This window comes from Lonsdalea britannica, assembly GCF_002111595.1.
Classification (GTDB): domain Bacteria; phylum Pseudomonadota; class Gammaproteobacteria; order Enterobacterales; family Enterobacteriaceae; genus Lonsdalea; species Lonsdalea britannica.
This window is the reverse complement of sequence record NZ_LUTN01000019.1, coordinates 1-57,671: the sequence shown is the minus strand read 5'-3', so window position 1 is coordinate 57,671 and position 57,671 is coordinate 1. Positions and strand designations below refer to the sequence as shown.

46 protein-coding genes and 6 pseudogenes are annotated in these 57,671 nt (G+C 56.5%); 15 read left to right on the top strand and 37 right to left on the bottom strand.

Features of this window, described 5'->3' with window-relative positions; genetic code table 11:
• Nucleotides 1-94: 94 nt before the first annotated feature.
• The 3 genes and pseudogenes from AU509_RS14830 to cpxP form a co-directional block, all read right to left on the bottom strand.
• Nucleotides 95-256 (bottom strand): annotated as a pseudogene (locus AU509_RS14830) (transposase); the annotation flags it as partial.
• Nucleotides 250-540: a hypothetical protein gene (locus AU509_RS14825; protein ID WP_094118709.1), complete on the bottom strand. Its 291-nt coding sequence runs from the start codon at nucleotides 538-540 to the stop codon at nucleotides 250-252. The gene AU509_RS14825 and the pseudogene AU509_RS14830, both read right to left, overlap by 7 nt.
• 90 nt (nucleotides 541-630) lie before the next feature.
• Nucleotides 631-1,128, bottom strand: coding sequence for a cell-envelope stress modulator CpxP (gene cpxP / locus AU509_RS14820; protein WP_085653662.1), 498 nt, complete (start codon nucleotides 1,126-1,128; stop codon nucleotides 631-633).
• A gap of 152 nt (nucleotides 1,129-1,280) precedes the next feature.
• On the opposite strand from cpxP, the gene cpxR reads away from it, so the two are divergent.
• The 4 genes from cpxR (at nucleotide 1,281) to AU509_RS14800 (ending at nucleotide 6,469) form a co-directional block, all read left to right on the top strand.
• Nucleotides 1,281-1,979: an envelope stress response regulator transcription factor CpxR gene (cpxR, locus tag AU509_RS14815; RefSeq protein WP_085653661.1), complete on the top strand. Its 699-nt coding sequence runs from the start codon at nucleotides 1,281-1,283 to the stop codon at nucleotides 1,977-1,979.
• Nucleotides 1,976-3,346 carry an envelope stress sensor histidine kinase CpxA gene (gene cpxA, locus AU509_RS14810; protein WP_085653660.1) on the top strand — a complete coding sequence of 457 codons (1,371 nt, stop codon included), beginning with the start codon at nucleotides 1,976-1,978 and terminating at the stop codon, nucleotides 3,344-3,346. Before cpxR ends, cpxA begins: the two co-directional genes overlap by 4 nt.
• Before the next feature lie 199 nt (nucleotides 3,347-3,545).
• A complete protein-coding gene (locus AU509_RS14805; RefSeq protein WP_094118708.1) occupies nucleotides 3,546-5,735 on the top strand; it encodes a hypothetical protein in 2,190 nt (729 codons plus the stop codon).
• The gene (locus AU509_RS14800) at nucleotides 5,705-6,469 is read left to right on the top strand and encodes a DUF3142 domain-containing protein (RefSeq protein WP_094118707.1); all 765 of its coding nucleotides are present in this window, start codon (nucleotides 5,705-5,707) and stop codon (nucleotides 6,467-6,469) included. Before AU509_RS14805 ends, AU509_RS14800 begins: the two co-directional genes overlap by 31 nt.
• Here AU509_RS14800 and AU509_RS14795 read toward each other — a convergent pair.
• Nucleotides 6,466-6,930: a tRNA (cytidine(34)-2'-O)-methyltransferase gene (locus AU509_RS14795; protein ID WP_094118706.1), complete on the bottom strand. Its 465-nt coding sequence runs from the start codon at nucleotides 6,928-6,930 to the stop codon at nucleotides 6,466-6,468. The two genes, AU509_RS14800 and AU509_RS14795, sit on opposite strands and share 4 nt — an antisense overlap.
• A gap of 131 nt (nucleotides 6,931-7,061) precedes the next feature.
• On the opposite strand from AU509_RS14795, the gene AU509_RS14790 reads away from it, so the two are divergent.
• Complete coding sequence (locus AU509_RS14790; RefSeq protein WP_094118705.1) at nucleotides 7,062-7,340, top strand: hypothetical protein; 279 nt, start codon at nucleotides 7,062-7,064, stop codon at nucleotides 7,338-7,340.
• A 9-nt stretch (nucleotides 7,341-7,349) separates the two neighbouring features.
• Here the strand turns inward: AU509_RS14790 and AU509_RS14785 are convergent, their stop codons facing one another.
• The 6 genes from AU509_RS14785 to ugpB form a co-directional block, all read right to left on the bottom strand.
• On the bottom strand, nucleotides 7,350-8,306 hold the full coding sequence (locus AU509_RS14785) for an AEC family transporter (RefSeq protein ID WP_094118704.1): 957 nt from the start codon (nucleotides 8,304-8,306) through the stop codon (nucleotides 7,350-7,352).
• 166 nt (nucleotides 8,307-8,472) lie between these two features.
• Nucleotides 8,473-9,222, bottom strand: a complete 750-nt coding sequence (gene ugpQ / locus AU509_RS14780) for a glycerophosphodiester phosphodiesterase (RefSeq protein ID WP_094118703.1) — start codon at nucleotides 9,220-9,222, stop codon at nucleotides 8,473-8,475.
• On the bottom strand, nucleotides 9,219-10,295 hold the full coding sequence (locus AU509_RS14775) for a sn-glycerol-3-phosphate import ATP-binding protein UgpC (RefSeq protein WP_094118702.1): 1,077 nt from the start codon (nucleotides 10,293-10,295) through the stop codon (nucleotides 9,219-9,221). Before AU509_RS14775 ends, ugpQ begins: the two co-directional genes overlap by 4 nt.
• A gap of 6 nt (nucleotides 10,296-10,301) precedes the next feature.
• Nucleotides 10,302-11,150 (bottom strand): sn-glycerol-3-phosphate ABC transporter permease UgpE, encoded by an 849-nt coding sequence (gene ugpE, locus AU509_RS14770; protein WP_085653800.1) that lies wholly within the window; start codon nucleotides 11,148-11,150, stop codon nucleotides 10,302-10,304.
• A complete protein-coding gene (gene ugpA, locus AU509_RS14765) occupies nucleotides 11,147-12,034 on the bottom strand; it encodes a sn-glycerol-3-phosphate ABC transporter permease UgpA (protein ID WP_094118701.1) in 888 nt (295 codons plus the stop codon). The genes ugpE and ugpA overlap by 4 nt, the downstream gene beginning before the upstream one ends.
• Before the next feature lie 49 nt (nucleotides 12,035-12,083).
• Complete coding sequence (gene ugpB, locus AU509_RS14760) at nucleotides 12,084-13,403, bottom strand: sn-glycerol-3-phosphate ABC transporter substrate-binding protein UgpB (protein ID WP_094118700.1); 1,320 nt, start codon at nucleotides 13,401-13,403, stop codon at nucleotides 12,084-12,086.
• A 536-nt stretch (nucleotides 13,404-13,939) separates the two neighbouring features.
• Here ugpB and AU509_RS14755 point away from each other — a divergent pair.
• On the top strand, nucleotides 13,940-15,682 hold the full coding sequence (locus tag AU509_RS14755) for a methyl-accepting chemotaxis protein (RefSeq protein WP_139824060.1): 1,743 nt from the start codon (nucleotides 13,940-13,942) through the stop codon (nucleotides 15,680-15,682).
• Nucleotides 15,683-15,787: 105 nt separating this feature from the next.
• Here AU509_RS14755 and AU509_RS14750 read toward each other — a convergent pair whose 3' ends face one another.
• From AU509_RS14750 to AU509_RS14725, 6 genes and pseudogenes are all read right to left on the bottom strand, one after another.
• On the bottom strand, nucleotides 15,788-16,972 hold the full coding sequence (locus AU509_RS14750; protein WP_094118699.1) for an aminotransferase-like domain-containing protein: 1,185 nt from the start codon (nucleotides 16,970-16,972) through the stop codon (nucleotides 15,788-15,790).
• 69 nt (nucleotides 16,973-17,041) lie between these two features.
• A pseudogene (livF, locus tag AU509_RS14745) lies at nucleotides 17,042-17,742 on the bottom strand (high-affinity branched-chain amino acid ABC transporter ATP-binding protein LivF).
• Nucleotides 17,743-17,746: 4 nt separating this feature from the next.
• Entirely contained in the window at nucleotides 17,747-18,517 is a 771-nt protein-coding gene (livG, locus tag AU509_RS14740) for a high-affinity branched-chain amino acid ABC transporter ATP-binding protein LivG (RefSeq protein ID WP_085652314.1), read from the bottom strand.
• Nucleotides 18,514-19,787 (bottom strand): annotated as a pseudogene (locus tag AU509_RS14735) (high-affinity branched-chain amino acid ABC transporter permease LivM). Before AU509_RS14735 ends, livG begins: the two are co-directional and overlap by 4 nt.
• On the bottom strand, nucleotides 19,784-20,710 hold the full coding sequence (livH, locus tag AU509_RS14730) for a high-affinity branched-chain amino acid ABC transporter permease LivH (protein ID WP_085652316.1): 927 nt from the start codon (nucleotides 20,708-20,710) through the stop codon (nucleotides 19,784-19,786). Before livH ends, AU509_RS14735 begins: the two are co-directional and overlap by 4 nt.
• Nucleotides 20,711-20,789: 79 nt before the next feature.
• The gene (locus AU509_RS14725) at nucleotides 20,790-21,902 is read right to left on the bottom strand and encodes a branched-chain amino acid ABC transporter substrate-binding protein (protein ID WP_085652317.1); all 1,113 of its coding nucleotides are present in this window, start codon (nucleotides 21,900-21,902) and stop codon (nucleotides 20,790-20,792) included.
• Between the two features lie 402 nt (nucleotides 21,903-22,304).
• On the opposite strand from AU509_RS14725, the gene panM reads away from it, so the two are divergent.
• A complete protein-coding gene (panM, locus tag AU509_RS14720; RefSeq protein WP_085652318.1) occupies nucleotides 22,305-22,703 on the top strand; it encodes an aspartate 1-decarboxylase autocleavage activator PanM in 399 nt (132 codons plus the stop codon).
• Between the two features lie 105 nt (nucleotides 22,704-22,808).
• Here panM and rpoH read toward each other — a convergent pair whose 3' ends face one another.
• From rpoH to ftsY, 4 genes and pseudogenes are all read right to left on the bottom strand, one after another.
• On the bottom strand, nucleotides 22,809-23,666 hold the full coding sequence (gene rpoH / locus AU509_RS14715) for an RNA polymerase sigma factor RpoH (RefSeq protein WP_085652319.1): 858 nt from the start codon (nucleotides 23,664-23,666) through the stop codon (nucleotides 22,809-22,811).
• Nucleotides 23,667-23,930: 264 nt separating this feature from the next.
• The gene (ftsX, locus tag AU509_RS14710; protein ID WP_094118698.1) at nucleotides 23,931-24,911 is read right to left on the bottom strand and encodes a permease-like cell division protein FtsX; all 981 of its coding nucleotides are present in this window, start codon (nucleotides 24,909-24,911) and stop codon (nucleotides 23,931-23,933) included.
• A complete protein-coding gene (ftsE, locus tag AU509_RS14705; protein WP_085652321.1) occupies nucleotides 24,904-25,572 on the bottom strand; it encodes a cell division ATP-binding protein FtsE in 669 nt (222 codons plus the stop codon). Before ftsE ends, ftsX begins: the two co-directional genes overlap by 8 nt.
• A 5-nt stretch (nucleotides 25,573-25,577) precedes the next feature.
• Nucleotides 25,578-27,088 (bottom strand): annotated as a pseudogene (gene ftsY, locus AU509_RS14700) (signal recognition particle-docking protein FtsY).
• Between the two features lie 300 nt (nucleotides 27,089-27,388).
• Between ftsY and rsmD the strand changes: the two are divergent.
• Nucleotides 27,389-27,964: a 16S rRNA (guanine(966)-N(2))-methyltransferase gene (gene rsmD, locus AU509_RS14695; protein WP_094118697.1), complete on the top strand. Its 576-nt coding sequence runs from the start codon at nucleotides 27,389-27,391 to the stop codon at nucleotides 27,962-27,964.
• A gap of 31 nt (nucleotides 27,965-27,995) precedes the next feature.
• Nucleotides 27,996-28,280: a DUF1145 family protein gene (locus tag AU509_RS14690; RefSeq protein WP_176223486.1), complete on the top strand. Its 285-nt coding sequence runs from the start codon at nucleotides 27,996-27,998 to the stop codon at nucleotides 28,278-28,280.
• 46 nt (nucleotides 28,281-28,326) lie between these two features.
• Here the strand turns inward: AU509_RS14690 and AU509_RS14685 are convergent, their stop codons facing one another.
• Nucleotides 28,327-28,653, bottom strand: a complete 327-nt coding sequence (locus AU509_RS14685; RefSeq protein WP_094118696.1) for a DUF1820 family protein — start codon at nucleotides 28,651-28,653, stop codon at nucleotides 28,327-28,329.
• A 232-nt stretch (nucleotides 28,654-28,885) separates the two neighbouring features.
• Here AU509_RS14685 and AU509_RS14680 point away from each other — a divergent pair, with 232 nt between their 5' ends.
• The gene (locus AU509_RS14680; protein ID WP_094118695.1) at nucleotides 28,886-29,521 is read left to right on the top strand and encodes a lysoplasmalogenase; all 636 of its coding nucleotides are present in this window, start codon (nucleotides 28,886-28,888) and stop codon (nucleotides 29,519-29,521) included.
• A 29-nt stretch (nucleotides 29,522-29,550) separates the two neighbouring features.
• On the opposite strand, the gene tusA is transcribed toward AU509_RS14680, so the two are convergent.
• The gene (gene tusA, locus AU509_RS14675; RefSeq protein WP_085652326.1) at nucleotides 29,551-29,799 is read right to left on the bottom strand and encodes a sulfurtransferase TusA; all 249 of its coding nucleotides are present in this window, start codon (nucleotides 29,797-29,799) and stop codon (nucleotides 29,551-29,553) included.
• Nucleotides 29,800-29,991: 192 nt separating this feature from the next.
• Between tusA and AU509_RS14670 the strand changes: the two genes are divergently transcribed.
• The 4 genes from AU509_RS14670 (at nucleotide 29,992) to AU509_RS14655 (ending at nucleotide 32,753) form a co-directional block, all read left to right on the top strand.
• Nucleotides 29,992-30,645: a 7-cyano-7-deazaguanine/7-aminomethyl-7-deazaguanine transporter gene (locus tag AU509_RS14670; protein ID WP_085652327.1), complete on the top strand. Its 654-nt coding sequence runs from the start codon at nucleotides 29,992-29,994 to the stop codon at nucleotides 30,643-30,645.
• A gap of 120 nt (nucleotides 30,646-30,765) precedes the next feature.
• Nucleotides 30,766-31,323 (top strand): DcrB family lipoprotein, encoded by a 558-nt coding sequence (locus AU509_RS14665; RefSeq protein ID WP_094118694.1) that lies wholly within the window; start codon nucleotides 30,766-30,768, stop codon nucleotides 31,321-31,323.
• Nucleotides 31,324-31,490: 167 nt separating this feature from the next.
• Nucleotides 31,491-32,504: an inner membrane protein YhjD gene (gene yhjD / locus AU509_RS14660; RefSeq protein ID WP_085652329.1), complete on the top strand. Its 1,014-nt coding sequence runs from the start codon at nucleotides 31,491-31,493 to the stop codon at nucleotides 32,502-32,504.
• Between the two features lie 48 nt (nucleotides 32,505-32,552).
• A complete protein-coding gene (locus AU509_RS14655; RefSeq protein ID WP_094118693.1) occupies nucleotides 32,553-32,753 on the top strand; it encodes a 2-hydroxymuconate tautomerase family protein in 201 nt (66 codons plus the stop codon).
• Between the two features lie 149 nt (nucleotides 32,754-32,902).
• Here AU509_RS14655 and AU509_RS14650 read toward each other — a convergent pair whose 3' ends face one another.
• The 15 genes and pseudogenes from AU509_RS14650 to dppA all read right to left on the bottom strand — a co-directional run bounded on the left by AU509_RS14650 (nucleotide 32,903) and on the right by dppA (nucleotide 55,089).
• A complete protein-coding gene (locus AU509_RS14650) occupies nucleotides 32,903-34,372 on the bottom strand; it encodes a M16 family metallopeptidase (RefSeq protein WP_094118692.1) in 1,470 nt (489 codons plus the stop codon).
• Between the two features lie 266 nt (nucleotides 34,373-34,638).
• Nucleotides 34,639-35,931 carry a dicarboxylate/amino acid:cation symporter gene (locus AU509_RS14645; protein WP_085652332.1) on the bottom strand — a complete coding sequence of 431 codons (1,293 nt, stop codon included), beginning with the start codon at nucleotides 35,929-35,931 and terminating at the stop codon, nucleotides 34,639-34,641.
• Between the two features lie 304 nt (nucleotides 35,932-36,235).
• Nucleotides 36,236-37,357, bottom strand: a complete 1,122-nt coding sequence (locus tag AU509_RS14640) for an adenylate/guanylate cyclase domain-containing protein (RefSeq protein ID WP_254901598.1) — start codon at nucleotides 37,355-37,357, stop codon at nucleotides 36,236-36,238.
• A 260-nt stretch (nucleotides 37,358-37,617) separates the two neighbouring features.
• The gene (locus tag AU509_RS14635; RefSeq protein WP_244200996.1) at nucleotides 37,618-38,631 is read right to left on the bottom strand and encodes a glycosyl hydrolase family 8; all 1,014 of its coding nucleotides are present in this window, start codon (nucleotides 38,629-38,631) and stop codon (nucleotides 37,618-37,620) included.
• Nucleotides 38,632-38,641: 10 nt separating this feature from the next.
• On the bottom strand, nucleotides 38,642-39,112 hold the full coding sequence (gene bcsD, locus AU509_RS14630; RefSeq protein WP_085652335.1) for a cellulose biosynthesis protein BcsD: 471 nt from the start codon (nucleotides 39,110-39,112) through the stop codon (nucleotides 38,642-38,644).
• Between the two features lie 2 nt (nucleotides 39,113-39,114).
• A pseudogene (locus tag AU509_RS14625) lies at nucleotides 39,115-42,962 on the bottom strand (cellulose synthase subunit BcsC-related outer membrane protein).
• Between the two features lie 11 nt (nucleotides 42,963-42,973).
• Nucleotides 42,974-45,384 (bottom strand): annotated as a pseudogene (gene bcsB / locus AU509_RS14620) (cellulose biosynthesis cyclic di-GMP-binding regulatory protein BcsB).
• Nucleotides 45,381-47,504, bottom strand: coding sequence for a UDP-forming cellulose synthase catalytic subunit (bcsA, locus tag AU509_RS14615; protein WP_094118689.1), 2,124 nt, complete (start codon nucleotides 47,502-47,504; stop codon nucleotides 45,381-45,383). The pseudogene bcsB and the gene bcsA overlap by 4 nt, the downstream one beginning before the upstream one ends.
• 96 nt (nucleotides 47,505-47,600) lie before the next feature.
• The gene (bcsQ, locus tag AU509_RS14610; protein WP_085652339.1) at nucleotides 47,601-48,401 is read right to left on the bottom strand and encodes a cellulose biosynthesis protein BcsQ; all 801 of its coding nucleotides are present in this window, start codon (nucleotides 48,399-48,401) and stop codon (nucleotides 47,601-47,603) included.
• Entirely contained in the window at nucleotides 48,392-48,940 is a 549-nt protein-coding gene (gene bcsO / locus AU509_RS14605; RefSeq protein WP_094118688.1) for a cellulose biosynthesis protein BcsO, read from the bottom strand. Before bcsO ends, bcsQ begins: the two co-directional genes overlap by 10 nt.
• Before the next feature lie 486 nt (nucleotides 48,941-49,426).
• Complete coding sequence (gene dppF, locus AU509_RS14600; RefSeq protein ID WP_094118687.1) at nucleotides 49,427-50,440, bottom strand: dipeptide ABC transporter ATP-binding subunit DppF; 1,014 nt, start codon at nucleotides 50,438-50,440, stop codon at nucleotides 49,427-49,429.
• A complete protein-coding gene (gene dppD, locus AU509_RS14595; RefSeq protein ID WP_085652341.1) occupies nucleotides 50,437-51,417 on the bottom strand; it encodes a dipeptide ABC transporter ATP-binding protein in 981 nt (326 codons plus the stop codon). The genes dppF and dppD overlap by 4 nt, the downstream gene beginning before the upstream one ends.
• Before the next feature lie 10 nt (nucleotides 51,418-51,427).
• Nucleotides 51,428-52,333: a dipeptide ABC transporter permease DppC gene (gene dppC, locus AU509_RS14590; RefSeq protein ID WP_094118686.1), complete on the bottom strand. Its 906-nt coding sequence runs from the start codon at nucleotides 52,331-52,333 to the stop codon at nucleotides 51,428-51,430.
• Between the two features lie 9 nt (nucleotides 52,334-52,342).
• Entirely contained in the window at nucleotides 52,343-53,362 is a 1,020-nt protein-coding gene (gene dppB / locus AU509_RS14585) for a dipeptide ABC transporter permease DppB (RefSeq protein ID WP_085652343.1), read from the bottom strand.
• Between the two features lie 119 nt (nucleotides 53,363-53,481).
• A complete protein-coding gene (dppA, locus tag AU509_RS14580; protein WP_085652344.1) occupies nucleotides 53,482-55,089 on the bottom strand; it encodes a dipeptide ABC transporter periplasmic-binding protein DppA in 1,608 nt (535 codons plus the stop codon).
• A 1,163-nt stretch (nucleotides 55,090-56,252) separates the two neighbouring features.
• On the opposite strand from dppA, the gene AU509_RS14575 reads away from it, so the two are divergent.
• On the top strand, nucleotides 56,253-57,596 hold the full coding sequence (locus tag AU509_RS14575) for a 2-hydroxycarboxylate transporter family protein (protein ID WP_085652345.1): 1,344 nt from the start codon (nucleotides 56,253-56,255) through the stop codon (nucleotides 57,594-57,596).
• Nucleotides 57,597-57,671 lie beyond the last annotated feature (75 nt).

Sequence of the window (57,671 nt, the reverse complement as noted above, 5' to 3'; positions counted from 1 at the left end):
CCTTTTTACACTTAATTTTTTGCTATTTAAGTAAAAATCCGCCTTCATAGAAGGCGGCTTTGACACGGCCCCCTAAAAGGGGGCTTAAACACTATTATTCCAACCCCAGTTGCATTTGTTTTTCCGCTTCCTCTTTCGCTACCTTGTCCTGATACCTGACATATCTGCGAATAATCTCTTCGTTCGCTCCTACCGAGTCCACGAAATACCCTCTTTGCCAGAAGTGATTTCCCCACAATTTTTTCTTTCTCAGATAGGATATTGATAATCTGACAAAGGAAAAAAGCCGTCGTGCAAGGACTGAGTCTGCGATTCACACATATCCGGGATACGCGCTGTAAAAAGTGACCCCATGGTGTCCACACTTGAGGAAAAAACCGGTTTTTGGCCTGTATCCGTCCACATGCTAACCGCTTGCATTTGGTTTATATCTTTTTGTTTTGAAAGGTGTTTACCGGAAATAGCCAAAAAAAAGCCCTCCATCAAGGAGGGCAAATAGACAGGGATGGTGTCTATGGCAAGGAAAACAGGGTCTATCATCTACACACACAACGTTTCACTATCGTTCAACAACTCACAGGGACTGCTCAGGGATTCCGCTTTTGCGCTGCCTACACCTCAGTCAAAGGCTCACTTCGGCACGCTAAAATATTTTTCCTGCTGATTCGCGACTGAGATTTGCTCGCGAATCACTTCCATATGCTGCTCATGCTTACGACGCAGCACTTCTTTCTGTTCCGGCGTCAGCAGGCTGTACATCTGATTACGCACCCGGGCCATTTCCACCTGGCGTGCAATCTGCGCCTGCGTCATTTTATTGATTTGCGCCCGTACGGCCGCCTCATCGAATTTTTCAGCTATAACCAATTGATACATTGTTTCTACGTCCTGCGCGGAATAGGGAGGCATGTCATGCCGCACTTCCTGCATCAGATCACGCATCTGTTGGCGTTGCTGTTCCGTCAACTTCACGCCATCGAACATCCTTTGCTGACTAGGAATGCGTTTCGTGGCAGAGTCATTCTGCGTCAGTTCTTCCATCCCAAGCCCCCCGGCGTCGGCTGCCGTAGCGATGCTGGAACCCAGCAACAGCAGTGAAGCGAGAGACAATAAGGTGGTGCGCCGCATCAATAACTCCTCAGTAAGTTGTACCGCTCAGCGAATTGATGGGTTCAGTCTAAACACCCCGCTGCAAACATGCGTCAGACGGTGTAAAACTACGTAAAGTCATGGAATAGCGGCAATCTATGGCGTATTTTGCCCGAGGAGGTAGGTAACTCATGAATAAAATCCTGTTGGTTGACGATGATAAAGAGCTGACTTCCTTATTGAAGGAACTGCTCGAAATGGAAGGGTTCAACGTGGTGGTGGCCTATGACGGCGAACAAGCACTGGGCGCGCTGGACGATTCAATAGATCTGCTGCTGTTGGATGTCATGATGCCGAAGAAAAACGGCCTTGATACCTTGAAGGAACTGCGTCAACGCCATCAGACGCCCGTCATTATGCTGACCGCGCGCGGCAGCGAGCTGGACCGCGTACTGGGTTTGGAACTGGGCGCCGATGATTATCTGCCGAAACCGTTTAACGACCGGGAGCTGGTGGCGCGTATTCGTGCGATCTTACGCCGGTCAAACTGGACAGATCAGCAACAGGTGGGCGAGACAACCGCACCGACGCTGGAAGTGGATGCTCTACGTCTGAATCCCGGCCGTCAGGAAGCCAGCTTCGACGAGACTGTGCTGGATTTGACCGGTACTGAGTTTACCTTGCTGTATCTGCTGGCGCAGCGCCTGGGTCAGGTGGTATCCCGAGAACACCTGAGTCAGGAGGTGCTCGGCAAACGGCTAACGCCTTTTGACCGCGCCATCGACATGCACATTTCCAATCTGCGACGTAAGTTGCCCGACCGCAAAGACGGCCTGCCGTGGTTTAAAACCTTGCGCGGACGAGGCTATCTGATGGTGTCCACCGCATGATCAACAGCCTTACTGCCCGTATTTTCGCCATATTCTGGCTGACGCTGGTCCTGGTGCTGATGCTGGTGCTGATGCTGCCCAAACTGGACTCCCGCCAACTGACCCCGCTGCTCGAAAGCGAGCAGCGTCAGGGATTAATGCTCGAACAACATATCGAAGCGGAACTGGCTCACGACCCGGCGAACGACCTGCTCTGGTGGCGTCGGCTGTTTCACGCCATAGAGAAATGGGCGCCGCCGGGCCAACGCCTGCTGCTGGTGACCACCGAGGGGCGCGTCATCGGTTCGCAGCGCCAGGAAATGCAGATCGTACGCAACTTTATCGGCCAGTCCGATAACGCCGACTTCCCCCAGAAGAAGAAATACGGCCGCGTCGAGCTGCTGGGTCCGTTCTCCGTCAGGGATAGCGAAGACAACTATCTGCTGTACCTGATCCGGCCCGCCAGCAGCCCGCAGTCCGACTTCATCAACCTGCTGTTTGATCGCCCGCTGTTGCTGCTCATCGTCACCATGCTCATCAGTAGCCCGCTGCTGCTGTGGCTGGCCTGGAGTTTGGCAAAACCAGCCCGCAAGCTGAAAATCGCGGCCGACGAAGTCGCGCGAGGCAACCTGCGTCAGCATCCTGAACTGGAATCCGGCCCGCACGAATTCCGCGCGACCGGCGCCAGCTTCAACCAGATGGTGAGCGCGCTGGAGCGCATGGTGACCGTGCAGCAGCGTTTGTTGTCGGACATCTCTCACGAACTGCGTACGCCGCTGACCCGGCTGCAGCTGTCGAGCGCGCTGCTGCGCCGCAGGCAGGGCGAAAGCAACGAACTGACCCGCATTGAAACCGAAACCCAGCGTCTGGACAGCATGATCGGCGATCTGCTGGTGCTGTCGCGTAATCAACACAAAAACGAACTGCATCGTGAACCGCTGAAAGCGGATGAACTATGGAGCGATGTGCTGGACGACGCCAGCTTTGAAGCGGAGCAGATGGGCAAAACGCTGAACGTGCTGTCGCCGCCCGGCCCATGGCCGCTGTTTGGCAACCCGTCAGCGCTCGACAGCGCGCTGGAGAACGTGGTCCGCAACGCGCTGCGCTACTCCAGAACGCACATCGAGGTTTCGTTCTCCGTCGACGGTCAGGGCGTCACCATTATCGTCGGCGATGACGGGCCCGGCGTCAGCCCGGAAGACAGGGAACAGATTTTCCGTCCTTTCTACCGTACCGATGAAGCCCGCGACCGCGAATCCGGCGGAACCGGCCTCGGACTGGCGATCGTCGAAACGGCCATCTCGCAGCATCATGGCTGGGTCAAGGCCGACGCCAGCCCTCTCGGCGGCCTGCAGTTGACGATCTGGTTGCCGCTTTATCACCGCTAATCAGCCCTCGTAAAAAGCGGAAGAGCGCGCAGCTCTTCCGCCTCGATCTTCCCCTTCGCATTGAGTTTTTCCCGACGTCGGGTAGAGTGTGAACCTCATAGGGTCGCACAATTAGCGACTTGCAACGCTGTCTTCGGCGCCAGCGTCATCTGGGCAGCGTTCCTGAAATCGCCTGACACCTCACCCACAGGAAAAGGACATGAAAGGATTGGCCCTACTGGCTGGTTTGGTTACGACATTACTGATTTCTTCCGCTCACGCCTCTGGCGATGGAATATGCGGATTTACAGATTCTGAATGCGGTATGCCCGCGCTTCCCTACCTGCTGCCGGATAACGATACCCGCACCAACCTGATGTTGCTGCAAAGCAGCCGCAACAAGATAGCGCTCCCTATCCCGCAGCCAATCCCCGACCCAGGACAGTCACGGACCGATCCTTTTACGGCCTACCGAGTGATGGGGCTGGTCGCCACCGAAGCGCCCGACGAGGCGACATCGCCCTCTTCCGATATTGCTGACGCTCAGGTAATACAGGTAGAAAATGCCGAACTGCTTCCCAAAGCGGAGCGACTACATCTGCCCGCACCCATGATAGAAAAGCTCAAAACCCTGTCCCCGCAGGACATGGAAGGGCGAGGAATATCAAATGGCCTCAGCACGCTGGGCGATTTTTTCGATGTCCTGAGCAGTGACGCCGACCTGACGGAAGCGCAACGGATCCTGCTGGCGCAGGGGCGTATCGCGTTGGTCTCGGCGGATTACCCCGCCACCCGAGCCGCACTGGATAAAGATTCACAGCTCGCCAACGGTCATGCGGGTGACTTCCTCCGCTACCTGAATAGCGCGCAAGCCTTCTACAAAGGCGAATTAGAACAGGCCGATAACGACTTTCAGCAGTTGCTGACCGCGGGACAGCCTTGGGTCGCCGAAACCGCCCGCTATATGCTGATTCGCGTTGCGATCAATCAGGCCACTCAGCACGCGCTGGATGAATACGACATGTTTGATATCCGCAAAACAGACAAAGCGGCCGGACAGCGCGCCGTCGAACGTATCGACGGTTACTTGAAGCAGTACCCGCAGGGATTTTATGCCGATTCAGCGCGCGGACTGTATCGCCGCGCCTACTGGATGAACGGCGACCACATCGCGTTAGCCAACCTCTATAATCAAGCGCTGACGTCAGTCGACAACGTGCCCGCCCTGCTCGATATCAGTAACGAAATTGACGATAAATTGCTGGAAAACAGCGATTTCGTCTCGTCCGATGCCGTGCCATTGCTGACTCTGGTGCAAGACCTCAAACGGCTGCGCAGTTCAGACGGCTGGATGAACTTGCCGGCGCTGACGCAAGAGGAGATTGAACAGCAGCGTTCCGGGTTCGAACGCGCGGGCATGCACGCCGAGTTTCTCTATCTGCAAGGGGCTTTTCAGTTCTATTCCCGGCGGGATTACGAGGCAGTGCTCCGCACCCTCCCCGCCGCCACTGGTCAGGACCTGACGGATACCGTCGCCTATAGCAGTCAGGCGCTGCGCGGGCTGGCATTGGATCAATTACAACGTTGGCCGGAAGCCGAAACGCACTGGCGTCATTTGCTGACGATGAACACCCTCTACACCCAACAGCAGTTCCTCCAGCTCGCGCTGGCCCAAACGCTGGTCGATAGCGGTCATCCGGAGCAGGTGTTTGCGGCGAATAGCCCAGTCAAAAATCTGCGCTTCCGTTCCGCCATCCTTAAAGTCAGCGCCGACGCTAACCTATTACGCCAACAGACCGGCCCGCAGCAAACGCCCGCCGAACGCGCTATTGCGCTGGATACGCTGCTTACCAAGGAGATCACACACAGGGACTACGCAGGGTATCTGAAGGACAGCGAAAAACTCGCCGCCATTCCACCGCTGAAAAGCACCGAAAACATGAGTTGGGACGAGGAAGATCTGACGGCGTTCTCCTGGGACGGCAGCGATACCGAGGAAGGCTATCAGTGCTCAAGCCTGCAAGAAACGGTGGTCCGCCTGAACAAAAACCCGCAGGACGCGCGCGCCGTCAACTGCCTGGGTGAGTTCTTCCTGCGTACCGGCAATACCGTGGGTTTCGACTGGGGGGAAAACAACATGCTGAACGGTCTGACCGACGCCAAAACCCAATATCAGGGACCGGAGTTTAATCGGCTGGACGGCTATATTGAGGTGATCGCCAACCCGAAGGCCCCACCGGAAGACAAGAGCTACGCGCTCTACCGTGCAATCTACTGTTACTCCCCCAGCGGCTACAACAGCTGCGGCTCTCAAGACATCAGCAAGGCCACTCGCAAAGCCTGGTTCAGACAGCTCAAAACCGAGTTTAAGGGTAGCCAATGGGCCGAGCAGCTCAAATATTACTGGTAGCGCGTCGTTTTATCATCGCCAGCCTGCTGCTCACCAGCATCAATGCGGATGCCACGACCGTCAACGCCGCCCGCTATAACGCCTTCTGGCTGTGGGCCGCCGTGCAGCCCCAGCCGGTACTGCATCAGGCCGATACGCTGTATCTGCATCAGGGAGAGATTGCGCTGCGGCGGGGCGACGTCGTATTCCTGCGACAGGGGCTGCCTGCCAGCACGCTGACGGTCAAACATCTGTGGCTATCGTTCCGGGTGACCACGCTAGACTTCGGTGAACCTCAGCTGGCGCGCATCCTCAACATCGCCCAACGCTGGCGTGCGCTGGGCAATCGAGTCGAGGGCATTCAAATTGATTTCGATGCCGCCAGCTATCATCTCTCCGGCTACGTCGCTTTTCTACAGCAGCTGCGGCAGCGTCTGCCGTCGGACTACCGTCTTAGCGTGACCGGGCTACTTGACTGGGCGAAAACCGGTGAAATCTCTCAAATCAACCGGCTAAATGACATCGTGGACGAACTGGTGGTGCAGACTTATCAGGGGCGCAATACGGTGAACCGCTACACCGAGTACCTTCCGGCCTTGCTAACCTTGCGAGTGCCGTTCCGACTTGGGCTGGTGCAACATGGGCGCTGGGACGAGCGCTGGCAGCATCGACTGTCTGCCTCGCCGTTTTATCGCGGGGCCGTTGTCTTCCTGCTCAATCCCCCGCCCGCCAAGCGTTCTACGTTGACGCGTTAGCTTCTGCCGCCGAAGCCGTTCTGGCGCCAGGCTTCGTAGCTGATAATCGCCACCGAGTTGGAAAGGTTCAGACTACGGCAGTCCGGCTCCATCGGGATGCGGATGCGATACTCCGGCGCGATGCCGTTACGCACGGAGTCAGGCAGTCCGGCCGTTTCCGAACCGAACAGCAACACGTCTCCGGGCTGATAGGTGGGGCGATCGTAGGGCTGACTGCCTTTGGTCGTGCAGGCAAAAATGCGACAGCCGGGCACCGACGCCAGAAAGGCTTCGTAATTCGCATGACGCTGGACTACGGCCAGATCGTGATAATCCAGTCCGGCCAGGCGCAATTTCTTCTCTTCGAAGTCGAAGCCCAGCGGTTCAATCAGATGCAGAGAGCATCCGTTGTTCGCCGCCAGCCGGATGATATTGCCGGTGTTGGGCGCAATTTGCGGTTCGTAAAGCGCAATATGGAACATTCAGATAACGTCTGTCGTCAAAAAGGTGGCGGCAGTATATCGTATCCCTGCGCACCACCCCAGCCTGCGGGCGACGGCGAGACAATTAACGACTAAACTTAAGCGACAGGCGGCTTTCCCGCGGAGGACGTATGCACCACAACGTGATTCGGACAGTCATGCTCGGCGTTTTACTCTCATCGATGGCCCTGTGGGCAAATGCAGCGCCCCTGCCATCGACCCAACAGCAACAGTTTGAAAGCGGCATCGGCAGCCAAAAACGGCTGCAACAGCAGATGCAACAGGATCAGAAGTTACAGCAGCAGCAGTTGAATCAGAGCATCCAGCAAAACAGCGCCGCGCGACAGCAGCAGCTCAGGCAGCAACAACAACAGACGCAACAGCGCGTGATGCCGTCAACCACGCCCTGAGAGCCGGCGTTATATACGAACGCCCATCAGCGTCAGGATGAGCGGCGTCGTCACCGCCGCCAGCAACGTGGATAACAACAGACTGGCGGCCACTGGGCCGCCCAGCGCGTTGAACTGACGCGACATCAGATAGATGTTCACTCCGATAGCCATTGAACCCAGCAGAACCACCACTCGTGTTTCCATCTCAGGCAATCCCAACGCAACCGCCAGCAACCACACGATAAGCGGTTGTACCAACAGCTTGATGATGCAGATGGCGACGCTGATTCTCCACCCCTCGCGGATCTGATACTCCGCCAGCCCCATGCCCAGCGCCACCAGCGACAGCGGAACGGCGCTCTGGCCCAGCATATTCACCGAGCGCTCCGCCACCTCGGGCAACGGCAGACCGGTAAAGCCAAACAGCGTGCCAGACAGAATACCGATGATCAGCGGGTTTTTGAGCACGCCCAGCGCGGTGGCGGTGAATCCCTTTAACGATAGCGCGCCATTGCGAGCCCATTCGACGGACACGGTGACCAGCGTCCAGAGGATCAGGCCGTTGAAAATCAGCACCAGCGCCACGGAGGGGATCGCCTCCGGCCCCAACATCATCGTGGCGATAGGCAGACCCAGCATGACGTTGTTGGAGAAAATACCGCTCAGCGCAAAGATCGAACCTGATACCCCATCTAACTTGAATACCCAGCGGGCAATCACACGCCCTAATATAAACACGGCCAGACAGCTGCCGAAGAAGGCAATCAACAAGCGGGCATCCACCGCCGGGCGGTCGGCGAAGTCGCACATCATAAGGAATAACATTGCGGGTAGCGCAATATTGAAAATGAAACTGGTCAATGCGTCAGCGATGTCGGCCGGCCAATGGCCCACGCGGACGAGGCCATATCCCAACGCAATCAGAACGAAAAGAGGTAAAGACAGATAAATCTGGTGCCAGAGTGAAACAATAAACGCGGGCATAGCCCTTCTTCCTTAATGTTTGCGACATCGTCCCTGAGCCGCCTCATAACGGCAGGCTCGCTCTATCCATACAGAGGATAATGCGAAACTGCCGGATGACGGCATCCAATGCGGCTAAGAATGGAAAACGCCGAGCGTTGACCGACATGCCATCCTGGAGACAGCTTCAGTCGGCGATTTCCGCTGTCCCAATCAAATCTATCCGGTCAGTGCAGATAGCATCAACGCCCCAGCGCAATAAGTCTTGCGCCCGTTCCGGCTGGTTGACGGTGTAGACCAGAATTCGCAACCCAGCCTGCTTCAACTCCGCCACGCGCGCTTCATCGAGGAGCGCATGATTGAGGTGAATCGACACGCACGCCAACCGCTGCGTCAGCGTCAGCCAGTCCTCGCGCCACTCGTCCAGCAGCAGCCCGCGAGGCAATTCAGGCGCCGCCTGCTGAGCCGCTTCCAACGCCTCGACGGAGAAAGAAGACAGCAACGGAGGAACAACACGATGTTGCCACAGTTCCCGCGCCGCCAACGCGACGACCCGGCCGGTTTCCGCTTCCTTACCGGTAGTCGGCTTAATTTCGATGTTCACCAGAATATCGTAACGAACGCTGCGCTGCGCCACGTCCGCCAGCGACGGCAAATGTTCGCCGCGGAATGTCCGTCCAAACCAACTGCCCGCGTCCAGCCGGGATAGCTGTTCCCAGCTCTGCTCGCCCGCAATCCCCCAACCGTTGGTGGTGCGATCCAGCGTGTCATCGTGCAGCAGGAAAACCTGCCCGTCGCGCGACAGCTTGGCGTCAATTTCAATCATTCGATGCCCGTAACGTGCGCCAGCATCAATCGCCGCCAGCGTATTTTCCGGCGCCAGTGAACCACCGCCACGATGGGCGACATAAGCAGGATAAGGCCAAGAGTGTGTCATCGTTCCATCCGTAATCCGCTCTGCGAATCAAATATATGCCACGACGAGGCCGGCACATGCAGCCAGAGGGTAGCGCCCACGGCCGGACAATATTCGTGCGACAAGCGCACGATGACATTCTGCCCTGCCCACCGTCCATACGCCAGATTATCCGCGCCCAATAATTCCACCGTGTCGACCGTCATCGGCACGGCATTGTCCGGACCGTCCGCCAGTAGAATGTGTTCCGGCCGAACACCGAGGGTCACTTCTCGCCCCCGCCACTCGGGTTTTGAAGCTGGTAGCGTTAACGCCAGATCGGAGGATAAGATCAGCCGGTCGCCGTCGTCACTGACCCGGCCTGAGAGCAGATTCATGGCGGGCGACCCGATAAAACTCGCGACGAACAGCGTTGCCGGGCGACGATAGATCTCGGCGGGCGCGCCGATCTGTTCGGCCACGCCCTTGTTCATGACGATCACCCGCTGCGCGAGCGTCATCGCTTCGACCTGATCGTGCGTGACATACAGGCTGGTGGTCCGTAGCCGCTGATGCAGCTGCCGCAGCTCCAGCCGCATCTGGACACGCAGCCGGGCATCCAGATTCGATAACGGTTCGTCGAACAAAAACACCGCCGGTTCTCGCACGATGGCGCGCCCCATCGCCACCCTCTGGCGCTGACCGCCGGACAGCTCGCGCGGTTTACGCTCCAGCAACGGCAGCAGCTCCAGAATCCGCGCGGCTTCTTCGACCCGTTTACGGATCTGCTCTTTGCCCAGACCGCGAATTTTCAGCCCGTAGGCCATGTTTTGATAGACGCTCATGTGCGGATAAAGCGCGTAATTCTGGAACACCATCGCAATACCGCGATCTTTCGGCTCTTTTTCCGTAACGCGCTCGTCGCCAATATAAATATCGCCGCTCGTCGTCTGTTCCAGACCGGCGACCATGCGCAGCAACGTCGACTTACCGCAGCCCGACGGGCCAACGAGCACGACGAACTCCCCATCGGCCACGTCCAGGTTGATGGGGTTGATGATCTGCGTTTTGCCGTCGTAGGATTTAGTGACGGCCTGTAGTTTTAACGATGTCATAGCGTCTTATTTCTCACTGTCGACCAGTCCACGGACAAACCAGCGCTGCATCAGCAGCACAACCAATATCGGCGGCAGCATGGTGAGCAGCATCGCCGCCATCACATGCTCCCAGCGAGTCGGGCTGTCGCTGCTGGCGATCATGCTCTGAACACCCGCCACGGCGGTGCCGAGACGCGAATCGCTTACAATCAGCAGCGGCCACAGATACTGGTTCCAGCCGTAGATGAAAATAATGACGAACAGCGCCGCCAAATTGGTTTTGGATAACGGCAGCACCATGTCGAAGAAAAAGCGCATCGGACCCGCGCCGTCGATACGCGCCGCTTCCATCAGTTCATCCGGCAGCGTCATGAAACACTGCCGGAACAGAAAGGTTGCGGTGGCCGAAGCCATCAGCGGCAGCGTCAAACCGGTGTAGCTGTTCATCATGCCGAGATGAGAAATCACCTCCACCGTCGGGAAAATACGCACCTCCACCGGCAGCATCAGGGTGGTGAAAATCATCCAGAAAAAGACCTGCCGTAGGGGAAAGCGGAAATACACCATGGCGTAGGCAGACAGCATCGACACGCTGATTTTCCCCACCGTGATGGTCAACGCCATGATGAAACTGTTGATCAGCAGCCAGCCGAACGGCGCGCTGTTGTTGTTGCCGACCCCATGCTGCCAAATGGTAGTGAAGTTCTGCCAGAGATGGCTGCCGGGGATGAGCGTCATCGGCGCCTGCGAAGCCTGCGCCTGATCCAGCGTCGCCGTCACCACCGCGATATACAGCGGAAACAGCACCACCAGCAGCGCGACCGCCAACATGACATGGCTGAAAATATTCAGCCCGCGACGATGCTCAATCATTGATAGTTCACCTTACGCTCAACGAAGCGGAACTGAATCACCGTCAGCACGATCACCAACACCATCAGCACCACCGACTGCGCGGCCGAACTGGCGAGATCCAATCCGGCAAAGCCTTCGCGATACACCTTATAAATCAACGTGGTTGTGGCCTGTACCGGGCCGCCGGCCGTCGCGGCGTCAATCACCGGGAATGTATCGAAGAATGCGTAGACCAGATTGACCACCAGCAGGAAGAAGCTTACCGGCGAGATCAGCGGCAGCACCACATTGAAGAAACGCCGGACTGGTCCCGCGCCGTCAATCGCAGCGGCTTCAATCAGAGAGCGCGGCACAGACTGCAATGCCGCCAGGAAAAACAGGAAGTTATAGCTGATCTGTTTCCAGACCGACGCCACTACCACCAACAGCATCGCCTGACCGCTGTTCTGAGCATGATTCCAGTCATAGCCCAGGTGACGTAGCCAGTAGGCGATGAGGCCCAGACCCGGATTAAACAAGAACATCCACAGCACCGCTGCCACCGCGGGCGCGATGGCATAGGGCAAGATCAGCAGTGTCTGGTAAATCCGCCGCCCACGCGTCACATGATTGACTAACGCCGCGAGAAACAGGGAGATGATCAGCCCGAAAAACGTGACCAGCCCGCTGAACCACAGGGTGGTGTAGAACGACTCGAGATAGTAGGGATCGTGAAACAGCTGGATAAAGTTATTCAACCCGGCAAACCGGCTTGATAGTCCAAACGGGTCGACGTCCTGCACGGAGTACCACAGCGCCTGCCCGGCGGGCCAGAGGAAGAATATCGCCGTAATCGACAGCTGCGGAAGCACCAGCGCATAAGGCAGCCAGCTGCGGCTAAAAACGGGGCGGGAAGCATTCATCGGATAATCTCAATAGGAATAGGCCGCGTCCTTTCGGCCTAAAACACACTTACCGGGTGGATTGTTCGAAGCGACGCAGTTGCATATTTCCCCGCTGTACCGCGGCATCCAGCGCCTGCTGCGGCGTTTTCTTGCCGATCCAGACGCTCTCCATTTCTTCGTCCACGATGGTGCGGATTTGCAGCATATTGCCCAGACGCAGCCCTTTGGTGAACGGCAACGGCGGTTTGTTCAACATCTGACGGGTGGCGATATCCGCGCCGGGATTCTGCTCGTAGAAGCCCTGCTGGCGCGTCAGGTCGTAGGCGGCGGCAGTAATCGGCAGATAGCCGGTCTTCTGGTGCCACTCGGCGGCGATCTCCGGCTTCGCCAGAAACTGCATAAATTCCGCCACGCCGTGATAGGTGGCGGGATCCTTGCCGTTCATCACCCAAAGGCTGGCTCCGCCGATAATGGCGTTCTGAGGCGCGCCTTTCTCGTCGGCGTCATACGGCATCATGCCGACGCCGAAGTGGAATTTGGCGTACTGACGAATACCCGCCAACGAACCTGAGGAGGCCGTGATCATGGCGCAGTCGCCGTTATAGAATTTCTCTGTCGATTCGTCCTTGCGCCCGTAGTAGGTAAAGTCCCCTTTCTTGTTCATGGCCTCCAGCAGGGCGATGTGTTTGACCTGAGCGGGCTGATTGAACTCAAGCACCGCGTCAGTGCCGTCAAAACCGTTGTTTTGACTCGCGAACGGCAGACCATGCCAGGCGCTGAAGTTTTCGAGCTGAATCCATCCCTGCCAGCCGCTGGAGTAACCGCATTTCATGCCGGAGGAGCGTAGTTTGGCTGTGTACTCCGCCATCTGCTGCCAGGTTTTCGGCGGCTGTTCCGGGTCCAGGCCCGCCTTTTTGAATGCATCCTTGTTGTAATAAAGCACCGGCGTGGAGCTGTTAAACGGCTGAGACAACAGATGGCCGCTTTTGGCATCGGTGTAATAGCCGGAGACCGTCGGCACGAATACGCTCTCATCGAACGGCACGCCCGACTGTTGGAATACCTCGTAAACCGGTTTGATGGCCTTGCTCGCCATCATGGTGGCGGTGCCCACCTCATAGACCTGCAAGATCGCAGGCCCATTCCCACTGCGGTAGGCGGCAATCCCGGCGGCCAGCGTCTGTTCGTAGTTGCCCTTGTAGACGGGCACAATCCTGACGTCATTCTGGCTCTGGTTAAAGCGGTCCGCCAACGTATTGACCGTTTTCCCCAGCTCCCCTTCCATCGCATGCCAGAACGGGATGTCGGTCACCGCCTGCGCCTGAGAAGTGAGGGCCATCGCCATGACGGCGCTGGCGGCGACGGTGCGGATTGCGTGTTTCAACATGCCAGTCTCCTGCAAAAATACCGTTCGGCCCCCCGGTGGGAGCCATAAATGTGGCAGGTAACATGACATGTGCAGATGACATAAAAATAACTTTTAAATGACAAAAAAATGACACCCCGATGGCAAAGGCATTCAGCAAAACGCGTGAAAAGAAGCCATATCAGACAGGATAAAAACGAGTCATTCACCGCCAGCACTGCGCTGAGAAAAAATCCAGCAAATAAAAGGGTGACGCGCTTTTGCCGACTACTTTCAGGCGCAGCATGGCCGATGAGCATCGCTTTTTAAACGTTCTGTCATCTCCCTAACATTACGCCCCGGTCACTGGCGTTCTGTTATCAACATGTTTTGAAAATTGATGGTACAGGCTCAAGAAACGCAGCCGATAAAGACCCCTGAGGGTTCCTAAATGGTATGTCGCCATATGGCAGTAAAGGCGATTGCCAATGACATACCGCGTTCGGCCCGCTTTACATTTTTTAGACACCCGGACTTCACCATGAAAAATCAGGTGTCCGCCAACCCAAAGGGACATTATGAAATTGCTAAAAAACATGAAGCTCAGCACCATGCTGGGCAGCGGTTTTTCGCTGGTCATTGCTATCGGCTTTTTGGTCGCCCTGTTCGGCCTGTTTCAGCTCAAGCAGATCAGCGCCAACGTTCAGACGTTGTCCGAGCTGCGTATCACCCGTCTGCTGCAGTTCCAGGAGTTTAAAGACAACGTCAACGTGGTTGCCCGCTCCGTCCGTGATATCGCGCTGCTGAAAGATCGCGATCAAATGCTGAGCCGACAAAAACAGATCGAAGACATCATCACGGTCAATACCGCAACATTGAATGAAGTCAGCCGCTCCGTGTCCACACAGGAAATGTCGACTTTGGTCAACCAGCTGTCTCAGGTTCAGCCGGGTTATGTCGCCGCCGTCAGAAAAGCGCTCACGTTAGGGCTGGCGAACCGACAGGAAGAAGCCAGAGACACCATCCTCACGGAGGTACACGATGAGCAGGACAAAATCTTCAAGGCCGTCGACAACATTCTGAACTTCCAGAAAGAAACCACCATCAGCGACGCCGAACAGTCTGGCCATCAGGCCAACCGCTCCGGTGCGGTGATGGTGGCTTTAGCTGTGCTTGTCGCCGTACTGGGCGGAATAACCGCCTGGCTGATTACCCGTCGCATCATCAACCAGTTGGGGGGTGAGCCGGCCTATGCTGCGCAAATTGCCGGCGCTATCGCCAAAGGCGACCTGGCCATGCGCGTCAAGCTGCGCGACAACGACACATCCAGCCTGCTGGCTGCGATGGAAGAAATGCGCAACAGCCTGAGCACGACGGTCAATCAGGTACGTCAAAGCAGTGAATCCATCGCTACCGGCTCCAGCCAGATCGCCATGGGCAACACCGATCTGAGCCAGCGTACCGAAGAGCAGGCGGCGAATCTCCAGCAGACGGCGGCGTCGATGGAGCAGATCAGCCAGACCGTCAAACAGAACGTGGATACCGTGCGCATGGCGACGGAACTGGCGAAGTCCGCCAGCGACTCTGCGACCAAAGGCAACACCGTGGTCAGCGACGTCGTCAACACCATGAACGAGATCACCTCCAGCTCTCACAAAATCAGCGACATCATCAGTGTCATCGATGGCATTGCGTTCCAGACCAATATTCTGGCGCTGAACGCCGCTGTAGAAGCTGCCCGAGCAGGTGAACAGGGACGTGGATTTGCGGTGGTGGCCGGTGAAGTTCGCTCTCTGGCACAGCGTTCCGCGTCTGCCGCCAAGGAGATCAAAGACCTCATCACGGAAAGCGTGGAAAAAGTGGAAACCGGCTCTAAGTTGGTCGGCAACGCGGGAACGACAATGGATGAGATCGTCGAGCAGGCTCACCGCGTCGCCGATCTCATCAGCGAAATCGGCGTCACCACCCACGAACAGCAGGATGGGATCACCCAGATTAACGATGCGGTGAACCAGCTTGACCAGGTGACTCAGCAGAACGCCGCGTTGGTGGAAGAGTCCGCCAGCGCCGCAGACAGCCTCAGCTCACAGGCGTCCAATCTGGTGGATCTGATGCAGGTATTTAAAGTGGAAGCGCGCACGCTCTGCCCGGCGCCAAAGCGCCCGTCAAAAGACCGGCAGCCGCGTCTCAGCCAAAACCCGCATTGGCAAGCGCGGGTGGCAGCGAAGACGACTGGGAGCGTTTCTGATATTCCCCACGGAACAGCCGCGATAATGCGGCGTTCCGGCGAGTTGCCGCCTGAAAGCCAGACGTCATGCTAGATCGGCCATTGGCCTAACGGCATAACGCGTTGGCGAATGGCAGGATGGCAACCGCGAATTCCTTCCACAGCCCCGCGCTCTCGCGGGGCTTTTTACGTCTCTGATTTACAGCGCCCGGCGCAGACGCGCTACGGCTTCATGCATCTGCTCTTCCGTCGCCGTCGCGAAAGACAGGCGCAGCGTTGAACGGTCCGGTTGTTCTGCGAAGAAGAACTCGCCCGGCACGAACACCACCCCTTCTGCCAACGTTTTTTTCAACCATTCGGTCGTATCGAACGTCTCACGGAAGCGCGCCCACAGGAACATGCCGCCTTCTGGCTGATTGAAGGTCAACACATCGCCGAGCTGCTCTTCAACCAACGCGGAAAGGCGCTCGCCTTTTTGACGATAAGCATGACGGATGGTTTCGATCTGCTTCGGCAAACGACCCAACCCTAAATAGTTCTCCACAATTGCCTGGGACAGCGCGCTGGCGTGCAAGTCCGCAGCCTGCTTGATGATCGCCACGTTGTGCAGCAACCAGTCGGGCAGTACGGCCCAGCCCAGACGCAGGCCCGGTGCCAGCACCTTGGAGAAAGAAGAGAGGTAAACCACGCGATCGGCGTGTCCGGCCTCATTCGCCAGCTGATACAGCGTCGCATGGCGCGTCTCGGTAAACCGCAGTTCACCGTAGGGATCGTCCTCGATAATCAGGAAATCATGCTTCGCGGCCAGCGCAACCAGCTGCTTGCGCCGAGCCTCGCTCAGCGAAACGCCGCTGGGGTTGCCGAAGTTCGGCACCAGATAAACGCCTTTGATACGCTGCGTGGCCAGCAGCGCTTCCAGTTCGTCAACGACCATGCCGTGTTCGTCGGAAGAGACCGACATAATCTGCGCTTCCGCCAGTTCCAACGTCTGCAACGCCGCCAGGTAGGTCGGTCGCTCAACGACGAAAACATCCTGCGGATCGACCGTTGCGCGCATGACCAAATCCAGCGCCTGCTGGGAGCCTGCGGTGACGACGATATCGTCCGCACAGGTTTGTACGCCACGCAGTTCGCACAGCTCGGCAATGCGTTCACGCAGCACCGGGCTGCCTTCGGTCAGGCCATACTGGAACGCCGCCTTCGGTTGCTCGACGATCGCCAGTTCCGTCGCCTGCCGCAGTCCGTCAAAGTCAAACAGCGCGTCTGAAGGTATCCCTCCCGCCAACGAAATCACGCCATCCATTTTGCTGTGCTTCAGCAGTTCTCGAATCGCGGAGCTTTTAAGCCGCTCCATCCGCTGCGCTACCAACTTACCCATTGCCATAACAATGCTCACTCATGAAAAAGAGGGAATAATAGAAACAGGCCGGGAGAACCCCGGCCAAAGAAAAGTTTAACCGCCCAGATAGGCGGAGCGCACCGCTTCGTTCGCCAACAGCGCCGCACCGGTATCTTCCAGCACCACGCGTCCATTTTCCAGAACATAACCGCGGTCGGCAAGACGCAACGCCTGATTAGCGTTCTGCTCCACCAGGAAGATGGTCATCCCTTCTTCACGCAACTGCTGAATGGTGTCGAAAATCTGCTGAATCACGATCGGAGCCAGTCCCAGAGACGGTTCATCCAGCAACAGCAGACGCGGTTGCTCATTAACGCGCGACCAATCGCCAGCATCTGCTGTTCACCGCCGGACATCGTGCCCGAACGCTGAGTACGACGTTCTCTCAGGCGCGGAAACAGCGTATACACCCGCTCAATACGCGCATCATACTGCTCACGTTCGGCGAAAAAGCCTCCCATCGCCAGATTTTCTTCCACCGTCATGCGGGAAAAGACCCGACGCCCCTCGGGTACGATTGCGATGGCTTCTCGCATGATCCGCGCCGTCGGCCAGTCGGTAATCTCCTTACCGTCGAACACGATGGACCCGGTAGACGCCCGCGGGTCACCGCACAACGTCCCCAGCAGCGTCGTTTTTCCTGCGCCGTTAGCGCCGATCAGGGTGACGATTTCGCCCTGATTGATATGCAGGTCGACCTGATGCAGCGCCTGGATTTTACCGTAATGCGCCGATACCTGATTTAATGACAACATAACCTTATCCTTCACCCAGATAGGCACGGATCACATCCGGGTTATTACGAATCTCAGCCGGCGTGCCCTGTGCCAGCGGCGTCCCCTGATTCACCACGTAGATGCGGTTTGAAATGCCCATCACCAGTTTCATATCGTGTTCAATCAGCAGGACGGAGACCTGATGGTTATCGCGCAGATCGACAATCAGGTCGTTCAGCTCGTCGGTTTCTTTCGGGTTCAGACCTGCGGCCGGTTCGTCCAGCATCAACAGCTCCGGACGCGTCACCATACAGCGGGCGATTTCCAACCGGCGCTGCTGCCCATAGGCCAGATTGCCAGCCTGACGGTTCGCCAGATCCAACAGCCCGACTCGCTCCAGCCAAGTGACGGCGCGCGCCTGCGCGTCCGCTTCCGCACGGCGAAAGGCAGGGGTTTTCAATAGTCCGGCGAAGACGCCGCTTTTCAGGTGCTGATGCTGAGCGACCAGCAGGTTTTCAATCACCGTCATCTCGCGGAACAAACGCACATGCTGGAACGTGCGCACGACGCCCATTCGGGCGATCTGCTGTCCTGGCAGCGATTCGAGATGCTGATCGCGTAACAGAATCGTGCCGCCGGTCGGGCGATAAAATCCGGTCAGGCAGTTAAAAATGGTGGTCTTGCCTGCGCCGTTCGGACCAATTAACGAGACGATTTCACCGGCATGCAGATCCAGCTCAACATTGTTGACGGCCAGCAGACCGCCGAAACGCATCATCAGGCCCCGTACCGATAATAATGGCTGCGTACTCATGCCTGTCCTTCCTTATCCTCAACCTTCAGCTTCATCTGCGGCCGTTTCATCGGCAACAGTCCCTGCGGACGCCAGATCATCATCAGCACCATCAGGCGCCCAGCAACAGCATGCTGTACTCGTTGAGATCGCGCATCAGCTCACGGGAAACCACCAGCAGCACCGCTGCCAGAATAACCGCGAACTGCGACCCCATACCGCCCAGCACGACGATAGCCAGCACGAAGGCGGACTCGGCGAAGGTAAACGACTCGGGGCTGATAAATCCCTGACGGGCGGCAAACAGCGTGCCGGCAAAGCCCGCAAACGCGGCGCTGATGGTAAAGGCCGTCAGTTTGATTTTGGTCGGGCTGAGGCCCAGAGAGCGGCAGGCGATTTCATCTTCCCGCAGCGCTTCCCATGCACGGCCCAGCGGCATACGCAACAGGCGGTTGATGATGAACAGCGTCAGTACCACCAGCAGTAACGCGACCAGATACAGGAAGATAATGCGGTCGCCGGGATCGTAAGCAAGCCCGAAGAAATGATGGAACGTATCCCATCCGCCCTCACGCGGCGTGCGGCTGAACTCCAGCCCAAACAGCGTTGGCTTGGGAATTTGGCTGATGCCGTTCGGGCCGCCGGTCCACGCGGTGTTGTTAAGCAGAAGGATACGGACAATTTCGCCGAATCCCAGCGTCACGATCGCCAGATAATCGCCGCGCAGCCTGAGCACCGGGAATCCCAGCAGAAAGCCGGACAGCGCCGCCGTCAGCCCCGCCAGCGGCAGAGACTGCCAGAAACCAAGCCCGTAGTAGTTGCTCAGCAACGCATAGGTATAAGCGCCAATCGCATAGAAGCCGCTGTAGCCCAGAACCAGCAGACCGGACAGGCCCACCACCACGTTCAGACCCAAACCCAGCATGATATAAATCAGCGTCAGCGTGGCGATGTCGACCGTGCCGCGGGACACGATAAACGGCCAGGCCACCGCAGCGGCAATCAGCAGCAGCGCCAGCAGTTTCTGCCGAGGCGTACTGCCGTCAAAGCTCGGCAGCACCAGACCTTTACCGGAAAATTGCTGCGCGCCCCGCGCCAGCAGAGGACGCAGCAGTTGGAACAGAAAAACCACGACACAGCCTGCGGCGATCCAGTACCAGCGCACTTTATCCGCGCCATGAACCACCAGCTTCGTGCCATCCAGGCTCAACTGCATTCCCATCATGAATGAGGCCAGCACCAGCAGGACAAACGCCGAGAAGAAGGCGTTGAAGACGTTATGCTGTTTCATACCTTCTCTACCTCCGGACGGCCCAGAATACCGGTAGGCATCACCAGCAGCACGACAATCAACAGGGCGAACGACACCACGTCTTTGTATTCCGTGCTCAGATAAGCGGAGGTCAGCGCTTCTGCAATACCCAGAATCAGGCCGCCGATCATCGCGCCGGGGATGCTGCCGATACCGCCCAGCACCGCGGCGGTAAACGCCTTCATACCCGCCATGAAGCCGATGTAGGGGTTAATAACGCCGTAAAATTGTCCTAGCAGGACGCCGGCGACCGCGGCCATCGCCGCGCCGATCACAAACGTCAGCGAGATTACCCGATCCGTACTGATACCCAGCAGGCTAGCCATTTTCAAATCTTCCGCACAGGCGCGGCAGGCGCGGCCCATACGCGAATAGCGAATAAACAGCGTCAGCGCCAGCATGGTCAGGAAGGTGACCACCCAGATGGTCAACTGCATCGTACTGAGGGTAGCGGCAAAACCGTTACTTTCGCCCAATATCCACTGACCGTGGATCAGGCTAGGCAGTGCCACGTCGCGCGATCCCTGAGTCAGGCTGACGTAGTTTTGCAGGAAAATAGACATCCCAATGGCGGAAATCAGCGCAATCAGACGTTTGGAGCTGCGCACCGGCTTGTAGGCCACGCGCTCAATGCTCCAGCCATACGCGCTGGAAATCACGACCGCCGCGACAAAGGCGACGCTGATCAGCAGCCAGCCGGTGTCGATACCCATCATCATCAGGGCGGCAATCACGATAAAGGAGACATAGCTACCGATCATATACACTTCGCCGTGGGCGAAGTTAATCATGCCGATAATGCCGTAAACCATGGTGTAACCAATGGCGATCAGCGCATAGGTGCTGCCCAACGTCAAACCGTTGGACATCTGCTGAATGAAATAGAGGAACTGCTCGGACATACCTTAAACCTTTGACGTTGCCCCGCCGTCAGGAGACGGAAGGACAACGGTATTCAGGGAGTAATACGGATTCAGTCAATCACTTCACGGAGGAGGAAGTACCGTCTGCGTGCCACTCAAATACACCAAACTCAAACCCTTTCAGGTCACCTTTTTCATCCCAGCTCAACGGGCCCATCACCGTTTCCACCGGCTTGGCCTTCAGATCGGCGGCCAGTTTGGCGGGTTCCATGCTGCCGGAACGCTGCATGGCCGTGGTCAGAGACTGCAACGCGGCATATGTCGTCCATACGAACGGGCCTGACGGGTCGAGATTCTTCGCTTTCAGCGACGCCACGACGGATTGGTTCGCCGGCACCTGATCGTAGCGTTTCGGCAGAGTGACCAGCATGCCTTCTGAGGCATCGCCCGCAATATTGGACAGCGAGGAGTTACCCACGCCTTCCGGCCCCATGAACTTAGCTTTCAGACCCGCTTGACGCGCCTGGCGCAGGATCTGCCCCATTTCCGGGTAGTAGCCGCCGAAGTAAACAAAATCGACGTTCTCTTTCTTCAAACGCGCGACCAGCGTAGAGAAATCTTTATCTCCGGCGGTCACGCCTTCAAACAGGACGACGTTGCCATTGCTCTTTTTCAGGTTGTCCTGAACGGCGCGCGCCAGACCTTCACCGTACTGCTGTTTGTCATGCACGACGGCGATACGCTGCGGCTTCACGGTTTCAAGAATGTATTTGGCGGCGGTCGGGCCCTGATCGGAATCCAGCCCGGTAGTGCGCAGGATCAGCTCATAACCCCGGGTCGTCAGGTTGGCGTTGGTAGCGGCGGGCGTAATCATGATCACGCCTTCATCTTCATAGATATCCGACGCGGGCTGGGTGGAGGAAGAGCATAAATGACCAATGACATAGTGGATGCCGTCATTAATCACTTTGTTGGCGACGGCGACCGCTTGTTTCGGGTCGCAGGCGTCATCATATTCAACACCGACCAGCTTATTGCCGTTGACGCCGCCCTTGGCGTTGATATCCGCGATGGCCTGACGAGCGCCGTTAAATTCCATATCGCCATACTGTGCGACCGGGCCAGACATTGCCCCAACGACGGCCACTTTGATATCCGCCGCGTTAACAGCGTGACCCAACGTCATCGCCATACATCCCATCAGCAACATTTTGCCTTTGCTTAATTTCATCCCGTTTTACCCCATTCTAATTTTCATTTATTGCGATCATTTTTGGCGCTAACCGTGACTACCCACGCTTTTTTTATAAGTAATAACAAGTTAGGCTTAATATTTGGCAATAGTTAGCAATAAGATTTTATTTTTCATGCCATTAAACAGGAATTTTATGCTACATAGCAACTCGCACACGCAGTAAGTCACGGTGTAAACAGCATAAAATTTTAGTCTTAATCCCCAGGGTTTGCTTCATATCTAGTCAGTTATGCTAACCGACATATAGAAAGGTAATTAATAACTCGAAAAATGACCAAAGTGAAAAACATTGCCCTGTAAACTGTACATAAAAAATGACACAACCTTTCTGGCGTCTACTCACTACAATCGTCTTCGCCATCAATCGGAGCACATCGCATGAAACTGACCGTGGAATGCCTGACTTCTTTTACCGACCAGGACAAGCTGGATCTAAGCCCGCTATGGCCACATCAAAACTTCACGCAGTTGGAGCAGAGCCTGAACCCTGACCACCAGCTGTTCGCCGCGCGGTTCAACGATCGCCTGCTCGGGGCCGTCATCGTGGAAATTAAACAGGACAGCGCCAAACTCTGCGATCTGCAAATAAGGGATGTCACGCGTCGGCGAGGAGTGGGGAAATATTTAGTCGAAGAAGTGCTGCGGGCGCTGCCGCACGTCAAAGAGTGGTGGCTGGATGCAGCCGATCATGCCTTGGTCAGTGAAAGCGTGATGGATGCGTTTATGCGATCCTGCGGGTTTGATCCGGTATCCGGCGGTTGGAAATACAGCCGGTAATTCAGCGGGGCCGTTCTGAGTTATCAGCCTTTACCTGGTATGAAAACAGCAACGGCCAAGACAAGCCCGGCCGTTGCTTTCGGCGATGTTCAGTCGTGAGCCTGTTTAGGCTTCTATCGCCGTGCGCAGTTTTTTCATGGCGTTCTTTTCCAACTGACGTACACGCTCGGCGGATACGCCATAGCGATCGGCCAGTTCCTGCAGGGTGGACTTATTATCGTCGTCCAGCCAACGGGCGCGGATAATATGCTGGCTACGTTCGTCCAGACCTTCCATCGCATGGGCCAGTTTATCGGCCGCATGGCTTTCCCAGTTGTCTTCCTCGATGCCATCGGCAAAGTCGGACGTTTTGTCCTGCAGGTACAGCATGGGCGCCATGCCGTGTCCCGGCTGCGCGTCATCTTCCGGCGCCGGATCGAAAGTCATGTCCTGCGCCGCCATGCGGGATTCCATCTCGAGCACGTCTTTGCTGGTCACCCCCAGCTCGCGCGCGACCAGCTCGACTTCATCCTGATTGAACCAGCCCAAACGCTGCTTGGTTTTACGCAGGTTAAAGAACAGCTTACGCTGAGCCTTGGTCGTAGCGACCTTGACGATGCGCCAGTTGCGCAGCACGTATTCGTGGATTTCCGCCTTGATCCAGTGGACGGCAAAAGACACCAGTCGCACGCCGACATCAGGGTTGAACCGACGCACGGCTTTCATCAGGCCGATATTGCCTTCCTGGATCAAATCCGCTTGCGGCAGACCATAGCCGGAATAGTTGCGGGCTACGTGAACGACAAAGCGCAGGTGTGACAGGATCAGCTGCTTAGCCGCATCCAGGTCGCCCTCAAAATGCAGCCGTTCAGCCAGTGCCCGTTCTTCCTCCGCCGTCAGCATCGGATAGGCATTGGCGGCACGAATATACCCTTCCAGACTGCCCTGGGGAACTAAGGTGAAAGTTTGCATATCTTTGGTCATTCAACCCTCTCATGGTTTGTTTATGTCGTCGGACATGACAAGCAATGTCTAACCCACATCAACGTTCAAATCTAGAATTCGCTCATTATTAGAGCGTGACTTATCTCACAAGTTCACACAATTTTATCCATCTTCTTTTACATATCAAGACGGCTGTGCAGTAAGAATAAATCAGGAGAAAAAGTGTTTACGGAAGCGGTTTTTTTCATACTCTTCCCTTGACATTTAATCCCTTTTACAAGGGAAGAGTATATCAGAAAACCCTTACTCCGGTGTAAAGCGGCGTAAATGTTGGACCGTCGCCAGCCACGCGGCCAGCCAGCCAATCATTGCGGCGACCAGCAGCAGCAGCAGGCCTTCATCCCAGCCCATTCCTTTCACCGCGAACGTCGTGCCGAAGACGGCGGCGACCTGCGCGGTAGCCGCAGAGAGCTTCCACACCAGCGCCTGAGACAAGATCAGCGACAACACCGCGCCGCACAGACCCAGGAGCGCCCCGCCGTTCAGGAACGGCCGCAGAATGAAGCCATCGGTCGCGCCAATCAGCTTCATGACGTTGATGGTATCTCTACGGCTGAAAATGCTCAGACGAATGCTGTTGCCGATCACCAGGAACACCGCCACGATCATCAGCACGCCGATCGTAAAGGCGATTTGCCCGACGAGTCCGGTCATCGCCACCAGACGCGAATACCAGCTGTCGTCCATTCGCACTTCATCGACGCCTTCAACGGCGGTAATGCGGTCCCGCAGGGACGTCATCGTCTCCGCGCTCTGGAACGTCATTTTGGGCGTCACAATGGCCACGGCCGGCAACGGATTTTCTTCCAGCATATCCAACGCGCCGCCAAAACCGGACCAGTTGCGGAACTCGCCCATCGCCTCGTTACGCGACAGATAGTTGACCTTATCGACCCCGTCCGTCGCCTGAATTTTAGCGATCACGCCCTCCGCCGCTTTATCGTCCAGCGACTTATCCAGATAGATGGTCAGCTGAGGAGTGGGATACCACTGCGTCGCGGCCTGACTGACGTTTTTCCACACCAGATAACAGATGCTCGGCAGCGTCAGGGAAATCGCGATGACCATAATGGTCAACAGCGTCGCCAGCGGCTGGCGCAGCATATCCCGCAGCGTGTTCCCCCAGGCGTAGCGCCATTGCTCCTGCCAGCCGCCTTTCAGCGCGCGGGCCTTACTGACGGGACGTTTGTGTTTCTCTTTTCTGCGAACCTGATGATTAGCCATTGACGTTATCTCCCAGCATATGACCTTGAGACAGCGTCAAAACCCGGTAACGGCGGCTGGCGATCAGCCCCGTATCATGGGTTGCCATCAGCACCGTAACGCCGACGCGGTTAAATTCTTCGAACAGACGCAGGATATCTTCGGACAATTCGTCGTCGAGGTTGCCCGTCGGTTCATCAGCCAGCAGCACCACGGGCTTGTTCACCACCGCGCGGGCAATGCCCACACGCTGTTGTTCACCCCCGGAGAGCTGAATGGGGTAGCTGCGCGCTTTATCCAGCAGCCCCACTTTGTCCAGCGCCGCCGACACGCGACGCCGAATATCTTCCACCGATGCGCCGGCAATGATGAGCGGCATTGCCACGTTTTCATAAACGGAGCGATCCATTAGCAGGTGGTGATCCTGAAAAATCATACCGACCTGACGGCGCAGGAAGGGGATTTCGCTCTTCTTCAACCGGCTGATGTCATGGCCGCCAAACAGGATCTGTCCCGCGCTCGGTCGTTCTATCCCGCAAATCAACTTCAGCAGGGTGCTTTTCCCTGCGCCGGAGTGGCCGGTCAGAAAGACCATCTCCGCGGGTCGGACATGAAAATCAACGCCTTGCAATGCCTGGCGACCGCCACGATACGCCTTACTGACCTGCTCGAAACGAATCATCCGTCTTAGTCCTCACGGGCAAAAAGTGCCTCAATAAAATCGTCAGCCTTGAATGGCCTTAAATCCTCGATGCGCTCCCCTACCCCGATGTAGCGGATAGGAATACCGAACTGATCGGCGATGGCGAAAATCACGCCGCCTTTGGCCGTTCCGTCCAGTTTGGTGAGGGCGATACCGCTCAGCCTACCGCCTCGTTAAACAGTTTAGCCTGACTCACCGCATTCTGGCCGGTGCTGGCGTCCAGCGTCAGCATCACTTCATGCGGGGCCTGCTCGTCCAGTTTCTTCATGACGCGGACGATTTTTTTCAACTCTTCCATCAGATGGGATTTATTCTGCAGACGGCCCGCCGTATCGGCGATCAGCACATCCACGCCGCGCGCTTTCGCCGCCTGAATCGCGTCAAAGATAACGGAAGCGGAGTCCGCACCGGTATGCTGCGCCACGACCGGCACGTTGTTGCGCTCGCCCCAGACCTGCAGCTGTTCTACCGCCGCCGCGCGGAAGGTATCCCCCGCGGCCAGCATCACTGACTTGCCCTGAGCCTGATATTGGCGCGCCATTTTGCCGATGGTGGTGGTTTTACCCACGCCGTTCACGCCGACCATCAGAATCACGAAAGGCGTTTTGCCTTCGATATTCAGCGGCTCATCGACTTTTTCCAGAATGGCGGCCATCTCTTCTTTCAACAGCGCCATCAATGCTTCGGCGTCTTTGAGCTGCTTGCGGCTGGCGTGTTCCGTCAGGCTGGCGATGATCTTGCGGGTGGTATCCATCCCCACATCCGCGATCAGCAGTTGTTCTTCGAGCTCTTCGAACAGATCGTCGTCAATTTTCTTACCGCGGAACAATGAGACAAATCCAGAACCCAAATTCTGCCGGGTTTTCACCAGGCTGCGCTTGAGGCGGCTAAAAAAACCTTCTTTGGTAGGACGTTCCTGCTCCTGAGGCAACGCTGACGGCGTTAACGCCGTTTCGTCGACGGCCTCTGCGGGTTCGTCTTCCGGCACTTCAGCCTGCGCAACGACGACCGCTTGCGGTTCCTCTTCGACGACGTCAGGCTCCAGCTCCTCTAACGGCGCGTCTTCCACGTCCTGACGAGCCGTTTCCAGTGCCTCTTCCTGCAACAGAATCTCTTCCGGCGATGCGGTTTGCACCGGACTGTCCGATGCTTCGACGGCTTGCGGCGCCGTTTCTTCCACGGTGGCGGTGACCGGCTCATCAGCCGTTTTGTCGACCACATCCGCCTCTTCCGGCATCTCGCCGAGCGGCGTGTTATCCGCCACCTCGGCGGTTTCTTCGCGCTCAACGGGCGCTGGCGCGTCATCATCCGGGTTCAACGGCTGGCGTTCAGCCTCTTGGGGTGCCGAGGCTTCAGTAGAGACGATCTGCGCATCCGGATCTGAGTGCGCCATCTCGCCTGATTCAGGTTGTGTCTGCGATTGCTCAGTCTTTTCTTCTTCCTGACGTCCCAATCCCAGCCAGGAAAAAAATCCGCGCTTCTTCTGTTTAGCCATCTTGTAATTGCGCTCCTCGCCATCCAGTGCAGATGATGAATAATTATGAAGTCGATAAAGAGCAGAGTTTAACACTTTCCCGACCGCAGCAACACGCGGCGTACGGCCCTGAACGCAGACAATCTGCGTAACCAAGTGTTTCAATATACAAGGAGAAAAATGCCGGGAGACGGAAGTTGCGACGCCCTTCAATAGGCGAATATCTTTGCATTTCCTCGATGGCCCGGCCCCGTTAGAATAGCGCTACTTTCAACCCTATACGGTTGCGACCGGTAACGAACCTCAGTGAATGGCAGGCTAATGGCAAAACAACACGCGACATCCGCACCCGGACAAATTCGAATCATCGGCGGCCAGTGGCGCGGCAGAAAACTTCCCGTTCCCCATAGCCCCGGCCTGCGCCCCACCACCGATCGCGTGCGGGAAACGCTGTTTAACTGGCTGGCGCCGGTGATCCAGCAGGCACGCTGTCTGGACTGCTTTGCGGGCAGCGGCGCGTTGGCGCTGGAAGCGCTGTCGCGGTACGCCGCTCACGCCACGCTGTTGGAGGCAGAACGCGGCATTGCGCGTCAGCTCAGCCAAAATCTGTCGCTGCTCCGGGCGGAAAACGCCAGCGTGATCCATACTGATGCGCTGCAGTGGCTGGCTCAGCCAGGAGAGGCCTTTGACGTGGTCTTTCTCGATCCACCGTTTCGACAGGGATTGTTGAACAACACGGTCAACCTACTGGAAACACAAGGTTGGCTGGCGGACGACGCCTGGATCTATATTGAAACAGAGGCGGAAAACCGCACCCTGAACCTTCCGGCCAACTGGCAGCTGCACCGTGAAAAAGTCGCAGGCCAGGTCGCCTATCGGCTTTACGCGCGCGGCTGACAGACCGGCAACCTCAGAGGACACTATGATAATTTGGATTAATCTCGGACGATTACTGATGCTGGGCGTATGGGGCTTTCTGATCATGAACCTGATTCAGCCATTTCCGCGACCGTTAAACATCTTCATGACGGTAGCAATGGTGTTCATGGTACTGATGCACGGCATGCAGTATCTGCTGCTGAAGGCCAGCCAGCCAAAAGATGCCCCGCCCATCAGCGGGATGACGCAACTGCGGATCTTTCTGTTCGGGGTATTCGAGCTGATGGCGTGGCAGCGTCATCAGCCGCAGAACAGCAAACCGAAAAAGCGCTAGGCGCAAGGGCATCCGCACATGCAAGGCGGATGCCTGACCACCGGGATTAGGGCTTCTTGCCGGGCAGGTAAGGGAAATGGGTCACATTGTCGCCGAGCTCAGCAATCCGTGAACTGCCGCGCTCGCGCTCTTTCACCGAATCAATGCGAATCACCGCCTGCAGCGGAATATAGCTGCGGTCAACGCCGGCAAATTCGGTCTTCAGTTTTTCCGTACTCGGATCGACCAACAGCTCCGACGGGCTTTCAAACACGAAGTCGGCGATTTCGATAAAGCCGAACAGCGCGCTCTGCGCCAATTCTCGGACATAGAGCTGATAGTTCTTACCGTTGTTCATAAATTGAATGCGGTAGAGTGCGGATTCATTACTCATTCAACAACATTCTCCCTTTCGAGCGATTAACCATAACGTAGTGCCACCTATTCGGCGCTACCTTAGCATGATGCCCTACCCCCCGCATCCGCCATCCCGCCGTTGTCTGGCTTAGGGTCGATCACCTACACTGAAAGAGCAATCATTGTGCAGATTCATACCAGAAGCCGGGTTTCGCCTCGGCGCACTCGCACTTCTGGCCGTCTGAATTTCCCACATTTAAGGACGTTCTATGCTTTGGTCATTTATTGCCGTTCTTTTCTCCGGCTGGCTGTATGTCGATGCCAGCTATCGCGGTCCCACCTGGCAGCGCTGGCTGTTTAAGCCCCTCACCTTACTCTTGCTGATCGCGCTGGCCTGGCAGGCGCCGATACTGAACGTTCCGGCTTACCTCATCGTTCTGGGCCTGCTGGTGACACTCGCCGGCGATGCGCTGTTGCTGCTGCCCGCACAGAGAATGTTGTACGCCATCGGCGCTTACTTCGTCGCCCATCTGCTCTACACCATCAGCTTCCTGTCCACCCAGATGACGCTGAATTTGTTCTGGCCGCTGCCGCTGCTGCTGCTGCTCGCCATCGTGTCGGCGTTGCTGGTTGCGATGCTGTGGACCCGACTGGACACGCTGCGTCTGCCGGTATGCGCATTTATCGCCATGACCGCCATCATGGTGTGGGTGGCGGGCGGCCCCTATTTTGCCGCAAGCACCGACTACAACCTGTCGCTGCTGGTCGGCGCGGCCCTGCTCTTTATCGGGCATGCATCCTGGCTGATTTATCACTTCCGCTTTAAATTTCCGGCTCATCAGGTGATTTTGGCCATCTGCTATTTCGGCGGCCATTTCCTGATTGTCCGTTCCATCTATGCCTGAGTGTCAAACGGAGCGTGAGCAGAAGCGGGTTATTTGCCCGCTTTACGCAAGAGATAGCGATAGGGCAAAGCATCCGTCGTCTGACCGAGCAGCTCGTGCTCCATAAACACGCAGAAACCGGGAATATCGCGCGTCGTCGCGGGGTCATCGGCAAGAATCAGCAGCGTCTCTCCCGCGGCCATTTCGCGAACCGTTTTGCGCACCAGCATTACAGGTTCCGGACAGCGTAGTCCTAGCGTGTCGAGGGTTCGGTCGGCGTGGGCAAAAATATCGGTCATGGCGAGTCTCAAAAGGGGTTGTCGATGGATAGCGGCCTTAGTTTACGCTGCGAATTTCAGGGCGCAAGCCGCGAAAAACCCCCATGTTCAAAGAAAACGGAAATGGGTATGATGCCGTTTTATTGACGTCCTGCGCCAAGCAGAACGTTGTCACTGGGTTCCCTCACCCCATAAACCCAAAAAGGTCGCGACATGTTTGACTTTACGCCGCAGCAGCGGCTGACAGCATTGTGCTGGCTCACGCTGTTCCACATCCTGATTATCACCTCCAGTAACTACTTAGTGCAGCTGCCGGTTTCCATCTTCGGCTTTCACACCACCTGGGGCGCTTTCACCTTCCCGTTTATTTTTCTGGCGACGGACCTGACGGTGCGGATTTTCGGCGCGCCGCTGGCACGACGCATTATTCTGCTGGTGATGATCCCGGCGCTGGCGATTTCCTATCTGGTTTCCGCGCTATTTTATGACGGCAGCTGGCAGGGCTTAGCCTCGCTGAGTCAAATCAATATCGTGGTCGCCCGCATCGCCTGCGCCAGCTTTATGGCTTACGTACTGGGACAAATTCTGGACGTCCACGTCTTTAACCGCCTGCGGCAGCGCAGCGCCTGGTGGGTCGCGCCCTCGGCGTCCACCGTACTCGGCAACCTCTGCGACACGCTGGCGTTCTTCTTTATCGCGTTCTATCGCAGCCCGGACCCGTTCATGTCCACGCACTGGGTGGAGATCGCATTGGTGGATTACACCTTCAAGATCCTGATTTGCGGCATTCTGTTCCTGCCGATGTACGGCATCATGCTGAACATGCTGCTCAAACGTTTGAGCGAACGGACGCCACAGACGGCATAACACCAGATTGTCCCGAAAGGGGCCGACAGACAGGCTTTGTGACAACAAAACGCTTGTTTTTACTGCCTGAATCAGGTGGCATAGCCGCATTGATGTTTTCTGGTTAAGGAAAGAGCCGCTATGTCGAAAGTAGTCAAATTTATCGGAATCGGATTGCTGGCCGCGACGCTAGCCGCCTGCGATGGCAAAAACGATGAGACGTCTTCCACCGCCGATACGGCGGCGCAGGCTCAGAGCAGCCAGACGATCTCGTTGCTCTCCGGCAAGCTAACGTTCACTCTGCCCGCTGATCTGAGCGATCAGAGCGGCAAGCTGGGCAATCAGGCCAATAACATGCACGTGTATGCCAACAAAAGCGGGCAGAAAGCCGTCATCGTGATTCTGGGCGACAGCACCACCGAAGATCTGCCGGTACTGAGCCAGCGTTTGGAAGATCAGCAGCGTACCCGTGACGCCAATCTGCAGGTCGTCACCAATAAAACCATTGATGTCGACGGCCATAAGCTGCAGCAGTTGGACAGCATCATCTCCAGCAGCGGTCAGAAAGCCTATTCCTCTGTCGTTCTGGGTATCGTCGGCGACCATCTGATGACGCTGCAAATTACCCTCCCGGCAGACAATCAGCAGCAGGCGCAGACCGATGCGGAAAATATTATCCGTACGCTGAAACTCAACTGAGTCTGATCGTTCAGGGCCTCATACCGGCCCTGAACGGCCTTTCCAACAATGACGAACACGCCCTGTTTCGCCGTTTATTCCTGACCCAAGCCCGCACAACACGGTTATTACGAATATGTCGGTTATAATCAATAGGATGGATAACTGCGCGTAAGAGGTTTCTTTACATGCCCGTAACACCTGAACGGCCCTCCGACAACACATCGGCCCAGACCCCTTCCCCAGAAGACGCTTCGTCTTCGGCGAAGAAAACCCCTATCGCCCGGCTGACCCGCTGGGGTAAATGGATTCAGTCTTTACCCTACGTCGCGCACTTTATTCGTGCCGTCGAACGGTTCAATGACCGCATGGGCAGCCAGTTCGGGGCGGCTATCACCTACTTTTCCTTTTTGTCGCTGATCCCCATACTGATGGTCTCTTTCGCCACGGTCGGGTTCGTGCTGGCCTCAAACCCCGATCTACTCACAGAGCTCATCAGCCGCATCGTCAACAGCATCAGCGATCCCAATCTCGCTAATACGCTGAAAAACACCGTGAATACGGCAATACAGCAGCGTACTACCGTGGGTCTGACCGGTCTGCTGATCGCGCTGTACTCCGGGGTGAACTGGATCGGCAACCTGCGAAACGCCATCCGTGCGCAGTTCCGAACGAAATGGGAACGCAATCCGCATGATGAAGAGAAAATCTATTTTCAGTATCTGTGGGATTTCCTGTCGCTGCTGGGGCTGTTGATCGCGCTGGCGTTCACGCTGTTCCTGACTTCCGTCGCCGGTACGGCGCAGAACAGAATTGTGATAGCGCTGGGACTGGAAGGGATTGAGTGGCTGCGGCCCGCCATGACGTTAATTGCAATTTCGATTTCTATCTTTGCCAACTATCTGTTATTTCTTTGGATTCTTGGCGTTCTGCCGCGCCGCAAGCCCAATCGAAAAGCGCTGTTGCGAGGAACCTTGCTGGCTGCCGTTGGCTTTGAAATATTGAAATTCATTATGACCGTCGTGCTGCCCAAACTGGCGTCTTCGCCCTCCGGCGCCGCCTTTGGCTCGGTGATCGGCCTGATGACTTTTTTCTATTTCTTCGCCCAGCTGACGCTCTTTTGCGCCGCGTGGATTGCCACCGCCAAGCCCAAACGTCACAACATATCTGAGGACACAGCCGAACCGCCGGCTGCATCTTAATCATGATCGGCGGCTTAGCCGATCATGTCACCCAGACAGGAGAAACATATGCCGGTTGTTACCGTACGCATCCTCAAAGAGGACACCACCGCAGAGCAAAAAGCGCAGGTCATCAGTGGCATCACGCAGGTACTGGAGAACACGCTGGGAAAGGATCCGGCCAAAATCATCGTGATGATTGATGAAGTGGAGGCCGATAATCTGGGTGTCGGCGGCCAGAGCATAAGCGAACGACGCAAGTCGTCCTGACCCGTCGGAAGCGGCGTTGACACGTAAAACGCCGTTCCCTTTCTGATGACGGACCGCACGGCGGTCCGTGTTTTAACCCTCGACCGAGCAACGATGAAGAGCGCCAACACGCTGACAAATCCAGCGCGCCGACCTCTGGCGACGTCGGGCTAGGGCGTTGCAGGCGCGGTTTCATCCACCGCGGGCGCTGCGCTATCAGCCGGTTTCATCATTCCGTTATACATATCCAGAAGCTCTTTCAGGTTGGCCTCGGGTTCGCCCGGCTGCTGTTGCAGCAATAGCGTCGCATTTTGCGCCAGCTGCAGGCGCAGAGACTGATTAAGAGACTCCAGCGTCACCGTAGAGAGATAGCGTTTACGCAGCTGCTGATACTGCTCCGGCGCGATATCCACGACGCCGCTTCGCTGCGAGCGCAGCCGCTGTTCCATCAAAATCTGGGTGCCGGTACGCGCATAGGTCGCGAAAAGCTTGCCCAGCTCGTCATTTTTACGCGCCACCAGCGCATCGAATTCGCCCTGCGTCAGGCCCTTGTCCTGCAGTTCGCTGAGCACGTTGCCCACCAGCGTGACGCCCTCGACCAGTTGCTCGCTGTTCAGGTTGTCCATATGCAGAGAGCACTGGGCTCGCCCGTACAACACGTTGCAGTCGAAGCGCACGCTGGCCTCTTTCAGCGCGCTTTTCTCCAGCGCCTGCTGTACGCGCTGGAACATCGCCTCCCGCGCTAGGTCACGTTGCCAATAGCGGGCCAGTGCATTTGAATCTCGAATTGGCTGCCAGACCGTATCCCACACCAGCGCGATGGAGTCAGGTTTGCCTGCCGTGCCGATCAGTCGGGCCGGTTCCGCGGGCAGCGGAGACAATACCGGCATCGGTGCGGGCGTCGCGCGCTTGCCTTCCAGCGGCGCGAAAACCTTTCGAATCTGGTCGACAATGGCGCGGTGGTCTACGTTACCGACGACATAGAGCGTCATCGCATCCGGCGTGTACCACGCCTTGTAGAACGCCTGCAACGCATCGGCCGTCAGCGGCGTTTTGACCGGCTCTCCCGGATTGTGCGCCAGCAGAATAGAATCTTGCAGGCGATATCGCCAGGCGGGATCTTGCGGATTAGACGGCAGGGTAGCGACGCCGTCTCCCATTTGCAGAGCCGACACCATACTTTGCTCGTCGAAGGACAACCCGCCTGCGGTTTCCGCCAACCAGCTCAACGCCGCTTTCAGCAGCTCCGGTCGGTTATTCGGCAGGCTCAAATTGTAGGAAGTGAAATCGTACGAAACGACAACCGGCGACGGCTTCTCATCGTTGGGAGAGGACGCCCACAATGCCGCCAGTTGGCCCGGCGCAAACGACGCATTAGGCATCATCGCCAGGCGGGGAATGACGTGAGAAAATCCGATTTGCTGTGTGTTTTCGCTTAACGATCCCGTATTCACCACCAGACGAAGTTCGAGGTGGTCGTTGGGACGCTGAGGGGTGGTCAGAAGCTGCCAGTTAAAGCCGTTATCCAGCTTACCCTGCTGCCAGGCGGGATCGGGCTGTAGCTCTTCCGCCAACGCAAAACGGCTAACGGCCGCCAGTAAAACGCCACCTAATAAAAGACTGATTTTGGTTCCCTGCATGTGAACCCCTGCTTTTTTATCACTATCTGAAGACGTGCATTTTATGGATTACGGTGACGGTTCTGCGGTCACCACACTGTGTACTCACCTCACAAAAAACAGAACCGCAGTGTACCATTCGGTTAGACCACGCGCTTTCGTCGATGTCACTCAATAGGGCGAAATATACCTAAAAAAGTGAAAAATGCTGGATGTTGACGTCTCAGATAAACAGCGGCCCACAGCGTTGAAATCCGCTGCGGGCCGAGGGCAGAAAGGCAATAACGTCAGGAAATACGCGGGGAAGAAGGCTCCGACTTGGCAGGTTTTTTGTTATCCAGCACCTCATTCAGCTGCTTTTCATCCAACTGACCGACCCACTTGGCGACGAAGATTGTCGCGACGCCGTTACCCACCAGATTGGTCAGCGCGCGGGCTTCCGACATAAAGCGGTCGATCCCCAAAATCAGCGCCAACCCGGCCAGCGGTAAATGGCCTACGGCGGAGATGGTCGCAGCCAACACGATAAACCCACTGCCGGTGACCCCCGCCGCCCCTTTCGAAGACAGCAGCAACACCACCAGCAACGTCACCTGATGCCAGATATCCATGTGGCTATTGGTGGCCTGCGCAATAAATACCGCCGCCATCGTCAGGTAGATCGAAGTGCCGTCGAGATTGAAGGAGTATCCGGTCGGGATCACCAGCCCCACGACCGATTTCTTACAGCCCGCCTTCTCCATTTTTTCCAACATCCTCGGCAAAACCGACTCGGAAGAAGATGTCCCCAGGACAATCAGCAGCTCTTCCTTGATGTAGCGAATGAACTTAAAGATGCTGAAGCCGGTGGCGCGGGCGATAGACCCCAGCACTAGAATGACAAACAACAGACAGGTGACGTAGAAGCAGACCAGCAACTGGCCCAACTGCACCAGCGAGCCGACGCCGTATTTACCGATCGTAAACGCCATTGCCCCGAACGCGCCCAGCGGTGCAAGACGCATGATCATATTGATAATGCCGAAAATGACTTTGGAAAAGCTTTCGATCACATCAAAAACGATTTTCCCTTTCGCGCCTAAGCGGTGCAGCGCGAAGCCAAACATCACCGCAAACAGCAGTACCTGCAGGATATTGCCGCTGGCGAACGCGCCGATCACGCTGGCGGGAATGATGTCCAACAAGAATGGAATGACGCCCTGTTCCGCGGCCTGGCTGGCGTAATTAGACACCAGAGCCGCATCCAGCGTGCTGGGATCGACGTTCATCCCCGCGCCCGGCTGCATCAGGTTGACGACAACCAGCCCGATTAACAGCGCTACGGTACTCACCACTTCGAAATACAGCAGGGCGACGGCGCCGGTCCGCCCGACCGCTTTCATACTTTCCATACCGGCGATGCCCGTCACAACCGTACAGAAGATAACAGGCGCGATGATCATCTTAATTAATTTAACGAAACCATCACCAAACGGTTTCATTTGCTCGCCGATGGATGGATAAAAATGTCCCAGCAGTACCCCGATAGTAATCGCCACAATCACTTGAAAATACAAACTTTTGAAGATTGATGTTTTCATCATTATGTCCTTGGGTAGGAGTGCACACGTGGACGAGAAACGGCATAACACAGCCACCTGTGATTGCGCAGAAAAGTAACATTGCATTAACAGTTCGAATATCTTTTATAACTTAAGTTTGTGACTTAAAGGCGAGAGTTAGGAGCTGAATCGCATCAATGGGTTATGAATAAAAAATAGTGCAGAAACAGCCCGATAACAATGTCAGCGGGGGAAAGGACGGAGAGCGATCTAACACTCTGTTATTTATTAAATAATTTAAATAAGAGCATTGTCGCCCACGGGCAGAAAGGCGACGTCGTTGTTAAGAGTGGGGAGCGAGCTGGGAGGCGACGAGGGAGAGAGCGGCATCGCCACCCGCGCCGCGCGCCTGCTCCATCGCCAGACGGGCCTGCGCCAGCCATTGCCCGGCGGCGTTGGGCTGCATGAACGCCGCCTCGTCGGGCACCGCCAGCAAACCGATACTGACATTCACGCCCGCGAGCAATCCTCCTTCACGCAGAAGCGCGAGGGTTTGATGTCCCCACGCCTGCGCAAGATCGGGTGTCGCCGGCACCGCGCCCAACACGGCATATTCGTCGTTATCCAGACGCGCCAGCAGACTGGAATCGCCGATAACAGTACGCAGCGCCGCAAGCATTGGCGGCAGAGTGTCGCTTCCACGGACCGCTTCTCCTTCCAGCCCCACCACGCACAGACAGAACGGTTCCCTTTGGCGAGATAAAGCGTTAATGAGCGTCGCTTTGTCCGTCAGCGCCTCATCACCCGCACGGCGGTGCGACTTCCACCGCCGCAAATTACGGTTGTAGCTGCGCACCAACATACCCAGTTCGTCGTCGCTATGCCGCTCCGGCAGCGTCAGCGGACAGTCGGGCAAAGACTCGGCGGGAACATCCTGCAACTCTTTGATGATTAAACGAAGCGGGTTGACGACGCGGTGTTTCACACACCAGGTGATGCCTACCGAGAGGATCAGCGCCAGCAACAGATAGGTCACCAGCAGGGTCGAAAACGTGCTGACGATAAATTGGAACATCCGGTACGAGTCCGCCTGCAACACCAGATGCGCCAGCGGCGTAGAGCCCGGCACCTGCGGCAGGGAATATAAAGGAATCGAGACTTCAATGGGCAGATTAAACGTCCGCGCTATCCAACGCGGTAAGGGCCGTTCGGACGGAAAGTTGGCATGCAGCGTATGCAGCTCGCCCGGGAGCACCAGATAGGCCCGGCTCAGAAAGCCGACTGGCAATAAGTTGTTGAGCAGGCCGTCGGCCTCGACCACATCGCCCTGTAAGACGGCATTGGTCAGGGGAGTTCGCACGGAGTAGGCAATGTGTTCCAGCTGACGCACGTAATCATCCCGTCGCTGATGCACGAAATGGAACAGCTGGATCACGATAAACAGGCAGACGGCGGTGACCGACACTGCCGAAATCACCGTCATCTGTTTGATAGTTAGTGAACGACGAACGTGCAAACCTATTCTCCCAAAACCCCGACGCACGGGGAAAAACAGCCGTACAGTATATCTCGAGCGCCAAGTTTATAGGATGCAAAGGGAAGTCGGTTAAAAGGTTTAAGGATTTTTCTGAGGAAAGTCTTTCTGTCAGTGGCCGAACATCAGAAAAAGGGCGCTCTTATTAGTCTTAAGCAGGCGCAACCGGAATACGGCGGCGCCTGATGAGGTTAACGCGCGTCGGCGGTGACCCGCGCCAGATTGGCCAGAAGATGCAGACTGGCGGAGTAGTAGTCTTCATCAGGGCTGATGGCGTCAGTCACCTGCTGGACGTCGCCCATCGTCAAATCCCGTACCGCCAGCAGGCCGCCGCTCATCATGTACGGCGCGGTGTGGTTATTCAACACGTCCACCCAGGCGGGCGTTCGAAGACGCGGAAAACCATGCCAGTACAGGCGGAACGCGCTAAGCTCCGCGCTCTCACGGTCGTACCAGTAAACGTACAGTGGAATGCGGATGGCGTCGTAGCTGAAGCGCGACGGCCAGTTCATCGCCGGGGCCATAGAACCATCGGCGTTCAGCGCCACCCAGTCCGACGGCAGATTGGTATCCCCGAACCGCGTTTTACTCAGCAACAGCATCCCGTCTTCAATCAGCTGATGCCACACCGGCAGATGGCTGCGTTTAGAAAAATCTTCCCAAGCGGGGAAGATAAAATAAGAAGGATTGAGGACAAGGTAGGTGCTTTTGTTGAAACCATTCGCGCCCGGCAACATCACCGTATGCCCGGCGTAACGGGTCACATTGTGCGCGATGATGTCTTTTTGCAGGCTGTCGGACGCCTGTAAATACTGCTCGTTGCGCCACTTCTCACCGGCCTTCAACAAAGCCCAGGCAATCATGACGTCGCCGTCGGAAGCATTATTTTTGTCGGCCACCGGGTCGGCCGCTTTCGGGGTATAGCGCCAGTAGAACAGACCGTTCTGTTTGTTTTTGAGATGGGACTGCGTCCATGACCACAGCTGGTCGAAGGTGTTCCGGTCATCATAATGTACCGCCAGCAACATGGCGAAACCTTGCCCTTCCGTATGGCTGACGTTGTTATTGCCGGTATCCTGAATTCGCCCATCCACCGTTAAAAAACGGCTTTTGTAGCTATCCCATCCCTGATCTGCCGCTATCGCACTCGTGCTGCATAACGCCATGAGCAAGACCATAGTCCAGTGCCGCAATGGCTTTATCATGCTTTCCCCTCTAGTTATTTTGATAACGAAATCGCAGCGCCGTCTCATCGTCGGTCGCTTCACCGACCAGCGGCACATGAGCGCCGCCGCCCTGCTCTTTCAACCAGTGCGCATACAGCCCCTGCAACACCGCTTTGATCGCCATCAGCCAGCGCGCTTTGCTCAACGCGCTGTCACCGGCAGGCAGAGCCAGGTGGAGAATGTCCAGCGACGCGTCGCCCGGCAGCAGTTCGACATAGCCCCAATCAAACGTGGCCAGCACCGCATTCATCTCCCGCTCCAGGTCAGCCACGGTCAATGCCGCCGACAGGGGATAACGCTTCGCAAGCGCCTCGCCCATTTGCTGGAGAAAAGCCTGACCTTCGCTTTCACCGACGTTGTTCATCATATTCTCAATGATGATCCCGAGAAGATCAAACCAGCCCGGCGGGCACTGCTGCTGGCGATAGTACTGCAAGGTCGTTTGATGATATTCACTCATGCTTATTCACCTCCAAGCATATAGCGGAAATAGAGTTGCGCGCTGCTTTCGTTATAGTCACCGAAGGTGTCGTAACCGAGCTGACCGCCGATGGTGACGTTGCGATTGACCTTATAGTCAGCCCCGGCGTGCAGGTTGTAGCCGATACCGTTTTTACTGGTGCCGGGATAATAGGCTTCTTGCGTCAGGCCGCTGGCGGCGGCCCTTTCCAACGCATTCTGTAATAACGGGTCGTTGGGGTAGTAGGCGCTGCGATCCTGCGAGTAGGACTGATAGCCCAAAGCGCCGCCGATCTTCACGCTCAGATCGTCGTATTTCTGGGTGTAATCGATGGGGAAAGAAACCGAGACGAAGTTCTGCGGACTGAAATAACCGCCCTGCCCGTAGCTGTAGTAGCTCAGGTTACGGGAGAAATCCATCCACGACATGCTGATGCCGGTCTTCAGCTCACGCTCGCTATCGTGATAGGGACGCACATAAGCCCCGGCATTCGCCACCAGACTTTTGTTGCTCTTCACGTTCTCGCCCAAATAGCTGTAGGCGCCTGCGCCGCCATAGAAACCGGCGTCGCCGTCGTCATAGCTCAGCAGCGCCGTTCCGCCGTTCTTGGTCACTCGGCCCCACTTCTCGCCGCTATAGGCGTCGCGCGCGCCGACGTAGGAAAGCAGGCTGTCGGTGACCGCCCGACGCTCGCCGGTCAGCACCAGCGTCAGGAAGTCGGTCAGTTTCGGCGACCACTGAACGCCCCCCACCAGCGTGCTGAGATCCTGCCCCAGCGGGGTCGAACCGATATCCACCTTGTATTGTTTACCGGTCAACGCCAGATTGAGCTCTACGCCGGTGGCGTTCTGCGCACCGGGAGAGTCCGCCGTGATCTCGTCAAGGTTGATGGTTCCTGAGGAAGAGGCTTTGAGTGCTCTGTCAGCGCTATCGGCCTGCTGAAGCGCCCCCTGACCGAAGCGACGGCTGGAAGTGTCTTCGGCGCTTCCCGCGCTCAGCGTCACGGGCGTCACGGTAAAGTTGAATCGATCCTCGCCCAACGGCGCGCTGGACCACGTCAACGGTGCTTTCGCCTCGGTCAACTTGCTAAGGCCGGACTCGCCGTCCCGACCACGCACCTGCACCCCGGTCTGAACCCAGGTGCCGGTGTCACTCTCCAGCGTATCCATCATCTGGTTAATCTGGCGGAAAGTGCCGTTCTGCGCAGAGGCCGTCGTGCCCCCCGACGTTCCGTCGAGGCGCTGCCCCCCAACCGCGCGATAGTCGGCGGTTTCGTCACGTTGCTGCCACGGCATCGCGCTGCCGTAGGTCGACGGCGAACGACGCGTGCTTTCCGTCGTCCGGTTGATGAACGGATTATCCGCCAGCGCCAGTCCGCCAATCACCGGCAGGCTGCCGGACTCCGCGCCCTGCAGCCCAATCATTTTCCCACGGGCCGTACGCAGATAGGCTATTGCCTGCGCTTTGTTCCCTTCCGCGTCAGCCACACGCGCCAGCAGCAGCAGGCGTTCGGGCGTCTGTTTGTCGCTCAGGCCGGCGGCCAGCGTGCTGGCTTTCGAGACGTCGTTCTGCGCCAATGCCACGTCGATAGCGCCGACGCGCGCATCTTGCGTCGGGGTATCGCGCGTCATCAGATAGTCGTAGACCGTCGCCGCTTCCTGATTCATTTTGCCGGACTGATAGAGTCGCGCCATCGCCAGCATCAAATCGGTATTCTGCGGATCGTGCTGCAACGCGCCGATCAGTTTGTCGTAAGCGGCCGCATACTGCCGGGCCTCGCGCAGGCGATCCGCCTCCTGGATCACGCCGCCGTTACGCACGGCGGCCAACTGTTCCGGCGTGCTGCGAGCCAGCATATCGGGATTGCTCAGCCACGACTGCGCTTCCTGACCCAGACCAGCCTGATTCAGGACGGCGACCTGCGCCGCGTAGTCGCCCGCATTGCCTTGAATACCACGCTGCATGTTATTGCGCACGACGCCGACGGCACCGGCGGTATCGCCCGCCGCCGCCAACGCTTGCGCCAGCTGTCCGGCATCCTGCGGATCGGCGGGAGGATTCACCGCCAGCGCCTTCAGGGTGTTGGCCGCCGCCACATTAGCGCCGGTTTTCAGATAATCTCGCGCCGTCACCATTTGCAGATTGAAGTTGGCCCGTCGTGCCAGCGCACGCATATTCGGTGTTTGCTGGCGCTCGGGTACGCGAGCCAACAGCGCCCCGGTTTGCTGCCAGGCGCCGTTTTGACTGGCGAAAAGCGCGCCAGCGAACAGCTGCTCGGGCTAGCGCCGGGACGGTACAGCGGCTGCATCACATCAGCGGCCGTCGTCATGTCCCCTTGCTGTTTGTAAGCGCGCGCCAGGTCGTATCTCACCCAGCCATCGGCGGGCCAGCGCTGTATCGCCTGCTGCAAAATCGCGATAGCCTGCGCCGAGCGCCCCGCGGCCAGCTCGCGCTCTGCGGCGCGCCTCATCGACGCGCTGCCTTCGACCACCGCTACGCGCGGCGCCAGACGTTGGCGTAGGCTATCCGGCAATTCCGCCAGCAGCGCGTCAGCTTCCGTACTGCGATTCTGCTGGTGCAGCACATAGTACAACCCTTCTTTTGCTGCGTTGTTATCCGCATCCAGCGTCAGCACATCGCGATAACTCTGCTCCGCCTGCGTCAGCTGACTGCTGCGACGTTGCACATCGGCCCGAAAGAGACGAACGGCGATGCCGCGTTCTCCGCTTGCCTGCATCAGCGGTTCGCTAAGCGTCAGCGCCTGCGCGGCATTGCCCGCTTTCATCGCCTGCTGCGCCATACTCAATTGCGCGTAAAAACGGGCATCCTCCGCCTGCTGTCGGCGTTCGACGCTGTTTTCTCCGCCCTGCTTCGCCGCCTGCTCCAGATAGTTGGCGGCGCTGGCGTAGTCGCCTCGACGCTGGGCGATATAGCCGAGACCGGCCAGCGCATCCGCATCCTGCGGCGAGGTCTGAAGCACCTGTTCAAACGCCTGCTGCGCACCGTCCGCATCGCCGCTGTTCAGTTCGGCGAAGCCTTTTCCTTTCGCCGCGCCGCCAACGTTGGTGCGATAGTGCGCCATCACCGCATTATCCTGCGGGTGACGCTGCTGGTAGTTGCCATACAGCGCCGCGTCCTCCGGCTGAGGACTCATCCACAACAGGGCCTGGCGCATAGCGCCGTCCGCGTCGGGGTTGCCGGAGGCCATGGCATCCAGCAACTGTAGTCCTTCGCGCCGGGTGGATTCCTGATAGGTCAGCGCCTTCCCCAGCGCCAGCCGGGCCTGAATATCCTGCGGATTCACCGCCGCGAACTGACGTAGACCGTCCAACGCCTGCGGCCACAGCGTGCGATCGCCCGCCATCGTCAGATAATACTCGACCGCCACATTGGCCGGCGGCTGCCCGCCGTCGAACAGGTTGCGCCAGGTTTGCAGCGAAGCGGCGATGTTGCCGCTACGGGCCTGCTGGCGAGCCAGCGCCAGCTGAGCGGGCAGAATATTCTGCCAGCGCCGGGAGCTGTCCAGCTCCTGCAACCGAGGATCTTGCGGCGAAATGCTCGCCAGACGCGTACGCCACTTCGTGGCCTCGGCGTTGTCGCCGCGCTGTTGAGAGTAAAGCGCCATCAGGTAAATCGCGCGGGTGTTTTCGGCGTCGACCGCCAGCACCTTCTGCAAGGCGCCTTTAGCCAAATCGTCGTGGGCGCGTTGATGCCAATATTCCGCCTGATCGAATAACGCCTGAAACGCCGGGTTAGTGTTGTCCGCCGCCTGCGTCGGCGCGGACAGCGCCGCCGCCCCAATCAGGCACAGTGACCGAAGCATTCTGGCTGTCAGTGTGTTCTTTTTCATAGATCGCTCAATTATTTCCGGCCTGAATCACGCTCATGCTGCGGGTGCAGACGGCGATGGGCGCGGCGTTTCAGCACGCGATACAAACCCGCTCCGCCTAACGAGGCCGTGATTAAGGCGACAAACGCCAAAATGACGGCATGCTGGTTGGCATACCAGATAATCATCATGTACCAGGCATTTGCCCACTGGGGAACTGCGGGCCGACCCGGAAACTGCGGATACCATTCTCATCGGTGATGATGGCGGTATCGCCGCGAATCGCCGCGGTAACGCGCGCCGACGTCAGGTCGCCATGCAGCCGCTGCAACTGCTGGTCGTTCGTCGCCAGCACGACTACCGCGACACGTTTAGGGTTCCACGGGGATCGATAGCTGACAAAACCACGCCAGAGCTCATTCGAGGAGAAGTAGCGGTCGGCATCTATCGGGTGGCGGGCCCAGTCGCCGGTTAGCCAGCTGACAAGTTTTTCCGGCACGCTGGGCATTTTGACACCCAGCGCATGACCGTCGGTCTGGTAAGGAGACTCCGCCAGCAGCGCCGCGTTAAACCCTGCGTGCGGTAGCGTCGTGACCGCCAGCACATCGCTGTTTTGCAGCCGATGCAGCGCTACGCCGTCTTTCGGCACGCCAAACACGACCTGATTGTGATTGATACTGACGCCGGTCGCGTCGCCGGAGCGACCCGCCATGCCGAGCAGCGTGCTAATTTCCTGATCGGTGGGGCGTTCCGGCAGCAACATCACCGTCTGCGCGTAGTCAGCCAGCCGGGAGAAGGGGAAGGACGCGCCGATGAAATACGACAGATTGGGCAACATCGTGAAGTGACGCGTTCGGGTCAGGTCTATCCACGAGTCGTTCTCAATGCGGCTTTTGATGTTGTTGTTCAGCAGTACGCTGCACGGCGCATCCGCTTTGGGCCGGATGTTGAAGTAGAGCTGCAGTTGGTTAAAGCCGTAAATCAGATAGGGGTCGAGCTTCAGCGTATAAGATTCCTGACGATTATCGCCCCCCAGCCGACGCCAAAGTTGCTCCAGCAGGCCCTCTTTCACCATCGGTAAGTTGCTGATAAACGTGCCGTTAAGCGTCACGTTCAGGTCAGAGCGATGTTCATCAATCCAGTTCTCCGCCGGGAAGCGATAGCTGATGTGCACCGGGATTGTTTCGCCGTCCCACAGGAAGAGGTCGGGGGCCGCCCGAAACTTGAGGTTCTGCGCGGAGTGCCAGATGCCGAGTGACGTCATGCTCTGATCTTGCTCCAGCAGTTCGCTGAAACGGACACGCCGATCGGTGCTGATCCAGCGCGGCGCATCGTAGCTCTTATGCCGCGGAAGGGTTTGCGGGGTGACGGTGATGGCCGACTGCTTCGAGGCCAACGGCTGGCTGACGAGATAATAGGCGGCTTGTCTCAGCTGATCCTCGTTCTTCCCTACCACCAGCAGCAGCTTGTAGATCGGGTTATCTGGATTATCCATCAGCTGTAACGTCGGCGCGTCGACCTGCGGCAACGTCACACGACCGATCTTCTGGCCCGGGTAACCGAACAAAATACCGTTTTGTTCCGGCACGCTGTCTCGCTTCACGGGGAAAGTGATATCTCGCCCGTTGGTCTGCACCCCCATCCAGGATGCCACCAGCGCCGCCGCGCTCACCTGATCGGCCGTCGGCTCGGCGGGAAAAATCATCGGCACGGAGGCCGTCGCCATCTGCATGGAGTCGATAAACGGTCGCGGGAAGTTGCCGATGTCCGCTCCGACATTCAGCTGCTGCCCTTCCAGCTGTAACGTGGTGCTCGGCAGAATGGTGACGTTGTATTGATGAGCATTGTCGCGCTCGCACAGCAGACGGTCTGAATTGATGATGCGGAAACTCAGGTTGTTGTCGGACACCACCAGCGCAGCAGGGATCTCAATCTGATAGGTCCCGGTCTCCTGCCCGTTCGTCGTCAGGGGAACGCTGCCCAAGGGCTGTCCATTCAGCATCAGCTGTAGCGCGGTGTTGCGCTCGGCCAACGCCGGAGAGACGGCGAACTTGAGCGCCAGATGCGCGGACGTCACCACCTGATCGGCAGAGAGCGTAAATCTCAAACCGGCCTGCAACTGACCACCGCTCAGCGCGACGCCCTGCGCCTGCCCCATTTGCGCCACGGAAATCGTGCTGCTGACCGGCTGATTGTAAACGTCCGACGACGCATTCAGCGCGGGGACGGACGGAGACGACGGCGCGGCGCGGGGCGCCAAAGGCGTTTCAAAGGGCGGCGCGGTTTCATATCCGCCATCAATTCGGGGCAATCCCGCAGGCAACGGGGCATCGATTAACGACAGCGGCTGGCTTGACTCCTCAGCGGCAGAGGCGCTGCCGCTCAGGCACAGCAGCAACACCGTCGTTAACGCAGAAGGCGTCCTGAAAAATCCGTATGTCATGCCGTTTTATCCTCTTGCCGCGTCCCTTCCGTCGTTGCAGGTAACGCTGACGGCGTCGCCCCCTCTTTCTTTTTTCCCTTCCAGGTCAGCCAGAAGAATTCACACACCGTCCTGAGCACCGTCACAAAAGAGCGCAGCGGGTTGTCCCGTGGCCAGGGCGGGTCCATCCAGGCATCCGCCCGCGAAAGCACAACGCGTACCAGACCACGTCGCTGCGCCAGCGGGATTTCATCAAACCGCAGGCGAATGGTGCTGTCATCAAAACTCACGGACTTCACCGGCAGCGCGATTTCCCCCGCGCGGGATAACAGCTCAAGACACTCAATGGGGTCGGTTTTGTGACGCTGATCCGGCGCTTTGATTTGCGCGCCGCCCATCGACAGGTCCACGGTCACCGTGCGTGACGCTATACCGCTGGCGTAGTGAATAATGACCGGCAGTTCGACGTCGATACGAATAGTCTGACGCGTCTGTTTCGTTTCCCGCGCCACGGCGATAGCCGCCATCAAAATCAGCAGGCTGATGCAGGCCCAGGCGACGTTCAGGGCGATAACGTACGGATCGACGTTGTAATAGTTGTGCCCGACGGCCCGAATGCCCCCGACGACGATACCCGCGAACAGCAGGACGGCAGTCGCGATGTGCGGTCTGACAATGCGGAAGTCAAAAAAGCCCACGTCCAGCAGGCCGCCTTTATCCGTCACATTGAATTTGCCGTGACGCGGGGAGATCAGCGTTAACAGCGTCGGAATAATCAGATGGAACGCCATGACCGTTTCATAAATCTCACCCCAGAAGCTGTAGCGGAAGCGTCCATTCATCCTCGCATTGAGGTATATCGACATCACCAGATGCGGCAACACGTAGGCGAAAATCAGGTTCGCCGACGAGTGAATGATATTGAGATTGAACAATAGATAGGCCAAAGGAGCGGTCAGGAAAATGACGCGCGGCAGGCCGAACTGGAAGTGCAGCATGGCGCTGAGGTAACACAGACGCTGCTGCCAGGTCAGCCCTCTGCCCAGCAGTGGATTGTCGACGCGGAAAATCTGCGTCATTCCTCTCGCCCAGCGGGTACGCTGAATGACATGCAGCACCAGTCGCTCGGTCGCCAGTCCCGCAGCAAGCGGGATCGCCAAAAAAGCGGATTTCCAGCCACGACGCTGCATTTTCAGCGCCGTATGCGCATCTTCCGTCACCGTTTCCACGGCGAAGCCACCCACTTCTTCCAGCGCCGTGCGACGTATCACCGCGCAGCTGCCGCAGAAGAAGGTGGCGTTCCAGTAGTCATTACCCTGTTGGATCGGTCCGTAGAACAGCTCGCCTTCGCTTGGCATCTGTCTCGCCGCCTTGAGGTTGCGTTCGAACGGATCGGGAGAATAGAAGTAGTGCGGCGTCTGCATCAGCGCCAGTTTGTCGTCTTTCAGGAACGCGCCGACCGTCGCCTGTAGGAAAATACGTTTAGCCACGTGATCGCAGTCGAAGACGCAAATCAGTTCGCCGCTGGTGAGCTGCATGGCGTGGTTCAGGTTGCCCGCTTTGGCGTGTGAGTTGTCGTCACGGGTGATATAGCCCACGCCAGCCTGAGCGGCGAACACCGCAAACTCGCTGCGCTTGCCGTCATCCAGAATGTAGACTTTGAACTTGTCCTGCGGGTAATCCATGCACTGCGCCGCCAGCACCGTATCCCTGACTACATCCAGACTTTCGTTATAGGTCGGGACGTAGACGTCCACCGTCGGCCACAGGTTGGTATCCTCCGGCAGCGCCTCAATGCCGCGTTGCAGCGGCCATAAGGTCTGCATGAAACTCAGCATCAAAATAACCCAGACATAGACCTCGGCAATAAATAAGCCAATTCCCAAGATAGTCTCGATCTCAGAATTAAAATGCAGTGTTTCCGTCGCGCGCCAGTATATATAGCGCGTTGACATTAATAACGTAAGAATAACCATGACCACAGTGACCTTTCGGCTTTCACTGCGGCCCAATAAAAACAGCATACCAATACTGATTAAGCCAAAGATGTATTGTTTCTGGCTATCCATCGGGGTGATGATAATCACTAACGCTACCGGAAATAATACCAGTAACAACAGATAAAAAAGCGCCTTCTTCATAAATCTACCCTGATGGTCAGTAATAAGCGGGTTAATATAGTAAAGGGGAAATATCCTAAAAATATCGACGCAGAGTTATTCTTTGCGCTTATTCTATTAATAAGAGGCAGGCACGAATGTCTTATGGACTTCGCCATTGCCCACTTTGATATTCAACAGAGCCGCAATACGTTTGCTGATTAATTCAATATCAAATGCCGCGGCGGAAGCCGGACTAAAATCAAAAATGGAGCGCTGTGAAGCGTTGGCTTCGACGACGCTTTCGTCGCGATGTACGCAGCCAATCAACCTGTCGCCTTTGTTTTCCTGCATGTAAGCCGCCACATCCCTGCTGATCGCGCGTCGCGTATCCGTCTGATTCAGCAGCCAGTAGTATCCCTGTTTATGGTTCAACGGTCCGCCAATCAATCGGTTTTCTTCTACCGGAGACAGGAGAGACAGCGAGGCGGTATCCGCCTGCATGACGACCAGATGCAGGTCTGCCAGCGCGGTCATCGCCTTTAATGCGGGACTGGGGCCGGGCGGAAAGTCAGCCAGGATCACGAGGCCGGGGTAGTTCAGCATGGCGCTGAGCCCACGTAACAAAAACGCAGGATCCGCCAGGTGCCGATCGAAGTCCTCACGTTGCGCTTCCGACACGCTGCCGTACGGCAATACGAAAATATTGCCGCCAGCCGTCAGGATAGACTGGCTCCAGTCCGGAGACTCGACGGCCGCCGCCACATAGCCCCGCTCATCCGATAACGGAATACCGAAATGCAGGCGCAGCGCGTTCTGAACGTCAAAATCGATCGCCAGCACTTTACTGCCGCCGCGCGCCAGGGCGTAGGCCAGGTTGGCCACCATGGTGGTTTTTCCAACCCCGCCTTTCGGAGAACAAACACAAACTAACGGCATGAGGAAATTTTCTCCAATAGCGGTTTTAACAGCGCTTCTTTATTCGGCGTCTGCGCGGTTTGCCGACCACGCGTGCTGAACATCTGCTTATAGCGCTCGGGCTCCAGCGGCGTCGCGCTCGCGGCAGCGGTCGGTTCCGGGCGGGTCACAGGGAAAGAGGAGGCAGTCTCTGGCTGCCGTGATGACGTCGTAGGATCCGCCGCTGGCGACGTCTTCGACGCGGCGGCGACAGAATCAAGAAGCGATCGCTGTCCTGCGGGATCATCATGACGCGGACGGGTATTCGAGTCGTCCAACCTGACGGGCTTGACGCCGGAGGCCGGCGCCGCAAATTCATTTTTCGCGACAGGCCTCAACATAGGCTGCAAGCCAGCGCCTAATGAAGATTCGGCACCGCCTTTCTCTTCATTAATGACTTGCTTCACAATAGCCCAGCGAGAACCTTCATCATGCAAAGATTGACCCGACATTTCCTTGAAATTAATGTCTTCCGACTGGGTCTTTTCTTTGAAATGCTTCAGATCGTCATAGCTTCTCATAAGACTCCCGAATCTCTACATGAATGGCCGCTAATATACCATTATTGAACGAACACTTAATCAAAAATATCTTCACCGATTATTACAAAATAGATTGGCGGCAGTCGTGAAAATCAAATAATTAAAATGATATGCATTTCTCTTCCGTCTTATTCGCCGCTAAAATCAGCGCAGTGAAAATCATCCACACTCTTTTCAGGTGTTTATAATTGAAATTTTTATAATAAAAAAAGTAATATTTAATTACCAAGACGCGGGCGTTATCGCGGAGGGAAATAGGTTTATCCGACGCAATAATGTACTTATGACCTTTCCTTTTTCCGACCAGAAAAACAGCATGTTACCCCTCTGACTTTTCCGGTTTTGCTATAAAGCCAGTACAGCTATTTGATTGGATAAGCAGGCAAGCGTGGCGCTACACCACAGAAACAGGAAGCCCGTCAGACGCCTGAACGATCGTGTGACGGGCTTTATGACCGGTTCTTATTACGATACGAACGGGGACTGCGCCTCTTCCTCATCGACGGCAAAGCAAGCCACCTTCCGTTCACCGTAAGCGATTAGCTGAGGCTGTCGCGCCACACAGGCGTCGAACCGGCGTCGGCAACGGGTGTTGAACGCGCACCCCGGTGGCGGATTCAGCGGGCTGGGCAGTTCCCCGCTCAGTTTGATACGCTCGCGGCGTAAATCGGGAGTCAGGCGCGGCGTTGCGGAAAGCAGCGCCTGAGTGTAGGGATGGCGTGGATGGTCGAAAATTGCCGCCTTGCTGCCCTGCTCAACGCAGCGGCCCAGATACATCACCATCACCTCATCGGCGATATGCTCGACCACCGATAAATCGTGAGAAATGAAGATGTAAGACAAGCCTAACTCCTGCTGCAAGTCCATCATCAAATTCAGCACCTGCGCCCTGACGGACACGTCCAGTGCGGAAACCGGTTCGTCCGCGATCAGCACGTCCGGGTCCAGCATCAATCCGCGAGCGATGGCGATGCGCTGACGCTGACCGCCGGAAAACATGTGCGGATAACGGTCGTAAAACTCCGTTCTCAAACCGACCTTTTCCATCATCGCCAGCGCCTTTTCCCGCCGTTCGGCGCGGCTCAGCGCTGTATTGATGACCAACGGTTCTTCCAGAATCTGACCCATTTTCTTGCGGGGATTCAGCGACGCGTATGGATTCTGAAACACGATCTGGATTTTCTGCCGCCGCAATTTTTCAGCCGCAGGGTCAGACTTCAGCAAATCTTGTCCCTGATAATAAAGTTCGCCGTGGGACGGGGCTTCAATCAGCGTCAACAGGCGGCCCAAGGTCGATTTACCGCAACCGGATTCGCCGACCACGGCCAGCGTTTTACCTCTTTCGAGCGTAAACGAGACGCCATCCAGCGCTTTAACCACCCGCTCAGGCTGAAATATCCCGGACTTGACCGGGTAATATTTTTTCAACGCACGCGCTTCCAGCAGCACGTCCTGACGCATCTCGTTGTTATGACTCATAAACTGGGCCTCCCCGAATCATCCAGCGGCGTATGGCATTTCACCCGGCGATCGCCCCAAGGCTGCAGCGCGGGCTCTTGCTGGCGGCAGTGGTCCGTGACATACGGGCAGCGCGGGTTCAGCAGGCAACCCGAGGGTCGATCATATTTGCCGGGGACAACGCCCGGCAGCGAAGCGAGCCGCGATTTATCCACGGCGAACTCCGGCAACGCCCGCAGCAACGCCTGCGTATAGGGATGGCGCGGCGCCTTGAAAATCTCACTAGCGAGTCCCGATTCCACGACCTGACCGGCATACATCACGATGATTTGATGCGCCGCCTCGGCGACCAGCGCCAGATCGTGGGTAATCAGTATCAGCGCCATATTCTCCTGCTGTTGCAGCGTCAGCAGCAGCTCGATAATCTGCGCCTGAATGGTGACATCCAGCGCAGTCGTGGGCTCATCGGCAATCAGCAGTTGCGGGCGGCAGGCAAGCGCCATCGCTATCATGACCCGTTGGCTCATCCCCCCCGACAGCTGATGAGGATAAACGGCCAGCCGCGAGGACGGATCGGGTATCCCGACCATCGTCAGCAGGTCGACGGCTCGCTGACGTCGTGTTCGACGGTTGCCACCCTGATGAACCTTGATGGCCTCCATAATCTGGAATCCTACGGTGTAGCTGGGGTTAAGGCTGGTCATCGGGTCCTGAAAAATCATCGCGATTTCCGCGCCCACTAGCTGACGGCGCGCCTTCTCGGGCATGGCGATCAAATCGCGTTCATCGAACGTCAGACTGTCGGCCGCGACCTGGCCGGGATAATCAATCAATCCCATGATGGCCAGCGAGCTGACCGATTTCCCGGAGCCGGATTCCCCGACAATCCCGACAACCTGACCGCGTTCAACCTGATAGCTGATGCGATCAACCGCCTTGAACGGCTGCGCCCCCTCGCCGAAACTCACGGACAGGTGTTCTACGTTAAGTAACGCCATCGTTCTTCCTCTACGACTGCTTGAGTTTGGGGTCGAGGGCATCGCGCAAACCGTCCCCCACCAAATTGAACGCCAGCACCGTCAACAGAATCAGCAGTCCCGGAAAGGTCACCACCCACCAGGCGCTTTGCGCATATTGCAGCACGTCCGACAGCATGGTTCCCCATTCCGGCGTGGGCGGCTGCGCGCCCATACCCAGGAACCCCAGCGCCGCCATGTCCAGAATCGCGTTGGAGAACCCCATGGAAGCCTGCACAATCAGCGGCGCAAGGCAGTTGGGAAGGATATTGATAAACATCTGCCGCATCGCGCCTGCGCCTGCGACGCGAGAGGCGGTAACGTAGTCACGGTTGGCTTCCACCAGCACCGCAGCACGCGTCAAACGCACGTAGTGCGGCAGCGAAACGAACACCAGCGCAATGGCAGCATTCACAATCGACGGGCCGAAAATCGCAACCAGCACCAGCGCCAGCAGTAGGCTCGGCAACGCCAGCATGATGTCCACCAGCCGCATGACGGCGGCATCCACCAGACCGCCGAAGTAGCCGGAGATCAGCCCCAACACGATGCCGAACAGTAAGGAGATCGTCACCACCAGGCACCCGACCAGCAGCGACAAACGTGTGCCGTACATCAGGCGAGACAACATATCGCGCCCCACATCGTCGGTGCCGAGAAGAAATGAACTACTGCCGCCATCCTGCCAGACCGGCGGCGCGAGTAACGCTTCACGGAACTGTTCGGACGGCGAGTGCGGCGCCAATATTCCCGCCCCGAGCGCGACCAATATCATGACGACGATGTAGGCCAGTCCCACGACGGCACCTTTGTTGCGGCGGAAGTCGTGCCAGAACGCCTGCAACGGCGTCAACGGCATCGGTGCCGTATTCACCGCGGGTGGAGTCAGTTGCGTCATCGTGGCCTCCTATTTGCCATGTCGGATGCGCGGATTGACCACGCCATACAGCAAGTCCACCAGCACATTGACCAGAATGATCAGCGACGCCACTAACAGAACGCCGCCCTGCACGACCGGGTAATCCCGGCGTTGCAGTGCGTCCATCAGCCAGCGTCCCAGCCCCGGCCAGGAAAAAATGGTTTCGGTCAGAATGGCGCCCGCCAGCAAAGTGCCAACCTGAAGGCCAATCACCGTGATCACCGATAGCATCGCGTTTCGCAAGGCATGTACCACAACCACCCGCACGCGGCTTAATCCTTTGGCGCGCGCCGTGCGGATATAATCCTCGCCCAAGACCTCCAGCATGGAAGAGCGCGTCATCCGCACAATAACTGCGAGTGGAATCGTTCCGAGTACAATGGCGGGTAAAATGATATGCATCACCGCATCGATGAAGTCGCCTTCCTCCCCCCATATAAAGGTGTCGATGAGCATGAAGCCGGTCAGCGGCAGAGACTCGTCCAGAAATAAGGTGTCGCCCACCCGCCCGGAGACGGGCGTGAGATTGAGATGCACGGAAACCAGCATGATGAGCATCATTCCCCACCAGAAGATCGGCATGGAATAACCGGTCAATGCGGCGCTCACTGCCGCATGATCGAAGAGTGAGTCACGTTTGACTGCCGCCAGGACGCCCACCGGAATACCGACCACGATGGCGAAAAGCATGGCGCACACACCCAGTTCGAATGTGGCCTTGAAGCGCGGAACGAACTCGTCCCAGACTGAAGTCCGGCTTTTGAGCGATGTGCCTAAATCACCATGCAGAACGCCGTCAATGTAGTGGATATACTGTTGCCATATGGGCTTGTCCAGCCCCATTTCCGCCATCAGTCGGGCATGACGTTCAGGGGTAATCCCACGCTCTCCGGCCATGATCATGACAGGATCGCCGGGGATCAGATGCACAAAGGCAAAGGTCAGTAGGGTGATACCAATAAACGTAGGGATAACCAGCCCCAAACGTCGGAGTATGAACTGAAACATATCCGCACTCTCTGTGGATGACCGACCCGTGGGCGGATCGATCAAGGGTCGCTACCTGCAGCACTCATCGTCGCTGCGCGCCCGCATGCACGCAGCAACATCCGCATCGTGGTCAGTGATTAATCCAGGGACACATGGTTGAAGTTATGCACGCCGCGCGGTTCGATGACGTAACCCTTGACGTTGCTGCGAATCGGTTCGTACACCGTCGAGTGAGCGATGATCAGCGCCGGGGCCTGATCGTGCATGATGACCTGCGCCTGTTTATACAGCTCAATGCGCTTAGCCTGATCGGAGATGGCCCGAGCCGGCTGAATGACATCCTCGAACGGCTTGTAGCACCAGCGGGAGTAGTTGGAGCCTTTGCGAGCGGCATCGCAGCTAAACAGCGTTGCGAAGAAGTTATCCGGGTCCCCATTGTCGCCAGTCCAGCCAAACAGGACGGTCTGATGCTCCCCGTCTTTGGAACGTTTCAAATATTCGCCCCATTCGTAGGTTACGATCTTGGCGTTCACACCGATTTTGGCCCAGTCGGACTGAATCATCTCCGCCATACGGCGCGCATTCGGGTTATACGGTCGCTGGACCGGCATGGCCCATAGATCAATCGTAAAACCGTTGCTTAGTCCGGCTTCCTGCAACAGCGCTTTCGCCTTCTGCGGGTCATAACTGTAATCCTGCACCGCATCGTTGTAACCCCACATGGTGGGCGGAATCAGATTTTTGGCCGCCTGACCGGCGCCCTGATAGACGGCTTCGATAATGGCCTGTTTGTTGACGGCATAGTTCAGCGCCTGCCGCACTTTGAGATTATCCAGCGGCTTTTTCTCGACGTTATAAGAGAGATAGCCAACGTTCAGACCTGGCTTTTCTAGCAGAATCAGGTTCTTATCCTTCCTCATGCTGGCCAAATCCGCCGGATTGGGATAAGGCATGATTTGGCATTCGTTTTTCTGTAGCTTGGCGTAGCGCACTGAGGCGTCCGGCGTAATGGAGAAGACCAGACGATCTACGCCCGGTTTCTGTCCCCAGAAACCATCGAATGCTTTATACAGAATGCGCGAGTCTTTTTGATATTGCTGCAGTTGGAACGGACCGGTGCCGAGCGGGTTCAGATCGACTTTTTCAGGCGTGCCGGCCTTCATCATCGCATCGGCATATTCAGCGGATAAAATGGAAGCAAAATCCATCGCCAAATCGGCGGCAAATGGCGCCTCAGCGTGAGTCAAATGGAAGCGCACGGTGTGGTCGTCGACTTTTTCCACTTTCTCGATCAGGTCTCGCATTCCCATACCTTCAAAGTACTCATAACTGCCGCCTGACACTTTGTGGTACGGGTGGTTCACATCCAGCTGTCGCTGGAACGAGAACAGTACGTCGTCGGCATTCAGGCCGCGCGTCGGTTTGAAATCTTTACCGCTTTGCCATTTCACGTCCTTGCGCAGATGGAAGGTATACGTTTTGCCGTCGTCGCTGATATCCCACTTCTCAGCCAGACCGGGCTCGATCTCAGTGGTCCCGTTTTTAAATTCAATCAAACGGTTATAGATAGGCATCGAACTGGCATCGAACGTCGTACCCGATGTGTACAACTGCGGATTAAAACCTTCCGGAGAACCTTCCAAGCAATACACCAACGTTTTAGCCTGCACGCCCGCCGTCACCGAGAGCGCCAGCAGTCCAAGGCCCAGCCTCAGCATCCTTGATTTCATCATGGATTTAGCCATTTACGTATGCCTCATAGTATGGATGTTGTGTGTTAGCAGACGGGCCGTTGTTTTTATATCGTGGCCCGCATACTGCGGCATTACTGCGACAGGCATCAGTCACCAGGAAATAAGCCGTACGATGCGTCCCCTGTTGGTCGAAGAAAATATAGGGAAATACCCATACACGGACGGTGCCATTTCCAGCAGTGTCATCAATTTGTCAACTGTTCACATATAGGTCAATACACCCAATATGGATTTACAAAGCCTTTCAGCGCGTCACGACGAACTAAAAAAAGAAAAAAAACCCTAACTTCAGATTTAAAATCCGATATACATAAAAAATTAAGCCTAAAATTGCAAAAAATTCCAAAGTCGGTAATTTAAAGATGAAAAATAACTATATGAAATTCATCTTATCCCTCTGGTCCGCCGCGTTAATTTTCAGGCTTATTCTCGTAATAATGATATTTATGTCACAAAAGAGGGCTGATTGTGATTTTCAAATTTTCATTTGATGAGGCTTAAGAGGACTATCTGCGTAAGGTGAAAAAAGAGGGGCTAAAAAGCTCCACCTCGGCAGAGGGTATGTCTCTCTACCGGAAACCCACGCCTACGGGCAGCGTTCGCCCGCGAGGAGATACAGCGATTAGTGATTAGCATCACAAAATAAAAAGAAATAAAAGATGAGGACGTTGGCGGAAATAAGGGTAATTATGTGATCCTGTAGGCATTACACTGCAAATATAAAAAATAGAAATATTAATAATTACGGGAGCGATCTCATATTTTCCCACAGCGATTTACATTAGTTTTAAAACTTTATTATTTATCCGTCATTGGTTATTTTTATCACGCGATTATATTAGGATCGAAGATATCTTCCCCGCTTAAATAAATCCCCTCACCCTCTTGAGCTAATTTTAATTACAAAACCAAGAATTAAGTTATTTAAAATGGAAGTGCCGTTTAGTTCACAATTACATCACGCACCCAATGAATGGCTATTATTTTTAACAATAAGCCATGCTAGATTGCCTGATAATCAATATCAGTGTTCGTAATACCATACCTATTCACATTACACGTGTGATCAAAAATAAAATAACTACTTATTATTCAAAATCTTACATTTATCCATTGTTATTTGCATGCCCTACCACCACAACAAGGTGAATATAATGAAAAAAATTGATGCTGATATCCTCCGTGAGGATACCCTCGTGAACACACCGCCTCCTGGCTTTATGAGTAGTTTGAATAAAACCACGATTGGCTCCGTCCCTTTAGTTCTCTTTATTGTCATTTCCGCCATTGTTTTTGTCGCCGCCTATACCGGTGTTTTACCCAGAAATATGATTGGCGGTTTCGCCGTTATCATGTCGATGGGTTTTTTACTCGCGCACATCGGCCGCAATATTCCGGTGTTAAAAGAAATAGGTGGCCCCGCAATTTTGTGCCTGATCGTGCCGTCGGTCTTGGTCTATTACCAATTCTTTAATGACAGTACGCTCGATACCGTGACCCTGCTGATGAAAGAGGCCAATTTCCTCTATTTCGTCATCGCCAGTCTGGTCGTGGGCAGTATTCTCGGCATGAACCGCATCATTCTGATTCAAGGCATGGTGCGTATGTTCGTTCCGCTGGTGATCGGTACGGTCACGGCGGTGTCGACCGGCCTGCTGGTCGGAAAGCTGTGCGGTTATAGTCTCTACCACACCTTCTTCTTCATCATCGTTCCCATCATCGGTGGCGGTATCGGAGAAGGTATCCTGCCGCTTTCCCTCGCATATTCCGCCATTCTGGGCCAGTCTCCTGACGTCTATGTGGCCCAACTGGCCCCGGCTGCTGTCGTCGGCAACATTTTCGCGATCATCTGCGCAGGCATGCTGGCGAGACTGGGGATGGCACGTAAAGATCTTAACGGTCAGGGCCGACTGATCCGCAGCGATAAAGACAATGAGATCTTCAACGTGACAGAAACACCGAAACCGGTGGACTTCACACTTATGGGTGGCGGACTGTTGCTGATCTGTGCCTTCTTCATCGTCGGCGGTTTGGCGGAGAAAATCGTACATATCCCCGGCCCCGTTCTGATGATCCTGATCGCCGTCATCTGTAAATATGCTCGCGTCATTCCTTCCAGTATGGAAACCGGCGCCAGCAGCTTTTACAAATTTGTCTCCAGCTCTCTGGTATGGCCGCTGATGATTGGACTCGGCATGCTTTATGTCCCACTGGAAAGCGTTGTCGCCGTCTTTTCTGTCGGCTACGTCCTGGTGTGTGGTTCTGTGGTCATCTCCATGGCGCTGGTCAGCTTCTTCGTCGCACCGTATCTCAATATGTATCCCATTGAGTCCTCTATCGTCACCACTTGTCACAGCGGCCTCGGCGGCACCGGCGACGTCGCCATCCTGTCGGCCTCTAACCGCATGTCACTGATGCCGTTCGCACAAATCGCAACGCGTATTGGCGGAGCGTCCACCGTGATCGGCGCAACACTGCTGCTGAGATTGTTTGTCTAGTCGACATCGGCTCACAGAAAAACCACCTGCTCTGGCAGGTGGTTTTTTTTCGTCATCGGACATAAAGGCCATCGT

Bases quoted from the DNA above. Each gene is read 5' to 3' on its own strand.
- dppC (WP_094118686.1), bottom strand. From the start codon at position 52,333: ATGACGCAACTGACTCCACCCGCGGTGAATACGGCACCGATGCCGTTG.
- AU509_RS14800 (WP_094118707.1), top strand. From the start codon at position 5,705: ATGGGCCGAGCAGCTCAAATATTACTGGTAGCGCGTCGTTTTATCATC.
- AU509_RS14775 (WP_094118702.1), bottom strand. From the start codon at position 10,295: ATGACATCGTTAAAACTACAGGCCGTCACTAAATCCTACGACGGCAAA.
- dppA (WP_085652344.1), bottom strand. From the start codon at position 55,089: ATGGCTAAATCCATGATGAAATCAAGGATGCTGAGGCTGGGCCTTGGA.
- AU509_RS14790 (WP_094118705.1), top strand. From the start codon at position 7,062: ATGCACCACAACGTGATTCGGACAGTCATGCTCGGCGTTTTACTCTCA.
- panM (WP_085652318.1), top strand. From the start codon at position 22,305: ATGAAACTGACCGTGGAATGCCTGACTTCTTTTACCGACCAGGACAAG.
- AU509_RS14665 (WP_094118694.1), top strand. From the start codon at position 30,766: ATGTCGAAAGTAGTCAAATTTATCGGAATCGGATTGCTGGCCGCGACG.
- dppD (WP_085652341.1), bottom strand. From the start codon at position 51,417: ATGGCGTTACTTAACGTAGAACACCTGTCCGTGAGTTTCGGCGAGGGG.
- ftsX (WP_094118698.1), bottom strand. From the start codon at position 24,911: ATGGCTAATCATCAGGTTCGCAGAAAAGAGAAACACAAACGTCCCGTC.
- rpoH (WP_085652319.1), bottom strand. From the start codon at position 23,666: ATGACCAAAGATATGCAAACTTTCACCTTAGTTCCCCAGGGCAGTCTG.
- AU509_RS14785 (WP_094118704.1), bottom strand. From the start codon at position 8,306: ATGCCCGCGTTTATTGTTTCACTCTGGCACCAGATTTATCTGTCTTTA.
- AU509_RS14650 (WP_094118692.1), bottom strand. From the start codon at position 34,372: ATGCAGGGAACCAAAATCAGTCTTTTATTAGGTGGCGTTTTACTGGCG.
- cpxP (WP_085653662.1), bottom strand. From the start codon at position 1,128: ATGCGGCGCACCACCTTATTGTCTCTCGCTTCACTGCTGTTGCTGGGT.
- tusA (WP_085652326.1), bottom strand. From the start codon at position 29,799: ATGACCGATATTTTTGCCCACGCCGACCGAACCCTCGACACGCTAGGA.
- dppF (WP_094118687.1), bottom strand. From the start codon at position 50,440: ATGAGTCATAACAACGAGATGCGTCAGGACGTGCTGCTGGAAGCGCGT.
- bcsA (WP_094118689.1), bottom strand. From the start codon at position 47,504: ATGAAGAAGGCGCTTTTTTATCTGTTGTTACTGGTATTATTTCCGGTA.
- cpxR (WP_085653661.1), top strand. From the start codon at position 1,281: ATGAATAAAATCCTGTTGGTTGACGATGATAAAGAGCTGACTTCCTTA.
- bcsD (WP_085652335.1), bottom strand. From the start codon at position 39,112: ATGAGTGAATATCATCAAACGACCTTGCAGTACTATCGCCAGCAGCAG.
- ugpE (WP_085653800.1), bottom strand. From the start codon at position 11,150: ATGATTGAGCATCGTCGCGGGCTGAATATTTTCAGCCATGTCATGTTG.
- bcsO (WP_094118688.1), bottom strand. From the start codon at position 48,940: ATGAGAAGCTATGACGATCTGAAGCATTTCAAAGAAAAGACCCAGTCG.
- cpxA (WP_085653660.1), top strand. From the start codon at position 1,976: ATGATCAACAGCCTTACTGCCCGTATTTTCGCCATATTCTGGCTGACG.
- AU509_RS14670 (WP_085652327.1), top strand. From the start codon at position 29,992: ATGTTTGACTTTACGCCGCAGCAGCGGCTGACAGCATTGTGCTGGCTC.
- AU509_RS14750 (WP_094118699.1), bottom strand. From the start codon at position 16,972: ATGGCAATGGGTAAGTTGGTAGCGCAGCGGATGGAGCGGCTTAAAAGC.
- yhjD (WP_085652329.1), top strand. From the start codon at position 31,491: ATGCCCGTAACACCTGAACGGCCCTCCGACAACACATCGGCCCAGACC.
- AU509_RS14825 (WP_094118709.1), bottom strand. From the start codon at position 540: ATGATAGACCCTGTTTTCCTTGCCATAGACACCATCCCTGTCTATTTG.
- ugpA (WP_094118701.1), bottom strand. From the start codon at position 12,034: ATGAATGCTTCCCGCCCCGTTTTTAGCCGCAGCTGGCTGCCTTATGCG.
- AU509_RS14680 (WP_094118695.1), top strand. From the start codon at position 28,886: ATGCTTTGGTCATTTATTGCCGTTCTTTTCTCCGGCTGGCTGTATGTC.
- AU509_RS14795 (WP_094118706.1), bottom strand. From the start codon at position 6,930: ATGTTCCATATTGCGCTTTACGAACCGCAAATTGCGCCCAACACCGGC.
- dppB (WP_085652343.1), bottom strand. From the start codon at position 53,362: ATGTTTCAGTTCATACTCCGACGTTTGGGGCTGGTTATCCCTACGTTT.
- AU509_RS14755 (WP_139824060.1), top strand. From the start codon at position 13,940: ATGAAATTGCTAAAAAACATGAAGCTCAGCACCATGCTGGGCAGCGGT.
- AU509_RS14805 (WP_094118708.1), top strand. From the start codon at position 3,546: ATGAAAGGATTGGCCCTACTGGCTGGTTTGGTTACGACATTACTGATT.
- livH (WP_085652316.1), bottom strand. From the start codon at position 20,710: ATGTCCGAGCAGTTCCTCTATTTCATTCAGCAGATGTCCAACGGTTTG.
- ugpQ (WP_094118703.1), bottom strand. From the start codon at position 9,222: ATGACACACTCTTGGCCTTATCCTGCTTATGTCGCCCATCGTGGCGGT.
- livG (WP_085652314.1), bottom strand. From the start codon at position 18,517: ATGAGTACGCAGCCATTATTATCGGTACGGGGCCTGATGATGCGTTTC.
- AU509_RS14655 (WP_094118693.1), top strand. From the start codon at position 32,553: ATGCCGGTTGTTACCGTACGCATCCTCAAAGAGGACACCACCGCAGAG.
- AU509_RS14635 (WP_244200996.1), bottom strand. From the start codon at position 38,631: ATGATAAAGCCATTGCGGCACTGGACTATGGTCTTGCTCATGGCGTTA.
- AU509_RS14725 (WP_085652317.1), bottom strand. From the start codon at position 21,902: ATGAAATTAAGCAAAGGCAAAATGTTGCTGATGGGATGTATGGCGATG.
- rsmD (WP_094118697.1), top strand. From the start codon at position 27,389: ATGGCAAAACAACACGCGACATCCGCACCCGGACAAATTCGAATCATC.
- bcsQ (WP_085652339.1), bottom strand. From the start codon at position 48,401: ATGCCGTTAGTTTGTGTTTGTTCTCCGAAAGGCGGGGTTGGAAAAACC.
- AU509_RS14575 (WP_085652345.1), top strand. From the start codon at position 56,253: ATGAAAAAAATTGATGCTGATATCCTCCGTGAGGATACCCTCGTGAAC.
- ftsE (WP_085652321.1), bottom strand. From the start codon at position 25,572: ATGATTCGTTTCGAGCAGGTCAGTAAGGCGTATCGTGGCGGTCGCCAG.
- AU509_RS14685 (WP_094118696.1), bottom strand. From the start codon at position 28,653: ATGAGTAATGAATCCGCACTCTACCGCATTCAATTTATGAACAACGGT.
- ugpB (WP_094118700.1), bottom strand. From the start codon at position 13,403: ATGTTGAAACACGCAATCCGCACCGTCGCCGCCAGCGCCGTCATGGCG.
- AU509_RS14645 (WP_085652332.1), bottom strand. From the start codon at position 35,931: ATGAAAACATCAATCTTCAAAAGTTTGTATTTTCAAGTGATTGTGGCG.